The sequence below is a fragment of the Dactylosporangium sp. CA-152071 genome, assembly GCF_050936335.1.
Lineage (GTDB): Bacteria > Actinomycetota > Actinomycetes > Mycobacteriales > Micromonosporaceae > Dactylosporangium > Dactylosporangium maewongense.
Genome location: NZ_JBNJMZ010000001.1, coordinates 1,993,281 through 2,050,274, shown reverse-complemented (window position 1 = coordinate 2,050,274; position 56,994 = coordinate 1,993,281). Strand labels below are relative to the sequence as shown.

The following is a 56,994-nucleotide window of genomic DNA, read 5'->3' as shown; positions in this document are numbered from 1 at the left end:
GTGCCGCCGACGGGCTGCCACGGGCCGGCGAGGTTCGTCGCGAACCCGGGCCCGTTCAGCGTCAGGTTCTGCACGGTGGCGGTGCCGTTGAAGACGTTGGCGCCCAGGTAGCCGCTGCTGTAGGCGGTGTCGGTGGCGTCGATGACCGGGGTCGTGCCGTGGTCGAGGTACACCTTGATGCTCGCGCCGGCGGCGACGACCTTCAGGTGGTAGGTCCGGCCCGGGACGACCGCCGCGGGCGCGGTGGCGATGACCCGGCCGGGCCGCCACAGCTTCACCACCCCGGACGCGTCGACGTTGGCGGTGTAGTGCTGGGTGGCGTCGGCGTTGGCCCGGAAGGTGAGGGCGGCGGCGGTGCCGGAGGCGATTGTGACGTCGCCCTCGTAGGTGAGGTCGGCGGCGGTCGTGTTGCTCAGGTAGAACGCGTCACCGCTCGCGGTGCCGCGCTTGCCGGTCGCGGCGTCGCCCCAGGATCCGCCCGCGGCGCGCCACGGACCGGCGAGGTTCGACTCCAATGTGGACTGACCCTGCCCCCACGCGGAGCCCAGCCGGTGGAGCTCGGCGGAGACCAGCCGCACGGAGCCGCCGGTGGCGAACAGCCGGATGCCCTGGCTGCCCGCCGCGGAGTTGAAGTTCACGTTGTCGGTGAAGGAGAGCCGGCCGTCGTTGCCGAACACCTCCAGCTGGCCGCGGTCCACGAGCAGCCGCACCTTGACCCGCCCGTTCAGGGGTGCCAGCGGCGCTCCGTACAGCGTCTGCGCGGCTCGGTCGTAGACCACGGCCCGGTCGTGGCCGCCGTCCGCGCGGCGGTGCAGCTGGAACCCGAACTGGGTGGCGGTGGCGGTGCCGACGTCGAACTCGGCGAGGATCTCGTAGGTGTCGGCGGTGATGCCGGCGAACGGGTCCGTGGCCGGGTCGGTGGTGACCGTGCGGTTCGACCAGGTCGTGGTGCCCTGGCGCAGGGAGGCGATCTCGGCGACGGGGAACCGGGTGACGCGCGGCCCGGCGGGCGTGCTGATGAGCCCCAGCTGGACGGGGAACGACGCGTTGCCGGTCCAGGTGCCGCCGCGGTTGCCGGGCTGCCAGGCCATCTGCACGGTCCGGCCGTCGGGCATGTTGCTGAAGGTGAGGCCCGCGTAGAACGTGCCGTCGAAGCTGTTGCGGCCCTGGTCCATGCGCTGCGGCGCGGTCCAGTCGGGGGCGAACGCGGCGCCGTCGAACGTGCCGGTGACGTACTCGCCGGAGGCGTCGGTCATCACCCAGCGGACGTTCGCCGCGTTCCCGTCGACGGGCAGCGGGAAGAAGTCGGGGCACTCGAAGAGCCAGCCCGCGGCGTACCGGCTGCGATAGGTCCAGTCGAGGAGGTTCGCCGACGTGTAGACGTTGACGCCGTTGCCGCCGCCGTCGGACCAGACGACCATGACCCACCGGCCGCGGGCGGCGTCCCACAGCACCTTCGGATCGCGGCTGGTGCCGGTCGGGGTCACGACCTTCCGGCCGCGGTCGTAGTTCTGGAAGGTGCGGGCGCCGTCGGTGCTGTAGGCGATCGAGACGCCGTTGGTGCCGGTGAACACGACGATCGGGGCGTCGGCGCCGGTCTTCAGCCCCGAGGCGTTGGTGGTGTCGACGACGCCGGCGCCGGAGAACAGGTCGCCGGGGTGCGCGCCCGGCTCGAGGGCGACCGGCTTCTGCGTCCAGTGCACGAGATCGGGGCTGGTCGCGTGCCCCCAGTGCATGGTGTCCCAGCCGAGGCCGTGCGGGTTGTGCTGGTAGAAGAGGTGGTACTGGCCGTTGTGGTACAGCGGGGCGTTGACGTCGTTCATCCAGCCGCTGCGCGAGCTGAAGTGGAACTGGCCGCGGAACGGCTCGTCGTAGGCGGCGGTGGCCGGGTACGGGAACTCCGGGTAGTCGCTGGACGGGCTCGCGGCGGCCGGGGCGGCGGCGGACAGGGCGCCGGCGACGAGGGCGGCGACGAGCAGGAACCGAACGGTACGCATGGCGGTGGTCCCTTCGGCGGGGTGACCGGTAGGGTTGAGGAAACGTTTCCTGACGAGTGTTCGACAGTGTGCGCTTCATAGAGAAAGATGTCCATACATGAGTGACCGTGGGCGGGCCACGATGAAGGACGTCGCGGCGCTCGCGGGCGTCGGGCTGGCGACGGTCTCCCGGGTCATCAACGGCGTGCCGGTCGACCCGCACCTCACCGGCCGGGTCCTGGACGCCGCGCGGCAGCTCGGCTACCGCAAGGACACCGCCGCCACCAGCCTGCGCCGCGCCGACCGGCGCACCAACACGATCGGGCTCGTGCTGCAGGACGTGGCCAACCCGTTCTCCTCCGCGCTGCACCGGGCCGTCGAGGACGTCGGCGTGCAGCGCGGGCTGCTGGTCCTCGCCGGCAGCAGCGACGAGGAGCCCGACCGGGAGCGGGAGCTGCTCGGGGTGTTGCGCACCAGGCGCGTCGACGGGCTCATCGTGGTGCCGACCGGCGCGCCCGACGGGGAGCTGGCGGCGGCGCACCGCGACGGGACGCCGATCGTCTGCATCGACCGCGCCTCGCCGGTGCCCGGCCTGGACACCGTCACCGCCGACAACCGCGGCGGCGTCGCGGGGGCCGTGCGGGCGCTGCACGACCTGGGGCACCGCGACATCGGGTTCGTCGCCGACCGCTCGTCGCTGTGGACGGCCCGCGAGCGGCACGCGGGGTTCGTCCAGGCGGCGGGGGCGACCCGGCCGGCGTGGGTGCGCCGGGACGTGCACACCGCGGAGGCGGCCCGGCAGGCGGTGACGGAGATGTTCGCCGCCGCGCTCGCGCCGACCGCGCTGGTGACCGCACAGAACTGGTTGACCGTCGGCGCCCGGCGGGCGCTGGTGGAGCTGGGGCTGCACCGCACCGTCGCGCACGTCGGCTTCGACGACTTCCCCCTCGCCGACATGCTCGACCCGCCGGTGTCGGTGATCGCGCAGGACCCGGCGGAGCTGGGGCGGCGGGCGGCGTTGCTCCTGCTGTCCCGGCTCGACGGCGACACCGGACCCGCGGCGGCGGTGACGCTGCCGACGCGGTACATCGCCCGGGGGTCGGGGGAGATCCCGCCGCCCGGGCGATGACCCGCCTGTTGGTCAGCCGGCCTTGGAGCTGGTCACGGGCATCGAGGAGGCGCCCGGGCCGGCGCTGGCCGACGCGGGTGCGCCCGGCCTGGTCGACGCGGGCACGCCGGGCCTGGTCGACGCGGGCGGGCGCGGGGTGTCGTCGCCGGTCCGGGCCGGCGGCTTGCCGTCCGCCGACGACCACAGCACGATGATGTTCCCGGGGATCGGCGCGGTGTCGAACACGATCCAGTCGCCGGGCACCTGATCGGCCGGGGCGGCCATGGACTTCGGGCCGACGCGGTATTCGGCCGTCATGCCCTTCGCGGCGAGGATCTGGCGCGCCTCGGAGACCCGCTTGCCGATCAGGGACCCGCCGACGGCGTTCTCCTCCGCGGAGCCGCCCTCGATGAACTCGCCCGGCAGCGGGGTCCGGCCGAACGCCACGACCGCGTAGGACGAGAAGTTCAGCGGCACCTTGAACCCGACCTGGCACGACCCGTTGGCGGTGCACCGGCCGGGATCCTCGATCGCCTCCAGCCCCGGGGCGCCCGACTCCTCGAAGACCACCTTGCCGACGTTCTCGGGGTTCGCCGGCACCAGCTCGATCTTGATGTTGAGCCCGCGCCTCGCGAGCTCGTCACGGTACCGCTGGGGGTCGGCGGCGGGGTCCTTGATCGTGACGGTCAGGAACCCGTCGCCCTCGGTGAAGGTGAGCGCCGCGTTGGCCGGCTTCGGCGCGGTGAGCAGCGACCCGGCGACGAGCGCCGCGACGGTGAGCCCGGCCGCGACCGGCACCCCGACGAACAGGCGGCGCCGCCAGTTCGTCGCCGGCGCGCCGGTGTCCAGGATGGCGTGCAGCAGGTCCTCGCCGGCCGCCCGGGCGGGCTCCGGGACGTGCACGGTGGGGGAGAGCAGCCGGATCAGGTGATCCTGCTCCTCGTCGACGTCAGTCACGGTGGCTCCTCTCACGGCTGGTGAAGGTGGGTGTGCGCAGCGCCTCCGCGAAGCGGCGGCGCGCTCGGTGCAGGCGGATCCGGGCGGCGTTGACCGTGCAGCCGAACGCGACGGCGAGCTCGTCGGCGCTCAGCCCCTCCCAGGCCACCAGCCGCAGCACCTCCCGGTCGCCCTCGGGCAGCGCGCGGAACGCGTGGGCGATCTCCGGCGGCACCGAAGGCTCGATCGTGGTGGCGCCGGCGAGCTCCTGCCGCAGCCGCGCCCCGAGGTCGGCGCGGCGCCGGTCGGCGCGCTGGTGGTTGGCCATGACGTTGCGGGCGACCCCGAACAGCCAGGGTCTGGCCTGCTCGTCGGGGATCTCGTCGATGCGGCGCCAGGCGGTCAGGAACGTGTCGGCGACCACGTCGGCGGCCGACTCCGGCCGGTCGACGCGCCGCAGCGCGTAGCCGAGCAGGTCCTGGTAGCAGGACCGGTACAGGGCTTCGAAGCGGGCGGCGCTAGGGGCTCGTGCCAAGGGTGGCTCCCGTCATGCGGCGTTCGTGTCGCCTGTACATGTCCGCACGGGGCCGAGCATTTCACGGTTCCTTGACGGCGCTGCCCGGCCGCCGCGCCCCGGGGAGGATTTGTCTGATCTTGTGCCCTGTTCCCCTTCAGGCGCCGGCGGCGGGGCCGATAGGTCTCCTGGTGGGCGTGTCCCGAGCGCCCGTCCGCCCGGGAGGGGAGACCAGTGAGCGTTGAGGCGGCGCCCCGTGGCGGCGGTCCCGGCGACAGCACCGCCGGCGACGCGAAGCGATACCTGACCTTCACGTTGAACGGCGAGTCCTACGCGCTGGACATCTTCCACATCACCGAGATCCTGGAATACCGGAATCTCACGGTCGTGCCGATGACGCCCGACTTCGTCCGCGGCGTCATCAACCTGCGCGGCCGGGCGGTCCCGGTCATCGACCTCGCGATCCGCTTCGCCAAGGGCGCCACGAGCATCGCCAGGCGCACCAGCATCATCATCGTGCACATCCGCGGGATGCCCGGGTCCGGTGACGCCGGCGCGGGCACCGTCACCGGTGACGGCCGCGACGGTCAGGACATCGGCGTCCTCGTCGACGCGGTCAGCAAGGTCGAGTCCTTCACGGCGGAGGACATCGAGCCGGCACCGGCGTTCGGCGCCGGCATCCGGGCCGACTTCATCAGCGGCATGGCGAAGCGCGACAACGACTTCATCATCGTGCTCGACATCGACCACGTGCTGTCGCTGAGCGACATGGCGGACCTCGTGACGGCGCTGCCGGCCGGAGCGGAAGGGAACGGCGGCGCCGACCGGGCGATCCGGTCGTCATGACGCGGTCACTCGCCGGCCCCGCGGAGATCAGCGCCGCGGAGTTCCAGGCCGTCAGCGAGTTCCTCCACCAGTGCACCGGGATCCGGCTCGCGCCGGGCAAGGAGACGCTGGTGATGGGGCGGCTGGACAAGCGCCTGCGCAAGCTCGGCCTGTCCAGCTACACGGAGTACCTCCGGCTGATCCGGTCACCGCAGCACGCCACGGAGACCCGGCAGGCGATCGACCTGCTGACCACGAACGAGACGTTCTTCTTCCGCGAGCCGCGGCACTTCGAGTTCCTCGGCGAGGTCGTCGCGCCCGCGTACCGCGCCCAGCGCGTGCACCGGCCGTTCCGGCTGTGGAGCGCCGCCAGCTCCAGCGGCGAGGAGGCGTACAGCGCGGCGATGGTGCTCGCCGAGGCGCTGCCGGACCGGCCGTGGGAGATCGTCGGCACCGACATCTCGTCACGGGTGGTGGCCGGCGCGGCGGCCGGCATCTACCCGATCTCGGCCGCGGAGCGGATCCCGAAGGTGATGCTGCGGCGGTACTGCCGCAAGGGGCGGGCCGAGTACGAGGGCCTGATGGCCGTCGACCGGGAGCTGCGGGCGCGCACGACGTTCCTCGGCGCGAACCTCCTGGAGGATCTGACCCGCCTCGGCCGGTTCGACGTGATCATGCTGCGCAACGTGATGATCTACTTCGAGCCCGAGACGAAGGCGCGGGTGGTCGGGCGGCTGCAGGAGATGCTGCACCCGGGCGGCTACCTCATCGTCAGCCTGTCCGAGACGCTCAACGGCATCCCGTCGCGGCTGCGGGCGGTCCAGCCGTCGATCTACCGCCTCGGAGACGACCGTGGGTAGCGTGACCGAGGTCTTCCTCAACCCGGGCGACTTCCACTTCGCCGGGGCCGGCACCCGCATCCGCACCGTCCTCGGCTCCTGCGTCGCCATCACGCTGTGGCACCCGCGGCTGCTGGTCGGCGGGATGTGCCACTACCTGCTGTCCCACCGCGCCGCCCCGCCGGGGGAGCACCCCACGCTGAGCGGTCGCTACGCCGACGAGGCGGTCCAGCTGTTCCTGCACGAGCTCGGGCGCAACGGCACCCGTCCCACGGACTACCAGGCGAAGATCTTCGGCGGCGGCGACCAGTTCCCCGACGGATCGCCCGGACCGGCGCCGCGCGTCCCGCGGGACAACATCGAGACCGGCCTGCTGCTGCTGCGCGAGCACGGCTTCCACCTGGCCGCGAAGCATCTGGGCGGCACCGGATCCCGGCAGCTGGTGTTCGACCTCGGCACGGGCGACGTGTGGGTGCAGCATCAGGAGCGCCGGCCGGCCGGAGCGGGTCATGACCGGTAAGGGGATCAGCGTCGTCATCGTCGACGACTCCGCGGTGGTGCGCCAGGTGCTGTCCAAGCGGCTGGCGGACAGCCCCGGCATCGAGGTGCTCGGATGCGCCTCAGATCCGATCTTCGCGATGAACCTGATGAACCGGGCCTGGCCGGACGTCGTCGTGCTCGACATCGAGATGCCCAGGATGGACGGCATCACGTTCCTCAAGAAGATCATGGCGACCCGGCCGACGCCGGTGATCATCTGCTCGACGCTGAGCCAGCGCGGCGCCCGCGCCACGATGGACGCCCTGGCGGCCGGGGCGGCCGGCGTCGTGCCCAAGCCCAGCACCGGCCTGAAGCAGTTCATGGCCGACGACAGCGGCGACATCGTGGCGGCGGTCCGGGCGGCGGCGGCCGGCAAGGTCGCCCGCCTCAACCGGGCCGGGCCGGCCCCCGCCGCCGTGCCGCGACCGGCCGCGGCGGCCCCGCCCGTGGTGTCGGCCGGCCGGATCATCGCCATCGGCACCTCCACCGGCGGCACGCAGGCCCTCGAGACCGTGCTGACGGCGCTGCCCCGCGACAGCCCGGGCATCGTGATCGTGCAGCACATGCCGGAGAAGTTCACCGCCGCGTTCGCCGAGCGCATGGACGTGCTGTCCGCGATCGAGGTCCGCGAGGCCGCCGACGGCGACCTCGTCGCCGGCGGACTGGCCCTCGTCGCGCCGGGCGGCCGGCACATGCAGGTCCTCTCCGACGGCGCCCGCTTCCGGGTCAAGGTGAGTGACGGCCCGCCGGTCAACCGGCACCGGCCCTCCGTCGACGTGCTCTTCCGGTCCGTCGCGAAGGTCGCGGGCCGGCACGCGCTCGGCGTGATCATGACCGGGATGGGCGACGACGGCGCCCGCGGGCTGCTGGAGATGCGGACCGCCGGCGCGCTCACCGTCGCGCAGGACGAGGCGACCTGTGTCGTGCACGGTATGCCGAAGGAAGCGGTCCGGCTGGGTGCCGTCGACCGGGAAGTGCCGCTGACCGCCATCGCCGAGGTGATCCGTTCCCATGGTTGAGTTCCTGATCGTCGTCGTCGCCCTCGCCGCCGGCCTGGCCGCCGGCTACAAGGCCGGGGCGCTGCGCGCCGTCCGCGCCGGGCGGGAGGCGGCGGCGGCGCACGCCGCGACCGCCGACTACGCGCGCAGCGTCACCGAGTTCGCCGGCGCGGTCGCCCCCGTCTGGTCGAGCCAGATCGAGTCGTCGCGGACGCAGATGGAGGCCGCGGTCGGCGCGGTGACCACCGAGTTCAGCCAGATCGTCGACAACCTCGACGCGGTGCTCGCCTCGTCGAGCGCGGCACTGGAGGACAGCCACGGCGGCGGCGCGCTGGAGCGCGGCCGGCAGCGCCTCGGCAGCGTCGTGCACACCCTCGACGCCGCCCTGACCTCGAAACGTGAGGCGCTGCGGGACCTCGAGGCGCTGCTCGGCCTCAACGACGACCTGAAGCAGATGACCGCCGAGGTCGCCCAGATCGCGGCGCAGACCAACCTCCTGGCGCTCAACGCGTCGATCGAGGCCGCGCGGGCCGGCGAGGCCGGCGCCGGGTTCGGCATCGTCGCCCTGGAGGTCCGCCAGCTGGCGGAGCGGTCGTTCCAGACCAGCGAGCGGATGGCGCGCCGCGTCGAGGGCATCGCCGGCGCGATCGCCTCCGCGCTGAGCAAGGCCGAGGGCGACGCCGAGCGCGAGGGCGTGGCGGTCACCCGGGCCAACAGCGAGGTGAGCGAGGTCCTCGACGACCTCGGCGCCGTGCTCGCCGGCCTGCGCGACTCCTCCGACCAGCTCGAACGCGCCGCCGTCGGGATCCGGTCGGGGGTCGCCGGTGCCATCGTCAACCTGCAGTTCCAGGACCGGATCGGCCAGGTCCTGGAGCACCTGCGGGAGAACATCGACCGGATGCCGGTCGTCCTCGCCGAGGACCGGTCCCTGGACGCCCAGCGGCTGCTCGACGAGCTCGCCGCCACGTACACGATGCACCAGGAGCGGGAGGCGCACCTCACCGGCGCCAAGACCGCCGCGGTGCCCGAATCAGAGATCACGTTCTTCTAGAGGGGGCACCTGATGTCGAAGACCATTCTGATCGTCGATGACTCGGCGTCGGTACGGCAGGTCGTCACCATCGCGCTGCGCGGCGCGGGCTACGAGGTGGTGGCCGCGACCGACGGCAAGGACGCGCTGAAGCAGCTCGACGGCCGGCGGATCCACCTGATCATCTCGGACGTGAACATGCCGAACATGGACGGCATCACGCTCGTCGGCGAGGTCAAGAAGCTGCCGTCCTACCGGTTCACCCCGATCATCATGCTGACGACGGAGTCGCAGGAGGACAAGAAGCGGCAGGCGCAGGCGGCCGGGGCGAAGGCGTGGGTCACCAAGCCGTTCCAGCCGGACCAGATGCTGGCGGCGGTGTCGAAGCTGGTCATGCCGTGACCGTGCCGGCCCGGCGCCTGGAGCTCGACGGCGAGCTGACCATCGTCGCGGCGGCCGAGCAGCAGGCCCGGGTGCGGGCGTTCCTCGCGGAGAGCCCCGTGCCGGCCGAGCTCGACCTCTCGGGCGTGACCGAGCTGGACACCGCCGGCCTGCAGATCCTGCTCGCCGCCCGGCGGGAGGCGGAGCAGCGGGGCACCGCCCTGACCTTCCACGACCCGAGCGGCCCCGTCCGGTCGGTGTTCGAGACCGCCCACCTCAGCGCGGAGCTGGACTGACGGGAGCACGATGGTGAGCGACGACCTCAACGACGCCCTCGACACCTTCATCACCGAGGCACGGGAGCTGCTGCAGGACTTCGAGGAGGGCCTGCTCGGCCTCGAGGACGACCCGAGCGCCGAGGAGACCGTCAACGCGCTCTTCCGCACGATGCACACCCTCAAAGGGTCGGCGGGGCTGTTCGGCCTGGCCCATCTGGTGGCGTTCACGCACGTGGTGGAGACCGTGCTGGACTCGCTCCGCGAGGGCGAGCTGGCGGTGACCCCGGAGCTGGTCAGCGCGCTGCTGCCGTGCGGCGACCACGTCTCCTCGATGGTCGAGGGCGTGGCCTCCGGCCGGACCGAGGCGACACCGGCCGAGACCGTCGACGGCGACCGGCTGCTCGCCGCGCTTCAGCCGTTCCTCACCGAGGGGGAGGCGCCGGCTCGTACACCCGCCGCCGCCGAGGAACAGAGCGATGACGGGCTCAGGACGTGGCGGCTCACGCTGTGGTTCGGACCCGACAGCCTGCGCAACGGCATGGACCCCTTGTCGTTCCTGCGCTATCTCGGCAGCATGGGCACCGTCACCCGGGTCGCGACCCTGACCGACGCCCTGCCCGAGCCCGACCTGATGGACCCGGAGACCTGCTACCTCGGCTTCGAGGCCGAGTTCGTCAGCGGCGCGCCGAAGACGGAGATCGAGGGGGTCTTCGACTTCGTCCGCGAGGACAGCCAGATCGCGATCGTGCCCGCCGACGACTACGTCACGGTGATCGAGGAGCTGCCCGACCAGGACCGGCTCGGTGACCTGCTGGTCCGCAGCGGCGCCGCCACCGACCTGGAGATCGCCAGGGCGCTGCGGATCCAGCAGGAGCGCAACCGGTCCGGCGACACGCTGCCGCCGCTCGGCGAGATCCTGATCGAGACGCAGGCCGTGCCGAAGCCCGTGGTCGAGGCGGCGCTGGGCAAGCAGCGCAAGACGGCCGACAGCCGGTCGCAGGAGACCCAGACCATCCGGGTGTACGCCAACCGCCTCGACAAGCTCATCGACCTCGTCGGCGAGCTCGTCATCGCCCAGTCGAGCGTGGGGATCCACCGCCGCGACGGCGACGGCGACGAGGAGGCGCAGGGCGAGGTCATGAGACTCGTCGAGGAGGTCCGGCACAGCGCGCTGTCGCTGCGGATGGTGCCCATCGGCACCACGCTGCGCCGCTTCGAGCGGGTCGTCCGCGACGTCTGCGTCGACCTGGACAAGGACGTCGACCTGATCATCACCGGCGGCGAGGCGGAGATGGACAAGGCGCTCGTCGAGCGGATCGGCGACCCGCTGCTGCACCTGGTCCGCAACGCCCTCGACCACGGCGTCGAGCCCCGGGCGGAGCGGGAGCGCGAGGGCAAGCCGGTGCGCGGGAAGCTGCGGCTCAACGCCTTCCACGACGCCGGGTCCATCGTCATCGAGGTCGCCGACGACGGCCGTGGGCTCAACCGCGAGCGCATCCTCGCCAAAGCCGTCGACCGCGGCATGGTCCAGGCGGGCACCGTCATGAGCGACCACGAGGTGTTCGACCTCATCTTCGAGCCCGGCTTCTCGACCGTGGAGACGGTGTCGAACCTCTCGGGCCGCGGCGTCGGGATGGACGTCGTGCGCCGCAACATCGCCGAGCTACGCGGCACCATCGAGGTCGACACGGCCGCCGGGGCGGGCACCACCTTCCGGATCCGGCTGCCGCTGACGCTCGCCATCATCGACGGGTTCCTGGTCGGCGTCGGGACCAGCGCGTTCATCGTGCCGCTGGACCGGGTCACCGAGTGCGTGGAGCTGCCACCGAACGCCTCCGGCCGCGACTGTATGTACCTGCGGGGTGAGGTGCTGCCCTTCGTCCGGCTCCGGACGATCTTCGACATCGCGGGGCAGCCGCCGCGGCGGCAGAACGTGGTCGTCATCGAGCAGTCCGGGCAGCGGGCGGGGCTGGTCGTGGACACCCTGCTCGGGCAGTTCCAGACCGTCATCAAACCGCTGGGCGTGCTCTTCAGCGAGGCCCGCTGCATCAGCGGCTCGACGATCCTCGGCAACGGCGAGGTGGCGCTGATCCTGGACGTCGGACCCCTCGTCGCGGAGAACGTGAGCCGCGAGCAGCTGCTCGTCTGAAGGCCGGCCCGCCGGACCCGGTCAGAAGCGGTCGAACTTGCTCTCGTCGATCTCGGCGACCGGGAGGTCGGCCCGCGGCGAGTACTGCGAGGTGCCGTAGTTCAGGCTCTTCGCCTGTGGCTTCGCCGTCTCCCGCGGCGAACGGCCGCTGTTCGTGGTGCGGCGCCCGCCGCCCGTGCCGGTCGTGAAGAACGCCATCATGTTCTGCAGCTGATGCGTCTGCGCCGCCATCTCCTCGGCGGTGGCCGCGAGCTCCTCGCTCGACGACGCGGTCTGCTGGGTGACCTTGCCGATCTGGGTCATCGCGATGTTGATCTGGTGCACGCCGGTGGACTGCTCGCCGCTGGCGGCGGCGATCTCCTGGACCAGGTCCGAGGTCCTGGTGATGCTCGGGATGATCTTGTCGAGGAGGGTGCCGGCGTGCTCCGCGGTCGTCACGCTGCCCGCGGCCAGCTCGCTGATCTCCTGCGCCGCGATCTGGCTGCGCTCGGCGAGCTTGCCGACCTCCGTCGCCACCACGGCGAAGCCCTTGCCGTGCTCCCCGGCCCGGGCCGCCTCGATGGTCGCGTTCAGGGCCAGCATGTTGGTCTGGAAGGCGATGTCGTCGATGATGCCGATCTTGCTGGTGATCTGCTTCATCGCGTCGAGCGTCTTCTGCACCGCGCCGCCGCCGTCCTGGGCCTCGGTTGCGGCGCTGGCCGCGATGCTCTCGGTGGTGCGGGCGTTGTCGCTGTTCTGGGCGATGCCGGCGGTCATCTGCTCGATGCTGGCAGTCGTCTCCTGCACGCTGGCGGCCTGCTCGGTCGCGGCCTGCGACAGGCTCTGGGAGGCGCCGCTGATCTGGCTCGACGCGTTGGTCAGCTGGGTGGCGGAGTCGACGACCGTGCTCACCGTGTCGGCGAGCCGCTCCAGCGCGCTGTTGAGGGCGGTGCCCATCCGGCCGACCTCGTCGCGGCTCACCACCGTGACCCGCCGGTCGAGGTGCCCCTCGGCCATGGCGGACAGGACCGCGACCGTCTCCTGCAGCGGCCTGGAGATCGCCCGGCTGATCATCAGCACGATCGTGAACGCCAGCACCAGTGCCACCACGATCAGCCCGATCGACAGCACCCGCGAGGAGTCGTACGCGGACTTCGACTCGGCGAGCGTCGTCTGGGCGGCCTTGTTCTCCAGCTCCACCAGGTTGGTGAGCGAGGTGTCGATCGTGGCCGCGATCGACGCGCCCTGCCCCTTGGTCACCTTGTTGAAGCCGTCGTAGTCGCTGGCCTTCGCCAGCGGGATCAGCTGCGTCGTGAGCAGGTCCTGGTACGCCTTCCAGGACGACTCGAACGACTCCCGGTCGGCCGCGCCGCCCTGCCCGCCGCCGGCGGCGAACGTCTGCCAGCTCGTGTCGAGCCCCTCCACGGCCGTCCGCAGCGCCTGATCGGCGGCGTCCTTCTCGGCCGGGGTCTGCGCGAGGGCGACGTCCCGGAGCCGGAACCGGATATCGCGGTAGTCCGAGCTGACCTCGTCGACGTTCTGCACCGTGCGCAGGTTGTTGTTGTACATCAGGTCCAGGCGATCCTGGGCGTCGCCGAGCTGGATCAGGCCGAACACCCCGATCGCCAGCAGCAGCACGGACACCACGCCCGCCAGGGTGCCCAGCTTCCAGGCGACGGACAGGTCACGGAATCCGGAGCGGCGTCGTTCGCCGGTAGCCTCGGCCATTCCCGGCCCTCCTCTGGAGTTGGGTCTGCCCTCTCCTCATCGGCCCCGACCGGGGATCGTCTGAGCATTTCCGCCACCGACGTCGCGTCGTCCGATCGGGCGGAATCCTGGCCTGTTGACCCGCCCGGCTCGGGCTCGGTAGATTCCGGCCGCGAGCCGCGGTGGGAGCCGAGCGGCCGGACGCGGCGTGTGAGCCGCGGGTCCGGCGCGTGTCCGTGCCCGTCACACCCCGCCCCGGAGGCACTGTGTTCCGCTCCGCCATCCTTGCCGTCGCCGCGCTCCTGCCGCTCCCGTTGGCCTCGCCCGCGTCGGCCGCCGCCCCAGCTGGGGACTTCAGCTGTGACTACCGCTTCTTCGCGTGGGACGGGGGGTTCGTCGCGGATCTCACGATCACCAACCACGGCCCGGCCATCGACGGCTGGACGGCCAGGTGGACCTTCAGCACCGCGACCGGCAACCTCGGCGTCTGGCAGGCCAGGATGGAGCAGCCGAACCCGTTCGCGGTCACGGCGACGAACATGCCGTACAACGCCGTCATCGACACGGGCCGGTCGGTGCGGTTCGGCTGGACCGCGTCGGCCGCCGCGACGGAGGCGCCGCACGACCTGACCGTCAACGGCCTGCCCTGCTGAGCCCGTCGACGGCGCGAGCCAGCCCGTGCCGGTCGCCGGTGCGTTCGGCGAGGGCGCGGGCCGCCGCGAACCGGTGCACCGCCGAGTCCGGGCGGTCCGTGGCCAGCAGCACGTCGCCGAGGGCGTTGAGGGTCTCGACCTCCAGGCCGCACTCGCCCGTGGCGCGGGCGACGGTGAGCGCGCGCCGCAGGTGGCCGAGGGCCTTCGTGTGGTCGCCGCGGCGGTGGTACGCCACCCCGAGCGTGCCCCGCGCGGTGCCCTCGCCGCCGCGGTCACGGGCCTCGACGCACCGCTCCAGGGCCAGGTGCAGGTGTGTGAGCGCCGCGTCGTGGCGGCCCGTGGCGCTGAAGACGGCGCCGAGGTTGCCCAGCGCGTAACCCTCGAGGCGTCGGTCGCCGAGGTCGGCGAACAGCGCCGCCGCCCGGTGCAGATGGTCGAGGGCCTCCGGGTGCCGGCCGATGCGGTGCAGCGTGAAGCCGAGGTTGAGCAGCTGGGCGCCCTCGCCGTGGCGATCGCCGAGCGCCCGGTAGGCGGCCAGGGCGTCCCGCAGCCGGGTGAGCGCCTCGTCGTGGTCGCCGAGCCGCTCGTGCACGAGGGCCAGCCGGGCGGTGGCGCGCGCCTCGCCGGCCGCGTCACCGGCGGCGCGGTGACCGTCCAGCGACCGCCCGAAGTGGACCTTCGCCAGGTCGTGGTCGCCGAGCAGCCAGTGGACGGCGCCGAGGTCGGCGTGCGCGCCGGCGTCGCCGTGCGCCGCGGCGGCGGCGTGCAGCGCGAGCGCCTCCCGGTAGTGGCCGCCGACCTCCAGGTATCGCCACAGCACCCGCGACAGGGCGACGGCGGCCCGCGACCCGGCGAGCGCGACGAGCGCGGCGCGGTGCCGGTCCAGCCATCGCGCCGCCGCCTCGGGACCGTCCATCATGGTCCCCGTGGCGGCCCCTGTGACGGGTTCTGCGCTGTCGTGGGGGAACAGGGTCGCGGTCGCGGCGGTCGCGGTGTCCAGCAGGTGCGCGGTGAGCCGGTCCAGCGCGGCCCCCGCCTCGCCGGGCGGCAGGAGCGCGGCGAGCTCCGCGCTGTAGGCCCGCAACAGGTCGTGCATGGTGTAGCCGCCGTCGGCCGGCTCGACGAGGTGCGCGCGGGCCAGCTCGTCGAGCGGCACCCCGGCGGGCCCGCCGGCGAGGGCGGTGGCGGCGGCGTCGTCGAAGACCCGGCCGGGGTACAGGCCGAGCAGCTGGAAAGCGCGCGCGGCGGGCGGGTCGAGGCGGCGCAGCGACCAGGAGAACACCGACCGCAGCGCGGTGTGCGGGTCGCCGTCGGCATCGAACGCGGCCAGGTCGGCGGGGACCCCGGAGCAGTGCGGTGACGGGCCGGCCGCGGCGATGCGCAGTGCGAGCGGCAGGCCGGCGCAGCGGTCGGCGAGGAGGTCCACGGTGCCCGGGCCGGCCCCGGGGCCGAGGAGCCGCCGCAGCAGGACGCGGGAGTCGGCCCGGTCGAGCCGGCCGAGGCGGACCGGGTGGGCGCCGTCGCGGGCGACCAGGCCGCCGAGCGTGTCGCGGCTGGTGACGACGACCGCGCCGGTGGAGGTGCCGGGCAGCAGCGGGCGGACCTGGCCGGCGCCGGCGGCGTTGTCCAGCACCACGAGCAGCCGCCGGCCGGCGACCTCGGTCCGGTAGCGGGCGGCGCGTTCGTCGGTCGCGGCGGGAATGCCCGACGCGGGCACGCCGAGCCCGCGGAGGAACCCGGCGAGGGCGTCGCCGGGGTCGACGGGCTGGCGGGGGTCGTATCCGCGCAGGTCGACGTAGAGCTGGCCGTCGGGGAACCGGTCGGCGACGCGGTGCGCCCAGTGCACGGCGAGGGCGGTCTTGCCCACGCCGGCGGTGCCGGCGATCAGCACGACCCGGGGCCCGGCGCCCGCGAGGACGGCGTCGAGGTCGGCGAGGCGCGCCGCCCGGCCGGTGAACGCGGGCACGTCGGCCGGCAGCTGCCGGGGCACCGGGTGCCCCGGGCCGATTGGGCCGGCTGGGGCGGCAGGGGCGGGGGAAGGCACGGGACGGCGGCCCTCCTCGACCCGGTCGCGGGCGGTGGCGAGCGCGCCCTGCTCGGCCGGTGACGCGCCCAGCAGGCGGACCAGCACGTCGAAGCGGTCGGTCGGCGGCAGCACCCGCCCCGACAGGTAGCCGCCGATGATCCCGTGCGACCAGCCGGTCGCCGCCGCCAGGTCGCGGTAGGTCAGCTCGGTGCCGCCGCGGCGGCGGGCGTCGCGGCGGCGCAGCTCCCGCAGCAGCCGCGCCAGGTCGGCGGTCGCGCGCACGGCCGCGACCGCGTCCGGCGCGAGAAGGGCGGCGCGGGTGTCGATGCCGGCAGCGTAGGCCGGGACGCGCCCGCGGTGCGCGGGGTCGCCGGGCGGCGGACCCCGCGCACCAGGTCACGGCGTCACGCCATGGTGCACGGGGCGCCGTTGAGCGTGAAACTTGCCGGCGGGGTGAACGGGGTGGCCCCGCCGGTGAACCCGGGCATCGCCTGGCCGCCGGGGCTGATCGTGGTGCTCCACGCGTTCGGGGTGAGCGTGCCGGTGTTCCCGGAGCGGGTGAGGATCGCACCGAACGTGTTGTACGTGACCGCCGTCGAGGCGAGCGTGAAGCCGATCGTCCAGCCGGTGACCGGCGCGGCGGTCGTGTTGGTGATCGTGACGTTGACGAGGAACCCGGGACTGAACAGCACGACCTGGACCTTGCAGGTCGGCGCGGCCGTGTACGCGAGGGTGGTGACGGTGGCCGCGGGCGAGCGGGCGGACAGGTTGCCGTTCGTGTCGAACGCGACGACCGCGAACGTGTACGCGGTGCCCCCCGTCAGGCCCGTGACCCGGTAGAAGCGGCTGGACCAGTCGGCGGTGCGGATCGTCGTCCAGACGCCACCGATCAGCTGCTGGAGGTGGTACCCGCCGACCTGGACGTTGTCGGTCGACTCGCCCCAGACCATCGACACCCCGTTGGTGGTGACGCTGCTGAAGAGCGGGGCGCTCGGCGCCGACGGCGGGGTGCTGTCCGGCGCGGCCAGCGTCGTGAACGTGACCGGCGCCGACGGCGGGCTCGCGACGTACCCGGACGACGTCGTCGGCAGCGAGTACACCCGGAACGTGTACGTGGTGCCCCGCTGCAGGCCGGTCAGGGTGATGCCGTTGAACAGGCCGCGGGCGTACTCGGTCCAGGTGCCGCCGACCTTGCGCTCGACCACGTCCTGCTCGGCGAGCAGGTCGTGCGACCACTGCAGGTCGGCGCTCGTGTCGGCGACGTGCAGCGCCTGCACGTCGACCGGCGCGGTGAGGACCGTTGCGGCGAAGGCGGGCGCCGGGGCGAGCGCCAGGAGCCCGGCGGTGAGCAGGGCGAGGAACCGGGACAGTCGCATCGTGAGCCTTTCGGTGATGGGCGTCGATCACGCCGCATCCATGCTCGGCGCCTGACCCCACCGCCCACCCCCGATCCTGGACACCGTCGGACAGCGTTGGACAGCGGTGGCGGGAACGCCCCGCGGAGGGTAAGAGTGTCGGATGGACTGGACCGTCATCCTCACGCTGCTGGTCGCCATCGCGCTCGGCGCCGCCGTGGGCCTGGAGCGGGAGCTGGGTGCCCAGCCCGCCGGACTGCGCACCCACATGCTCGTCGCCGCCGGCGCGGCCCTGTTCACCATCGCCGGCAAGGAGGCCGGCTCCGACCCGACCCGCATCGCCGCGCAGGTCGTCACGGGCATCGGCTTCCTCGGCGCCGGCGCCATCTTCAAGGAGGGCGTCAACATCAGCGGGCTGACGACCGCGGCGTCGCTGTGGGTGACCGCCGCGATCGGGCTCGCGACCGGCCTGGAGCTGTTCTGGGCGGCGGGCACGGTCACCGCAGCGGCGCTCGCCGCCCTGTGGCTGTTCAAGGTCGCGGAGGCCAACTGGCTGCCGGACCGGCACCGCGTCCAGGTGACGCTGACGCTCGCCCCGGACTTCCCGCTCGACGTGGTGGAGCGGGAAGCCCTGGAGGCGCTGCCGGGCGCCCATGTGCTGCGCGTCGACTACGCCGGCCACGACCAGTCGATCGTGCTCACCGCGCAGGGCGACAACAACACGTCACTGCCGGCGATCGCGGAGTCCCTGCGCCTGCTGGACGGCGTCCAGGGCGTCGAGATCGCCCGCTGACCTCAGCCGGCCGAGGGCGACGGTGACGCCGAAGCCGATGCCGAAGCCGATGCCGAAGCGGAGGCCGACGGGGCGACGTACGGCACGGCGCTGCCCTTGACGTACTGGTCCCAGCTCGTCGACCAGTCCGTCCAGCCGTTGCCCCACTTCACCTGCTCCTCGGTGCCCTTGATGATCACCGGGTCGCCGATGCGGGTCTGCTTCCACAGCCACTCCGCGTGCGCGGCGGAGATGTTGGTGCAGCCGTGGGACACGTTGCGCTTGCCCTGGTCGCCCTCGGACCACGGGGCGGAGTGGATGTACTCGCCGTCCCAGGTGAGCCGCTGCGGCCAGTACACCTTGGTGCGGTAGCCCGCGGCGGAGTCGGCCGGGACGCCGTAGGTGGAGGAGTCGAACCACTCCCACTCGTTCTTGATCATGACGATGAAGTTGCCGCTGGCCGACGGGTTCTTCGGGCGGCCGAGGCTCACCGGGATGGTCCGCAGCAGCTGGCCGTCCTGCGTGACGGTCATCTGCTTGGTGGCGTTGTCGACCTCCATGACGAACTTCGGCCCGACCGTCGCGGTGAACGACACGTCGCGCTCGCCCCACCACTTGCCGTCCAGGTTCGTGCCGCCGGTGCGCGCGTTGACCTGGAGCTTCGTGCCGGTCTGCCAGTACTCCTTCGGGCGGAAGTGCAGCTCCTTGCCGGTGAACCAGTTGAAGGCGCCCTCCTGCGGCGGGTCGCTGATCACCTGGATGCGCTGCTGCACGGCCGCGCGCTGGGCCGGCGCGACGTCGACGCCGAACGTGATGATGACCGGCATCCCGACGCCGACGACCTGCTTGTCGTTGATGATGCTGGTGACCTTGCCCAGCTTCGACGGCTTCGCCATGGTCGTGAACGCCGTCGTCGCCGTCGTCGGCTTACCGTCCGTCGAGGTGGCGGTGACCGTCGCGGTGTACTTGGTGCCGTACTTGAGCTGCGCGGCCGGCTGCCACGCCTTGCCGTCGGCGCGGACCGCGCCGACGACCTCCGCCCCGCCCGCGTCGGTGAGCTTCACGGTGACGTCCGCCGCGTTGGTGGCGGTGTACGCCAGGTCGACGGCGGTGGGCACGTTGGCGGCGCCGTCGGCCGGGCCGCTGATCGCGAGCTCCACCGGCAGCGCAGGCGCCTTCGGGCTCGCCGAGGCCTGCTGCTGCGTCTTGCTCGGGGACGCCTTGTCGGTGCAGGCGGTCAACAGCAGCGCCGCCGCGGCGACCAGCGCCGCGGCCGACCGCAGGCGCGGGAGTGTGGTGTGCGTCATCGAGGGGCAGGTTACCCTGGCGCGTCCATCCGTACGACCCCCGGGCGGCGGTCGTAAAACCGCTGCATGACCGACATTTCGGTGTTTTTGCGCCGAGTGGCGCCGTCCGGGCGGATGGCTATGCTGGCGACGATGCTGACGCTTCCGACCGGGCGCCTGCCCAGGTTTCTGATGCTGCTGCTGGCCACCGTGATCGTGGGGGTGGTCTGGGTCGCCGACCCCGCTTCCGCGGAGCCGGGCGAGGACGGCGGACAGAATCTCACCGTCCGCCAGGCGCTCGACAAGGCCAACGCCGAGTACAACGACGCCAAGGGCCGCCTCGACAAGTCCGTCGCCGACGAGGCCGCCGTCAACGGGCAGCTGGCGGCGACGCAGACCCAGGTCGGCGAGCTGGAGGCGGCGGCCGGATCGGTGGCCAACGCCGCCTACCGCGGGCGCCGGATCAGCCTGACCAACGTGGTCCTCGCCGGCGACTCGCCGGAGGCCACCATCCACGGCATGACCACGGTGCAGTACATGCTGTACCGTGACGACAAGTCACTGCGCGAGCTGGCCGAGACGCGCAAGAAGCTGGAGCAGCAGAAGGCGGACATCGCCGCGGCGATCGCCAACCAGCAGGCCCAGCTGAAGATCATGGAGACGAACAAGAAGGCCGCCGAGGACGCCCTGAAGAAGGCGGGCGGCGGCGGCACCGTGACCGGCGCGCCGGGCGGCGGCAAGGTCACCACCAACCCGGTCGGCCGAAACGGCGACGGCTCCTACGCCAGCCAGGGCTGCACCCAGGACGACCCGACCACGACCGGGTGCATCAGCCCGCGGATGCTCAACGCCTACAACGAGGCGCGCAAGGCCGGCTACACCCACTACACGTCCTGCTTCCGCAGCGGCGGGGGCGGTGACCACCCGGCCGGTAAGGCCTGCGACTTCTCCGCCAACGCCAAGACCTTCGTCAACGCCCGCGCCACCGGCGCCGACCAGCAGTACGGCGACGCCCTGGCCGCCTGGTGCGTCGCCAACGCGAAGAACCTCGGCGTCAAGTACGTCATCTGGTACAAGCGGATCTGGCAGCCGAGCAGCGGCTGGAAGTCCTACGGCGGCGACGGCACCCCCGCCGGCGACCACTACAACCACGTGCACCTCTCGATGCAGTAGGGCATCCCCCGCCACGCAACCGGTTTGCTCCTGGCCCTATGGATCAGGTGCGGGCACCGGGTGCCGATGGCAGGATCGGCGCTTCGGGCGATGAAGCAGCCGGACCGTTGGACAGGGGGAGCGTGGCGTGCGACGACCAACCGGACTGCTCCAGCGCGGTGCCGTGGTCGGCCTCGCCGCTGTCCTGCTCGGCCTGACCGGCGTCAGTGTCGTCGGCACGAACCGCACCCGCGCCTCCGCGAACGCCGCCGTCCACGCGACGGCGCTCGCCGCGGCGTACGACCTGGCCGACGACGCCGTCGCCCTGGAGAAGATCGCCGACCAGCAGTACCGCCTCGAACCCGGCATGGCGGCCCGGGAGCTGCACCGCGGCGCGGCCGGCGCGCTCGACGTGGCGCTGCACGACGTCGAGCAGCGTGGCGGGGCCGAGGACCGGGCGCTCGCCGCCCGGGTCCGGGAGCTGCACGCGACCTACCTGACCGCGGTCGCGCGGGTGTTCGAGGCCGCCGATCGTGGCGACACCGCGGGTGCGGCCCGCATCGACGAGGCGGACGTCGACCCGGTCGCGGACCAGATCGGTGCCCTCGTCCACACCGCCACCACCGCCAGCGCGGCCGAGGCGGCCCAGGCGATGCGCGACCTGCACCGCGTCGAGGGCGTCGTCTTCACCGCCACGACCGGCACGTTCGGCGTCGGGCTGGCGCTGCTGGTCGTGTTCGGCGTCATCGCCGGCGGCTACCAGCGCCGCCTCGTGCGGCACGCCGCAGAGCACAAGTACCACGCGTCGCACGACGCGCTGACCGGCCTGCCCAACCGGACGCTCTTCACCGAACGCACCGGCGACGCGCTGCGCTCGCCCGACCCGGCGCTCGCCGTCCTGCTGCTGGACCTCGACCGGTTCAAGGAGGTCAACGACACCCTCGGTCACCAGTACGGCGACGAGCTGCTGCGGCAGGTCGCGGTCCGCACCACCGGGGCGCTGCGCGCCGGGGACGTCGTCGCGCGGCTGTCCGGCGACGAGTTCGCGGTGCTGCTGCCCGGCGCGTCCGCCGCCGACGCCGCGGCGCTGGCCACCCGGTTGCAGGGCGAGCTGCACCGCACCTTCACGCTCGACGACGTCGCCGTCGACGTGGAGGTCAGCATCGGCATCGCCGTGGCGCCCGAGCACGCGAGCGACACCGACGCGCTGCTGCGCTGCGCCGACATCGCCATGTACGCGGCGAAGGACAGCAAGACCGGCGCCACCCTGTATCGGCCGAACATGCACATCGAGGACGGCAACCGACTGCTGCTGCTCGGCGACCTGCGCCGCGCCCTCGACGTCATCGACCAGCTCACCCTGCACTACCAGCCGAAGATCCGGCTGGACGACGGCCGCCCGTCGGGTGCGGAGGCGCTCGTGCGGTGGGCGCACCCGACGCGCGGGCAGATCCCGCCCGCGGAGTTCATCCCGGTCGCGGAGAGCACCGGTCTCATCACCCGGCTCACCCTGTACGTGCTGCGCCTCGCCGTCGTGCAGGCTCGGGCCTGGCTCGACGACGGTCTCGTCGTGCCGATCGCGGTCAACCTGTCGCCGCGCTGCCTGCTGGACCCCGACCTGGTCGGCCACGTGACGCGGCTGCTGGACGAGCACGACCTGCCAGCCGAACTGCTGCGCCTCGAGGTGACCGAGACCGCCGTCATGGCGAACCCGGTCCTCGCCACCGAGACGCTCGTCGCCCTGCACCGCCTCGGCGTGCGGCTGTCGATCGACGACTACGGCACCGGGTACTCCTCGATGGCGTACCTCAAGAGCCTGCCCGTCGACGAGCTGAAGGTCGACCGCACGTTCGTCATGCACATGGACGACGACCCGGAGGACGCGGTGCTGGTCCGCGGCGCGATCGAGCTCGGCCACAACCTGGGCATGTCGGTGGTCGCGGAGGGCGTCGAGGGCGCCGCGCACGTCGCCGCGCTGCAGGAGCTCGGCTGCGACGTCGCGCAGGGCTACCACTACGCCCGCCCGATGCCACCGGGCGAGCTGACCGCCTGGCTGAAGACCAGCTCGCTCCCGGTGTCCGCCTAGGTCAGCCGGCCGGCCTGCGGCGCTGGATCTTGCGGTGCCGCAGGCGCAGCTTGAACGGCATCGTCGCGCTCTCGATCTTCGTGGCCGTGGTCATCTTCGACACGCCGTCGGTGCGCTCCTCGAAGCGGATCGGCACCTCGATGATGGTCTGCCCGAGCTTGGTCGCCAGGAAGTGCATCTCGACCTGGAAGCTGTAGCCGTTGGACTGGACCCGGTCCAGGCCGATCGCCTCCAGCGCGTCCACCCGCCAGATCTTGAACCCGGCGGTCAGGTCCCGGATCCGCACCTGCAGCAGGGTGTGGACGTACAGGTTGGCCCAGCCGCTGAGCGCCCGCCGGTACAGCGGCCACTTCTCGTCGAGCTGCCCGCCGGGCACGTAGCGTGAGCCGATGACCACACCGGCGTTGGTGGACAGCAGTGCCCCGAGCATGCCGGGCAGCGCCTCCGGCGGGTGCGACAGGTCGGCGTCCATCTGCGCGACGAACTTGGCGCCGTCCGCGATCGCGTGGCCGATGCCGTCGACGTACGCCCTGCCGAGGCCCTCCTTGCCGGGCCGGTGCAGCACCCGGATCCGCCCGGGGTGCTCGACGGCGAGCTTCTCCGCGACCTCGCCGGTGCCGTCCGGGGAGTTGTCGTCGGCGACGAGGATGCTCAGCCCCGGCAGCGGCAGGGCGAGCAGCCGCTCGACCAGCCGTGGCAGGTTGCCCGCCTCGTTGTAGGTCGGGACGACGACGGTCAGGGGCTCGTCACACCACGGAGACGGCAGCCGCACTGGTTCGATCATTCCCGACCTTCCTCGATTACTGACAATGTCAGACAAGAGGGTATCCGCGTCCGCCCCACCGCCCGTGCACCGGCCCCTCGCCGGTCGTCATGGGCTGGCGGCGAGGAAGAGGAAGGCGGCACAGATCGACAGGTGCACCGCCGCCTGCAGCAGGGTCGCGCGGCCCGGCATGACGGTGAGGATGCCGACACCCGCGGTGAGGGTGAGCAGCACGATCTGGGTGGCGCCGAGGCCGAGGACCAGCGGGCCGCTGAGCCAGATCGAGGCGAGCGCGATCGACGGGATCGTCAGCCCGATGCTGGCGATCGCCGACCCGAGGGCCAGGTTGAGGCTGATCTGCACCAGGTCGCGGCGGGCGTTGCGGACTGCCGCGAGGGTCTCCGGCAGCAGGATCAGCACGGCGATGACGACCCCGACGAACGACTGGGGGAGCCCGACCCGCGCGACGCCGGCCTCGATCGTGCCCGACTCCACCTTCGCCAGGCCGACCACCGACACCAGCGCGACGATCAGCAGCACGAGGCTGGTGAGCGCCTGACGCGGCGCCGGAGCCGCCGCGTGCTCCTCCTCGGCGTCGTTGACCGGCAGGAAGCTCTCGCGGTGCCGCACGTTCTGGACGAGCACGAACAGCGCGTACAGGGCGAGCGACGCGACCGCCGCGAACGCCAGCTGCGGACCGGTGAACTGCGGCGCCGGTGCGCTGGTGGTGAACGTCGGCAGGACCAGGCTGAGGGTCGCGAGGGTGATGACCGCGGCGAGCGCGGCTCCGGTCCCCTCGGCGTTGAACACCGCGATGCGGGTGCGCAGCGCCGCGACCAGCAGTGACAGCCCAACGATGCCGTTGCAGGTGATCATCACGGCGGCGAAGACGGTGTCGCGGGCCAGGGTCTCCGTGCCGGAACCGCCGGTCACCATCAGGGTGATGATCAGGCCGACCTCGATGACGGTCACCGCGACGGCGAGGATGAGCGCGCCGAACGGCTCCCCGACCCGGTGGGCGACGACCTCCGCGTGATGCACCGCGGCCAGTACGGACCCTGCCAGGAGCGCCACCACGACGACCTCGACGGGGATCGGTATGTCGCGCCCCCACACCGCGACGAGGACCGCGAGGGCGAACGGCGGCAGGACCAGGGCGGAGCGGTTCAGAGAAGTGCGCACGCGCGCATCTGACCGCCGTCGCACGCACGAAACATGCCTGACCTTGATTCCGGCCGTACAGATGGGATCATCGCGCGTCGGGGGGTCAGGACCAGTTCCAGGGAGGCAATACATGGACACGACCCGCGCGGAGCCGCGCAACGGCTTCGACCGGTTCTTCGAGATCAGTGCGCGAGGCTCGACGATGAGCCGCGAGATCCGCGGCGGTCTCGCGACGTTCTTCACGATGGCCTACATCGTCGTGCTCAACCCCCTCATCCTCGGCAGCGGTGTCGACAGCACCGGCGGCAAGCTCGCCATCGCGGCGGTCGCCTCGGCGACGGCGCTCGTCGCCGGGGTCGTGACGATCCTGATGGGCGTCGTCGCCCGCTTCCCCCTCGCGCTCGCCGCCGGCCTGGGTGTCAACGCGCTCGTGGCCTTCGAGATCGCACCCCACATGACCTGGGCCGACGCGATGGGCCTGGTCGTGATCGAGGGCGTGCTCATCGGTATCCTGGTGCTGACCGGGCTCCGGGAGGCGGTGTTCCGGGCCGTGCCGACGCAGCTGAAGACCGCCATCGGCGTCGGCATCGGGCTGTTCCTGGCGCTCATCGGCTTCGTCGACGCGGGCTTCGTGCGGCGCGTGCCGGACGTGGCCAACACCACCGTCCCGGTCGGCCTCGGCATCGGCGGCAAGCTGATCAGCTGGCCCGCGCTCGCGTTCGGCGTCGGTCTGCTGCTCACCGTCGTGCTGGTGGTGCGCAAGGTGCGCGGCGCGATCCTCATCGGCATCCTCGCCTCCACGGTCCTCGCCATCGTCATCGAGGCGATCGCGAAGGCCGGCCCGTCGTTCGTGGACGACAAGCCCAACCCGAAGGGCTGGAGCCTCAACGTCCCCGTCGTGCCGGACAAGATCATCGACAAGCCCGACCTGTCCCTGCTGGGCCACTTCAACGTCCTGCACTCCTGGCAGACCGCCGGCGTCCTGATCGTGATCATGTTCGTGTTCACCCTGCTGATCACCGACTTCTTCGACACGATGGGCACGATGGTCGCGGTCGCGCAGGAGGGTGACATGCTCGACGAGCAGGGCATGCCGCCGCGCACCCGCGAGATCCTGCTCGTCGACTCCGTCGCCGCCGCCGCGGGCGGCGCGGCGAGCACGTCCAGCAACACCACCTACATCGAGAGCGCCGCCGGCGTCGCCGAGGGCGCCCGCACCGGCGTGGCGAGCCTGGTCACCGGTGGGCTGTTCCTCGTCGCGATGTTCTTCGCGCCGCTGGTGACGGTGGTGCCTTTCGAGGCGGCGTCGGTCGCCCTCGTCGTCGTCGGCTTCCTCATGATGACCACGGTCCGCTCCATCGACTGGTCGGACTACGAGATCGCGCTGCCGGCGTTCCTCACCATCATCCTCATGCCGTTCACGTACTCCATCTCCAACGGCATCGGCGCCGGCGTCGTCTCCTTCGTCGTCATCAAGCTCGCCGCCGGCAAGGCCCGCGACGTCCACCCGCTCCTCTACGGCGTCGCGGTCATGTTCATCGTCTACTTCCTCCGCGGCCCGCTGGAGCTGCTCGTCTGAGACCCGTGAGGGGTGCCCCGGCACCCCTCACGGCGTACAGGCGTCCGCCCCCTGAGTGGGAGCGCTGTGCGCCGATTCAGTGAAGGACATCGTTGGTTGAAACGTTTTAACGCGTTCGGCCGCGACCCTCCCCGACGACCCGTGGCCGAAGCAGGCGATCGTGCGGCCACATCTGGACGACCGGCTTCGGCGACTGGTGCCCGCCCGATCTCAGCGCCAACGCCAACGGCGGCCTGGGCAGCCCCGGCGCCGGCGCCTGCACCAGTGAGGTCTCGCTGGTGAACACGGCGCTGGCGTACCGGCAGGCGCTCACCGTCGCGAAGGCGGCGACCGCGCTCGGGCAGGCCGGCGACGCGACCCGCTACACCCAGCTCGCCGGCGACATCAAAGCGGCCTTCAACGCGCGGTTCCTCAACGCCGACGGCGCCTCCTACAGCAGCGGCCGGCAGACGACCAGCATGCTGCCGCTCGCCTTCGGGCTGGTCCCGGACGCGAACGTCACCGCGGTCGGGGCCCGGCTCGCCGACACGGTCCTCAACCGCAACGGGGGGCACCTCGACACGGGGATCTTCGGCACGCGGTACCTCATGGACGCCCTCGCCGGCATCGGCCGCACCGACGTGGCGATGACGATCCTGAACCAGACGACCTACCCGGGCTTCGGGTTCGAGATCGGGATGGGGGCGACGAGCCCGTGGGAGCAGTGGATGTACCGGCCGTCGATGGAGACCCACGACCACGCGATGTTCGCGGGCATCAACGCGTCGCTCTACACCGTCCTCACCGGCATCCGCCCGGGGTCACCGGCCTACCGCACCGTCGTCATCGACCCGCGGGTCCCGGCCGGGCTGCAGGCGGTCAGCGCGTCCATCGACACGGTGCGCGGCGTCGTCGCCTCGTCGTGGACGGTGTCGGGCCAGCAGATCACGATGGACGTGACCGTGCCGGTCGGGTCGGCGGCGACGGTGCACGTCCCGAACTTCGGCCGCGGCGCGACCACCGGCGGCGGGACGGTCGTCACCACCACGGGCACGGAGACGGTGTACTCGGTCGGTTCGGGGCGGTGGCAGTTCACCGGAAGCCTCGGCCCGGCCGCCGGTCCGACGCTGCCCGGGACGTGGACGCAGTGCGCCGCCGAGACCGGGACGTGCCAGGTCACGGGCACCGCGACCGTCGCGTTCGGCGCGCAGGGGCAGTTCCGGTACCTGACCGTCACCGGCTCGACGCCGTGCACGAACACCGTGTTCGGCGACCCGGTCCCGAACGTGTCGAAGGCCTGCTTCACGCTGGGCCTGCCGGCCGCCGGGAACGGCTGGCAGAGTGCGCGGCGGAGACCGGGACGTGCTCGTTCGCGGGGACCTCGACGGTGGCGTTCGGGGCGCAGGGGCAGTTCCGCCACCTGACCGTCACCGGCGGGACGGCCTGCACGAACGCGGCCTTCGGCGACCCGGTCCCCGGCACCCAGAAAACCTGCTACGTCCAGTGACCCGCGCCTGTCCCGCGTCGCGGCACCGGGCGCGGCGGAAACGCCGGGTGGGCGGGCACTAGCCTGGGGCCGTGAGCGTCGAGCTGCGCCTGCTGTCGCGGGTCGCCTACCGTGGCCGGGACATCGTCGGGCCGCGGCAGTGCGGGCTGCTCGCGCTGCTGGCGGGGGAGCCGCGGACCGGCTGCGGCACCGCCAGGCTCGTCGACGGGCTGTGGCCCGACGAGCAGCCGGAGCACCCGGCGAAGGCGCTGCAGGTCGTCGTGTCGCGGGTGCGGGCGCAGGCCGGCGCCGACATCGTGGCCAGGACCGCGGGCGGTTACCGGCTCGCGGTGCCGGCGCCGTTGCTGGACACCGAGGCGGTGCTGCTGCACGCGGCCGCCGCGGCGGACCTGGCCCGGGGCGGGGACCACGCCGGGGCGCTCGCCCGCGCGGAGGAAGGGCTCGCGCTGTGGGACGGGGCCGAGCCGGCCGACCCGGGCCTGGCCGACCCGCTGTCCGTCCTGCGTGCGGAGCGGGACCGGACGCGCCACGCGCTGCTCGCCGCGCGGGCGGTCGCGCTGTCGCGGCTCGGCCGGCACGCCGAGGCCGTCGGCCCGCTGACCGAGGCGGCCGCGCTGCGCCCGAAGGACGAGGCGGTGCTGCTCGAACTGCTGCGCGCCGAGGCGGCGACGGCCGGCACCGCGGCGGCGCTGGAGCGTTACGAGACCTACCGGGCCACGCTGCGCGACGAGCTCGGCGCCGACCCGGGCCCAGCCCTGCAGGACGTGCACCGGGGCCTGCTGCGCGACGAGGCACCCGCGGTGCGGCGCGGCGTCCCGCACGACCCCAACCCGCTGCTCGGCCGCGACGACGACATCGCCGCGGTCACGGAGCTGCTCGCCACGTCCCGGGTCGCGTCGGTCGTCGGGACCGGCGGGCTCGGCAAGACCCGGCTCGCGTACGCGGTCAGCCGCCAGGCCCGCCAGCCGGTCGTGCAGCTCGTCGCGCTCGCGGGTGTCGCCGCCGACGCGGACGTGGCCCCGGCGGTCGCGTCGGCGCTCGGTGTCGCCGCACCCGCCGACGGTCCCGGGGCGGCCGCCGCGATCGCCGCCGCCCTCGGCACCGGGCCGGTGCTGCTGGTGCTGGACAACTGCGAGCATGTGGTCCGCGGCGCCGCCGACCTCGTCCGGGACCTCGTGGCCGCGACGGGCGACCTGCGGGTGCTGACCACCAGCCGGGCGCCGCTCGGGTTGTCCTCGGAGGTGGTGTACCCGCTGCCGGAGCTCGACCTGGCCACCACCGTCGAGCTGTTCCGGCAGCGGGCGAAGGCCGCCCGGCCCGGCGCGGACGTGCCCGGCGACGTGGTGCGGCAGCTGTGCGCGCGCCTGGACGGTCTGCCGCTCGCGGTCGAGCTCGCCGCCGCCCGCGTGCGGGTCATGTCGGCGACCGAGATGGCCCGCCGCCTCGACGACCGGCTTGCCCTGCTGCGCGGCGGGGCGAGGGACGCGCCGCCGCGGCACCACACGCTGCACGCCGTCATCGACTGGAGCTGGAACCTCCTCGACGAGCCCGACCGGGCGGCGATGCGCGCCCTGTCCGTGTTCCCCGGCGGGTTCACCGCCGGCGCGGCCCGGCACGTCCTCGCCGAAGCCGAAGGCGAATCCGAAGGCGAATCCGAAGGCGGCGACGACGTCCTGCTGGCGCTCACGCAGCTCGCCGACCAGTCGCTGCTGAAGGTCACCGACACGCCGTTCGGCACCAGGTTCCGGATGCTGGAGACGGTGCGGGAGTTCAGCACCGCGCACCGGGAGCGGGCGGGCGGGACCGGTCGCGCCGTCGACGGGCTGCTCGCGTGGGCGGGGGAGTTCGGCGTCGCGCACGCCGGAGCGGTCTTCGGCACGGACCTCGTCAGGGAGGTCGAGCGGGTCCGCGCCGAGCAGGACAATCTCGTCCTCGCCCTGCGCCACGCCGTCGACCGCGCCGATGGTCCCGCCGTCGCCGCCGCGGCAGGTGTACTGGCGGCGCTGTGGACCGTCGAGGGCAGTTTCGTGCGGATGACGGCCCTGGCCCGCGACGTCGAATGGGTCATGTCGCACGTGCGGCCCGCACCCGCGCTGGTCGAGGTGGCCCGCACCGCGGCGCTGCTGTGCGCGATGAACGACTTCCTCATGCGCGGGCCGATGCCGGGCCGGTTCCTCGTCGCCCTGCGCCGGCTGCCGCCCACGACGCCGGACACGCTGATCGGCGCGGCCGACGCGGTCCGGCGCGCCATGACGCGCGACGAGGCCGCGCTGTGGGCGCTCTGCGACAGCGACGAGCCGCTGCTGGCCGGGATCGCGTACGGCGCCGCCAGCTACCTGTGCGAGCAGCGGCAGGACACCGACGGCGCGCTGCGGGCGGCCGGGAGGATGCTCGCGGTGCTCGGCACCCGCACGACCCCGCTGATGCGGGCCGTCGCGCACTCCCGCATCGGTGAGCTGCTCGTGGAGGTCGGCCGCGGCCAGGAGGCGGCGGCGCACCTCGCGGAGACGCTGGCGGTGCTGGACCAGCTGCGCCAGCCCGGCGTGCCGTCCAGCGCGTCGCGGGTCCGCGGTGCGATGGCCCTCGCGAGCCTGCAGCGCGGCGCGCTGGACGAGGCGGAGGACCTGCTCGAGCAGGCGGTGCAGAGCGCCCACGACCCGGGCGACGACCCGATGATGTTCGGCTCCGGGGTCCGCGCGGAGATTCTGATCGCCCGCGGCGACGTCGACGCCGGCCTCGCGCTGTGGCGCGAGGTCGTGGCCCGGCTCGACGCCGCCGAGGGTCAGGAGCTGCCGGGCTCGGCGGGCTGGGCGATGGAGGTGCGGGCCACCACGGTGATCGCGCACGCCCAGCACGGCCGGCTCGACCTCGTCCCGGCCATCGTCGACGGCCTGCCGGACCTCCTGGCGCGCCTGCTCGCGAGCTCCGGCACCGTCAACGCGGTCGGCGGCCCCGTGTACGGCGCGCTGCTGCTCGCCCTGGCCGTCGCCGACCTGGACCGCGGGCGGCGCACCGGCGACACCAGGGTCGCCGCGTGCGCGGCGCGGATGATCGCCCTGGCGGAGGCGTTCCGGTTCACGATGGGCTTCCAGCCGACGATGCACGCCGGCTACGCCCGCGACCTCGCGGAACAGGCCGACGCCGCCGAGTACGTCTCGGCGGCGTCGGACTACGCGGCGCTGGAGCGGGACGCGCTGCGGGAGGCCGTGTCGGCGGTCCTGCTGGCGCGCCGCGCGCTCATCGGCGCGGAGCGCGGTTGAACACGGACCGCGCCCACAGGTAGCCGACGGCGGAGAGCCCGACACACCAGGCGACCGCGATGCCGCCGCTGTTACCGACGGGCGTGTCCATCAGCAGCGCCCGCAGCGTGTCGATGATCGGCGTGAAGGGCTCGTTGGCGGCGAACCAGCGCACCGCCCCCGACATCGACTCGGTCGTGACGAACGCGCTGCTGACGAACGGCAGCACCTGCACGAGCAGCAGGAAGCCCGTGGTGCCCTCGGGGGTGGGGGAGACCAGCCCGATCGCGACCGCCAGCCAGGTCAGCGCGAGGACCAGCAGCAGCACGAGACCGGCCGCGCCGAGCCACCGCAGCGGGTCGGTGGTGGGCCGGAACCCCATCAGCAGCGCCACTCCGACGACGAGCGCCAGGCTCAGGAACGTGCGGATCGTGGCGGCCAGGACGTGCCCGGTCAGCACCGACTGCCGGGAGATCGGCATGGTGCGGAACCGGTCGATGATGCCCTCGGTCATGTCCTTGTTGACCGCCAGCGCCGTGGTCGAGGCGCCGTACCCGGCGGTCACCAGCAGGATGCCCGGCACGATGTAGTTGATGTAGGCGCTGCCACCGGCGATGCCCGCGTTGATCGCGCCGCCGAAGACCCCGACGAACAGCAGCAGGAGCAGCACCGGCACGAGCAGGGACGTGACCATCGAGGCGGGGTACCGCACCGTGTGCAGCAGGCTGCGGCGCAGCATCGTGGCGGAGTCGGTGACGGCGGTGGTCATGGTGCTCATCGGGCGCCTTCCTTCGCGGCGGTGGTTGCGGTGGGCTGGTCCCCGGTCCGGCTGCTCTGGTGGCCGGTCAGGGCGAAGAACACGTCGTCGAGGTCCGGCGTGTGCACGGACAGGTCGGCGACGGGCACGGAGGCGGCGTCGAGCCGGTCCAGCAGCGCCCGCAGCGACGAGACGCCGCCGTCGCCCGGCACGCGCAGTGCCAGCTCCTCGTCGTCCCGCGCCGAGTCCGCGAACAGCCGCGCGGCCGTGTCCAGGTCCTCGGCGGTGTCGAACCGCACCCGGATGTGCCCGCCGGGGATCTGCCGCTTGAGCTGCTCGGCGGTGCCGGTGGCCACGATCCGCCCGCCGTCGAGCACCGCGATGCGGTCGGCGAGCTGGTCGGCCTCGTCGAGGTACTGCGTGGTCAGGAACACCGTGACCCCGTCGGCGACGAGCCTGCGGATGATCTGCCACATGGTCCGGCGGCTGCGCGGGTCGAGCCCGGTGGTGGGCTCGTCGAGGAAGATGACGCTCGGGTCGCCGACCAGCGTCATCGCCAGGTCGAGCCGGCGCCGCATGCCGCCGGAGTAGGTCGCGGCGGCCTTCTTCGCCGCGTCGACCAGGTCGAACCGCTCCAGCAGGTCGGCGACCCGCCGCCGGCCGCCGGCCCGGCCGAGGTGGTGCAGGGCCGCCATGAGCGCGAGGTTCTCCTCGCCGGTGAGCAGCCCGTCGACCGCCGAGAACTGCCCGGTGACCCCGATCGCGGCGCGCACCGCGCCGGCCTCGCGGACCACGTCGTGCCCGGCGACGGACGCCTGCCCGCCGTCGGCGCCGATGAGCGTCGACAGGATGCGCACCGTCGTCGTCTTGCCGGACCCGTTCGGCCCCAGCAACGAGAAGACCGTCCCGCGCGGGACCTCCAGGTCGATTCCGTCGAGCACGACGTGGTCACCGAACGACTTGCGCAACCCGGTAGCCACGATCGCCGACGGGGACGGGGTGGTAGCCACGTCCCTCCCTCCCAACCGCCGCTGTGACGCTGGTGCGCCACGACTGCGACGATCGTGCGGGCCGCGACCTTCACCGCGGTTTCACGGGACTTTCAGCGCCTTTCACCGCCGGGCGGTGCCCGCCACCACCCTCGTGGCCAGGTTGTTCCCGCCGCTCGCGGTGCCGGTGACGGTGACCTGCATGCCGGACTTCACCCTGCCGAGCGCACCGGGCCCGGCCGGGACGCCGTTGACCACGACGGCGGTGCCGGACGTCAGCGTGAACCTGACCGTCCTGGGCCGGCTGTCGCGGAACTTGTAGGCGCGGGTCACCACCAGCGACGCGTCGGCGGTGCGGACCGACGCGACGGTCCCGACCACGGACACCGCACCCGGTGCCGGCGTCACCCCCGCCGCCCGGGCTTCTCCCGGCGTCATGAACTGGCTTCCGGCGACCACGGCAGCGATCAGACCCGCGGTGCGGTGATGACGTCGTGACAAGGTTCCTGCCTCCTGATGGTGTGCCGGAACCGGTAGCGTCCCCGACCAGGGTTGCGGCCAGGGTGCCGTCGCGGTCCCGTCCGGTTTCGCGCCGCCGCCTGTCAGCCGGGCGGGTCGGCCAGGAAGGACGAGAGGCGGCCGAGACGGTCGTCCCAGTCGGCGGCGAGGGCGGCCAGGTAGCCCTGGGCGAGCTTGATCGGCTCGGAGCGGTGGCGGAACAGGACCCGGCGGCCGGTGCCGGCGTCGCTGGTGACCAGGCCGGCGTCGGCGAGGAGGGCGAGGTGCTTGGCGACGCCCTGGCGGGTGATCGACAGGCGGCCGGACAGGTCGGTGGCCGTGCTCGGGCCGTGCTCGGCGAGCGAGGCGAGGATCGCCCGGCGGTTGGGGTCGGCGAGGGCGGTGAAGACGGCGACCGCCGTTTCCTCGGGTTCAGACGGCATGGCTCGAGGTCGTCGGCATGGTCGGCTCCTGCGGTCGCGGCGTGGCGATCTACCGTACCTGGACCGCCGCACCCGCTCGACGCATCCGGCTCCCCGGCCGCGCGCCGGCCGCCAGGCGCTGCCGCGGCGGCCGGTCAGGCACCCCGGCAAGCGGCCCGCGCCGCCCGCCCGGAGCTGCCGCGGCGTCCGTCACGCCTCCGTGAAGCGGCCGGTCAGCCGCCCCGGAGCGTGAGCGCGAGCGTCGCCACGCCGGAGCCCGCCAGGGCGAACGCCCACACCCGGTCGGCGTCGAACCTCGCCCTGACCCGCACCGGGCGCAGCCGCAGCACCTCGTAGGCCACCAGCGCGACCAGGCCCGCCGCCGCGACCATCGCCGCCGTGTGGACCGTCGTGGCGAGGATGCCGGTCATCGCCGAGGTACGGCCGGCGGCGCCGACGGCGTGGCCGTGGTGGGCGGCCGCCGGCACCGCGGCGAGCAACGGCAGCAGGACGAGCCCGGCGCCGTGCGCGGAGGACATCAGGAACGACCACGTGAGCAGGTCGGCCGGGCGCGGGCCGGTCCGGTGGTGGCTCGGGGACAGCAGCCGCCAGACGCCGAACGCGGTCAGCGCGACCCCGCCCGCGGTCGCGACGAGCCGCGCGCCGGTCACCGACATGAGCGCCGCGACCAGCGTCGCGATCACGAACACCGACGCGGCGTGGCCGAGCGCGATCGGCCCGAGCGTCGCCGCGATCGCCGCGCGCCGCCGCTCCCGCACCCCGCCGGCGAGGGCGAAGAGCCACCCCATGCCCGGGTTCAGCCCATGGAATGCGCCGAGCCCGGCCAGCACCACGTACTGCCACGGATGCATTGCCCGCTCCCTTGTCGCAACCGTTCGGTTGCGGGAAACGTATCGCAACTCAGAGGTTGCGTCAACGGTCCCGGAGCGACCCGCGTCAGGCAACGGCCGGGCCGGCGCCCTGGTCCGGATCCGAGGGGAGCGCCAGCCAGCAGTGGTCCAGCCCCGGGTCGGTGAACGCGACCCGGCGCGGCCGGTGCTTCGCCCGGTACATCGCCTCGTCCGCGGCGCGCACCAGCTCCTCGGGGTCGACGGCGGCCTCCGGGTCGTCGGCGACCGCCACGCCGATGCTGGTGGCGACCGTGACCGTCGCCAGGGACAGCACCAGCGGCTCCTCGACCGCGGCCAGGATGCGCTGGAGCACGGGCGTGACCCGGTCGACCGGGCCGAACTGCTCCAGCACCACCACGAACTCGTCGCCGCCGAGGCGGGCCACGAAGTCGGTGCTGCGGACGGTGCCGGCGAGCCGGCCCGCGATGCGGATGAGCAGCTCGTCGCCGACTGCGTGGCCGTACTTGTCGTTGACGGGTTTGAAGCCGTTGAGGTCGAGGAACAGCACGGCGATCGGCCCGCCGCCGCGGCGGACCCGTTCGGTGGCGTCGCGGATCCGCCCGACGAGCCGGCGCCGGTTGGGCAGGCCGGTGAGGACGTCGTGCGCCGCCTCGTGCTCCTGCCGCCGCTGCTCGGTGACGTCCCGGTTGACGAAGACGTACCCGGCGGGCGTGCCGTCGTCGGAGGCGTGCAGCGCTGACACGGACGACAGCACGGTGAGCGGCGCCGCGTCGGAGCGCCGCTCGCGCAGCTCGCCCTCCCACCGCCCGGACGCGGCCACGTCCTGCAGCATCTGCGCCGCGGGGACCTCGGTGTCGTCGGTGACGCACGCGGTGGCGAGCAGCGCGAGCAGGTCGCAGCCGACCGCGTCGCCGGAGGAGTACCCGTACAGGCGCTCGGCCCCGGAGTTCCAGCTGACGATCACGCCGTCGGCGTCGCAGGAGACGATGGCGTCGGAGATCGCGTCCAGCAGGTCGCCCTGGCGGCGGGCGTCCTCGAGCAGTTCCAGCGTCGCGGCGAACGCGTGGCTGTGCTCGATCACCCCGCCGGCGACGGTCGCGGCCGCCTCGACGAACGCCATGTCCGCGGGCTGGACGGGGTCGCCGTCGCTCCCCAGCACGCCGAGCGCGCCGATGACCGCGCCCCGGGCGAGAATGTGCGCCACACTGATGGCGTTTTCCGCGTCTGTACGGGGTGGCCCGGCGACCGCGTCGAGCAGCGCTCCGGCCAGGGCGGGCCCGGCCTCACCGGCGGTCCGGACCACCGGCGCGGCGCCCGTGGTGAGCGCTCCCACGACGCAGCAGTCCGGCAGCTCCGCGCCGACGGCGGAGACCAGACGCTCCAGAAGGTGGCCGTCGTCGGGCGGTGCGTCCAACATGCGGACGCAGACGTCTGCCACCGCACGCAGTCGGGACACATCGTTCTATCGGCCGCCGGAACGCGAACTGAAGCACCCTCGCGGGCAGGCCGGGCGTGTGCCGCCGCTCAGTCCTTCCCGTCCGGCGCGGGCGGCCGCCCCTCGTCGCCGCCCGTGGCCGGTGGTGGTGGTGTGTCGTCGCCGCCCGCGGTGCGGGTGCCGGGGCGTGGGGTGCCGAGCACGATCAGCGCCGGGCCGGCGATCGTGAGCGCGGCGGTCAGCGCCGGCCCGTACTCAACGCCCTCGCTCACCGCGGTGCTCCAGGCGACGGCCGTGTAGGCGTCCCCGCACAGGGCGTCGGTGAGCGCGGCCACGCTGAGCCACGCGCCGGTCAGGTCGGACTGCGTCACGGCCGCCTGCACCGCGACGAGCCCCGCCCCCGCCGCCACCAGCCACCGGCGGTCCTCGCGCCGGCCGGCCAGGAGCAGCAGCACGAGAGCGGCCGCGACGGCGAGCGGCCCGGGCCACGCGCAGCGGGCCACCCCGGCCATCTCGTCCAGATCGACGTCGAACCAGAGGCCGGCCAGGACGCCCACGCCCACCACGACGGCCGCGACCGTGGTGGCCACGACCCGCACCCGCCGGTGGGCGCGGGGCAGCCCGAGCACGGCGGCCACCAGCAGGACCACCGCGCCCAGCTGGACCAGTGTCGCGATGGACTCCGACCGGTACGCCCGGCCCGCGGCGTCCAGCATGGCCTGCAGCGCGACCGTCTGCGACGGCCCGTACCCGAACCAGCCGGCGTCCTGTCCCGCGTCGTCGAGCGCGGCGTCCCGTACCAGCGCGGCGACCGCGAACAGCAGGCATCCCGCCGCCAGCGCCCACCGCGACCGGCTCTGCCGGACGGCCAGCGCCGCCAGCACGGCCAGTGCCGCCGCCGTGCACCGCAGCGACACCTGCGTCGCCGACAGGGCCGCCGCCGACACCGCCAGCACCCCGGTCACCGCGAACATGGATCCGAGCAAGGACAGGCGCACCGCCGGATCTTGCCACAGCACCCGCCGCCGCAGGGGGCGCCGAACTACATCGGTGTACTTATCGATCATTGCTTCCCGCTGGTGACGGGGCTGTCGTAGCGTCGGGTGGTGAGCGCGGCCGTGATGCAGACACCCGACGGGCGGTGGCGTGTCGAGGTCGGCGGGGTGGGCTCCGTCGCGTGGTACAGGGTGATCGGCCCGGGCGTGTCGCGGGCGGTGCCGAGCGTGGACAAGCTCGCCGACGTGCTGCGCGAGGAAGGTGTCGAGCTCGGCGACTTCGTCGAGCCGGAAGTCGCCTGACGCCCGCTCAGACGGTGACCGGGCGGCGCTTGCGGTCGTACATCTTCCGGTCCGCCTCGGCGACGAGCTGCTCCGCCGTGCCCGGCCCGGCAAGCGCGGTGCCTGCCGTGCCGGGAGCACTGCCTGCCTCGTCGGACGCACTGCCTGCCGTGTCGAGTGCACTGCCTGCCGTGTCGAGTGCACTGCCTGCCGTGTCGAGTGCACTGCCTGCCGTGTCGAGTGCACTGCCTGCCTTGCCGGTCGCGGTGCCTGCCTGGACGGGGGCGGTGCCCGCCCTGTCGGACGCGGCGCCCCGCCTGTCGGGGGTCGGGCCCGACTTGTCGAGGGCGGGGCCCGACCCGGTGAGGGCGGTGCCGATCGTCACGCCGACGTCGACCTGGTGGCCGGCGACCGTCATCGGCGCGCCGACGGCGGCGGTCAGCCGGCGCCGCAGCGCGTCGGCCCGCGTGGCGTCGACGCCGTGGCAGACGATCAGGAACTCGTCGCCGCCGATCCGGCCGACCAGGTCGCCGGGGCGCACCGCGGCGCGCAGCCGGGCCGCGACCTGCCGCAGGACCTCGTCGCCGGCGAGGTGGCCGAGCGTGTCGTTGATCGGCTTGAAGCGGTCGAGGTCGCAGTACAGCACCCCGACGCCGGCGCCGAAGGACTCCTCCAGCCTGGCCAGGACGCCGTGCCGGTTGAGCAGGCCGGTGAGCTCGTCGTGGCTGGCCCGGTGCGCCAGCGCCGACTCGGCCTCGGCGCGCTGGCGCAGCAGCTGGCCGATCCGGGCGAGGACGAGCCCGATGACGACGAGCGTCCCGACGCTGAGCAGCGGCGCGTCGGCCTTGCCGCCCCACAGGACGGGCAGCGCGCCGACGACCGGGTTGATCGAGAGGACCGCGCCGAGGTGCGCCAGGCGCAGCGTGGGGCGCTCCGGCTGCCGCCCGACCGGCTCGGTGAGCGTGACCGCCGCCGGGTGCAGCGCCGCGGCGCCGAAGCTCAGGTACGCCACCGCCCACAACGCCGGCACGACCTGCGTGGCCACCGGGTGGGGCAGGTCCGCGGTCAGTACCGACGCGACGACCCCGGCGAGTCCCAGCGCGATCGACACGTAGAGGTAGCGCAGCGACCCCGTGCCCATCGTCCGGGCGATGCGCCGCATCGAGCCGAGCGTGGCCAGCAGCGCCAGGAGGTTGGCCAGCGCCAGCAGCTGCACCGCCGCGGGCGCGTGCCCGGCGGCCAGCCGCGGCCGCAGCACGAACTCCCACAGCGGGCCCGCGGCGCCGACGCCGATCAGCGCCGCGTCGATGACCCCGCCGCCGTCGCCGGGCGTGTGCCGGGTCACGACGACCGCGCTGGCCGACAGCAGCCCGAGGAACCCGGCGGCCATCAGGACCGGCGCGACGAGCCCGCCGCCCGGCACCTCGACGCCGAGGTCGGCGCCGAGCCCGAGCAGGTTGGTGCCGGTCAGCAGCCCCAGCCCGACGAGCGCCAGGTGCCAGGGCAGCGGGCCGCCCGGCCGGCGGCGGCGCAGGTGCCAGCCGATCGCGGCGGCCGGGGCCAGCCCGCTGAGCAGCATGACGAACGCCTCGGCGGGCCCGTCGAACGCCAGCAGCGCCGTCACCGTCACGACGACGGCCAGCGCGTAGGCTCGATGCAGGATCACCACCCCGGAGAGATCGTCCTTCGGCGTGCGGGCATGAGCAGAACGGTAGGCTGCCCCGCATGTCCGCCTATGGCCCAGCGCTGTTCGTGTCCAGGAACGACGGCGCGGCGGTCCCGCTGGAGGAACAGGAGACGATCCTGCACCTGGTCCGCGCCGCCGCCGCCACCGTCCGCCTGAAGGACGAGGAGGGCGCGCCCGTCGACCCCCGCGTCTACGACTACGACGAGTACGAGCCGCTCGCCCTCGGCGTGCTGCTGTACTCCGGCTACGCTTACGGGCAGATGCCGGAGGAGATCCAGCAGGACCAGGACGAGGCCTGGACCGCGGAGACCACCCGCGTCGCGGCAGAGGTCGACCGCCATGCTCCCGGGGTCTACGCCTTCACCGGCTACGGCGTCGAGGACTGAGCCCCGGGCAGGTCGGGCAGGGGCACGCCGAGGGCGGTGGCCAGGTCGAGGGTCCGGCGCGGCGTGACGCAGCGCCGGGCCAGTGCGGCCTCGTCGAGGCGGCCGGTGCGGGCCTGGAAGAGCACCGGGGCGGCCGGGTGCGCCCGCAGGGCCGCGTCGGGGAGCTCACGGGCGAGCGCCTGGGCGGCGGCGACGAGGGCGGGCAGCGACGAGCGCAGCAGTTCTGCCCACGCCGCGACCTCGTCCAGCCACGGGTCTTGAGCGGGGGACAAGGTGCGGGACAGGGCGGCGGTCAGGTCGGGCCAGGTGTAGTCGCGCCAGGGGCGGGTGCGCAGGACGGGGAGCTGCCACTCGCGGCGGGTGACCGACCAGTGGTCGGCGTGGGCGGGGACCGCGTGGACGGTGCGGTCCGGCAGGACCAGGGCGGTCAGGTTCCAGCCGTGGCAGGCGCCGGTGTCCAGGCCGAAGACGCGGCCGTCGCGCAGCAGCGGCTCGCGGCCGGTGACGTGGTGGCCGAAGGCGACCGGCTCCGGGTCGGTGTAGTGCTCGTGCCAGTGGCCGGTCGGGACGATCCCGGCGAGGGCCTTCTCGCCGCTGGTCGAGCCGCACAGGATCTCTTCCCGCTGCTCGTCCAGCGGCACGCCCGGGACCAGCGCCGCGTGCACGACCCGGACGTGCTCGTTCTCGAAGAAGTACGGCAGGGTCCGCATCCACGCGACCGCGTCGGCGTAGCCGGCGCCGAGCTGCAGGCGGGTGATCTCCTGCGCGTAGGAGAGGACGCCGCGGACGTGCTTGCGCTCGTGGTTGCCCATGACGACGACGGAGTTGGGCCGGGAGCGGAAGAAGCCGACGACCTCGGCGGGTGACGGGCCGCGGTCGACCAGGTCCCCGACGCTGACGAGCAGGTCGTCGGGGCGCAGCGCGACGGCGTCGCAGAGCTCGAGCAGCTCGGTGAAACAGCCGTGGATGTCGCCGACGACGACGGTGCGTCCCATCCGCAGGAGCGTAGGAACGCACCGTGGCGGCGCGCAATTGGTTTAGGCGAGGATAGCGGTGACCCTGGTTGGCAAAAATCGCCGTGGCGATTCTTAAGGAGAAGGAAGGACCACCATGGCCTCGCCCTTCGATGCTAGCACCTGCCCCAGATCCACGGGATCGAATTGACTGTCCTGGTTGGACGGTCGGAAGACGTAGGCGGGGCCGCCGGTGAGGGCGGCGTCCGTGTCGTCGTAGCGGACCGGCATGCCGTCCCCGGCCGCCGGGGCGTGCCGGAACAGGTCGTGCACGCTCGGCAGGCTCGCCAGGTACTCGACGTACGGCGGCAGTATCCCGGCCAGCAGCGCCCCGTTGAGCGACGCCGAATGGACGCGGGAGGGCAGGTTCGCGTCGAGGTACACGAGCTCGCGGCGGGACAGGTCGAGGTGGGCGACGAACTTCGTCAGCCCGGCGCCGCGGACCGGGAACGACAGCTGGACGCGGCCCGGCTCGAACAACCTGCCCTCCTGCGGCTGCGAACCCCACTGCAGCGCGGCGTGCACGTCGCTGGCGGACTCGAACGAGCGGCGGGAGTAGCACAGCAGGCTCCACACCGCGTAGCGGACGCCGGCGGCGGCGAGCTCGTCGAGGTAGAGGTCGATGAGCTGGCAGGCGCGGCCGTCGAGGTCCTTGGAGTTCGTCGGGTCGCCGGAGAACACCGCCGCGTCGCCGAACCGGTTGTGGTCCCAGCAGCAGGCGCCGACCGGCTGCCAGGCGTCGTCGAAGAAATTCCAGCTGTTGTCGTACCAGATGTTGCCCACCGTGGGACCCGTCGCCCAGTAGGACGCGCTACGCACGAACCGGACCTCGTCGGGGATGCCGAAGACGGTGCCGCGCCCGTACGGTGCGAGCTCGGCGTCGTTCGTCGGCAGCTTCACCTTCTCCGTCGCGGGGTCCAGCGCCACGGGCCCGGTGCCGGCGAGGCGGCGGGTCAGCTCGGCGTCGATCGCGGCCAGCACGGCGTCGCGCGGGCCGGCCGGCAGCCGGTCCCCGCCGGCCGCGACGACCTGCGCCCGCGACCAGTTGCCGCGCGGCGGGAACATGCGCCACTGCCGCGCGTCGACGGTCTCCAGGTGCCGCCGCAGCTGGAGCAGCCGCAGGGTCGTGAGGTCCCGGACGACGGTCTCGACGCCGGGCGCCTCGCCGAACGTGACGAGGAGCTGCCGCAGCCGGCGCGCGTACTCGCCCGGCCGGGTGGCGAGCAGGCCCGCCACGGCCGGGTCGCGAGTGGCGAGCAGCCGCTCCACGTCGGAGGCGAACCCGCGCACCGGGCGGCCGGTGTACAGCGCGTCGTACGCCGCCACGACCCGCGGGAACGCGGCCCGGTAGTCGCCGGGGTGCAGCGCGAAGAGCAGGCGCTTGAAGGGCTCCCGGCGCCGGGCGACGTCGTCGAGCAGGTGTGGGGCGCTCTCCAGCATGCCGAGCAGGTGCCGCCGCTCCGCCCGCGTGAAGCGGCGCAGCCGCTGGGCGGCGCGCAGGCCGGGGTCGCCGCCGGAGAGCGCGGCTGCGAGGCGCAGCACGTCGGTCGCGGTCGAGACGCGCGCCTCGACGCCGGTCTCCAGCAGTCGCACGGCGAGCCGGACCCGGTTCTCCACGAAGGTCACCCCGGCGAGGTCGACCGGCCCCTCGGTGAGGTCGGTGACGTCGCGCCACTGGTCGTCGGTCCAGCGCGCCGGCAGCGCGTGCAGCCCGGCGAGGATCCGTGGCAGCGCGGCGTCGTCGGCCGGGTGCAGCACCCGCGGCGCGGGCAGGTCCCGCAGCGGCGCCCGGGTCGCCTCCTCCTGCGTCACCAGCTCGTTGGGCAGCCCCCAGTACATGAGGATCTGCCGCAGCCAGTACTCCGCCTCGTCCATGGCGAGGACCTCGGCCGGGAAGTTCCTGTAGACGACGAAGTCGGCCATGCGCTTGTCGTCACCGGTCAGCGCGGCGAGCACCGGCTCGACGCCGGCCCACCACTGCCGCAGTTCGTCCTCGCCTGTCACGCTCAGCATGGTGTACGCGCGGGCGGACAGCGCGAAGCCGTAGTGGGCGATGTTCGCGGTCACGGTCGCGAGCGCCGCCGCCGGGGCGGTCCGCGCCGCCGGTGCGGGCATGGCGATGAGGTCGCGGGCGATCAGGACTCGTTGCACGCCCGTGAGGGTCCCGCACCCGCGGCACCACGGTCAAAGGCGTTTGCGGTGCCGGCGGCCCACCGCTGTCGGGTTCCCGCCTCGGTCCGCTCCAACCGGACGGCGATCGCGGCGTCTTAGGGTGCATGACCGGATGGTGGGGAGACAGATGTCAATGACGATGTGGGAGGCGGGCCCGGCGGTGGCCGAGACGGACGCCCGGCAGGAGTTCTTCGCGGCCGAGTATCCGCGGCTCGCGGGATGGGTGCGCAGGCAGGTCGGCGACGACGACACGGCGCACGACGTCGCGGCCGAGGCGTTCACCCGCCTGATGTCACGGTGGTCTGCGGCGCAGGAGCCGCATGCCTACCTGTACAAGACGGCGGTCAATCTGCTGAAGGACCACTGGCGGCGGACCCGCAAGGAACGGCGCGCGCTGAGCCTCGTGGCGGCCGAGCAGGACCACGGCCCGGACGGACGGCCCGACCGGGCCAGCGACCTGCGGGGGCTGCTCGAGCCGCTGCCCGAGCACCAGCGCACCGCGGTGCTGCTGCACTACCTCGCCGGGTTCTCGATCCGGGAGGTGGCGGCGATCGTCGGCCGGGCGGAAGGGACGGTCAAGTCGGATCTGTTTCAGGCGCGGGCGCGCATTCGAGTGGAGTTGGGTGACAATGATGACTGACCGTTTCGAGACCTGGCTGGACGAGCAGCAGGTCGAGTTCCTCGCTCCGCCGCCGGGCACGTATCCGCGCATCGCCCGGTCCGCGCGGCGCCGGCGGGCCGGCCGGGCGGTCGCCGGGGTGGCCGCCGCGACCCTCGCCGTCGCGGTCGCCGCGGGCGCCGTGCACCAGTTCATGGACGCGACCCCGCCGCCGGACCTGCCCGCGTCGACGCCGACCGCAGGGCCGACCGCAGGGCCGACGGAGGCGCCGACGACAGCGCCGACAGACGGGCCGACGGCGGCAGGCAGCACCGGTGCTTCCGCACCCGCCGGCAGCGCGACGACGCAGCAGGTGACCGGGCGGTGCCGGACGGGCGAGCTGCGGGTGACCGCCATGAGCGCGCCCGGCGGCGGCGCGATGGGCGGCGTGTACACCTGGCTCGTCTTCACCAACACGTCCGGCCGGACGTGCTCGTTGTACGGGTTCCCGGGCGTGTCATACGTGACGGGGGCGTCCGGCACCCAGATCAACGAGCCGGCGAAGCGGGAAGGCACCACCCCGGTGCGGGTCGACCTCGCTCCGGGGCAGGGCGCCCACGCTCAGGTACGAACCGGTCAATCAGGTGCATACCCGGACACGTGCCAGCCTGTCGAGGCGGCCGGGTACCGGGTGTACGTCCCCGACGAGACGGCGTCCGTGTTCGTGCCATGGCGGGTGAAGGTGTGCTCGACCGACGGCGTCAACGGCATGCTGATCGGCCCGGTGTTCCCGGGGACGTCCGGATAGTCGCGGACACGCGGCGGGGCAGGGTACGGTGCCTCGGCAGGCGGCGGTCGCTCAGGTCCCGCGGGTCGCGGTCGATGAGCATCTGGGACGGGGCGGGTCGAAGGACGGGCGGCAGATGACGGGATCGGGACAGCCGAGCCCGGTGGCGCGGCTCCGTGACGCGGTGTTCGGGGCTTCTCGCGCCGATGTCGCCCTTCAGACCGGGATTGTCCTGATCGCGTGGGTGTGGTTCGCGGTCAACGTGCAGGGCCCGGTCGCCTCCCCAGCGCTCGGCTGGGTGCCGAACCTGTGCTCCGCCGCGCTGGCCGGCGCCGCGCTCTGGACCGTCGGCACCGGCCCGCGGGTGAACCCGGCCGCGGCCCGGTTCTGGCGGTTCATGGGCGCCGGCACCCTCCTCGTGGGTGTCGGCTCCGTGGTCCGCGGGATCCAGGCGATCAACGAGCCGCGGGGCAGCATCGGCCCGGTGGACGGCGCGATCTACCTGGTCGCGGTGCTGCTGGAAGGGTGGGCGCTGCTACGGCTGCCGCTCGGGCTGGAGCGCGGCCGGCGGCGGGTCACGTTCCTGCTCGACGCGTGCACGGTCGTCGTCGCCGGCGGGCTGTTCCTGTGGCAGTTCTGGCTGCGCCCGTCGCTGGAGCGCGACAGCGGCAACCAGGCCGCGTTCGTCACGGGGCTGGTCACGCTGGTCGTGTCGATGCTGGCACTGTTCGCGATCGTGAAGGTGGCGCTGACCGGCACGTCGACCGTCGACAAGGCCGCGCTGCAGTGGTTCGGCCTCGCGATCGTCGTCGGGGCGCTCGCGTCGGCGCCGGAGGCGCTGCTGCCGCCCGGCGCACCCAGCCCGAGCCAGCTCGCGGTGCCGCTGAGCTGCCTGTTCGCCGTGTTCGCCGCCCGCCTGGAGCGCCGCGGCCGGACCGCGCCGGACCCGGCGGTCACGGGAGGGCGCCGCCGGCCGTTCAGCGTCATGCCGTACGTGGCCGTCGCCGCCAGCAACGTGCTGCTGCTGTTCGTCATGTCCTCCGACGACCCCGGCGAGCGGCTCGGTGCCGCCGTCGGCGTGGTGATCCTCGCCGTGCTGGTCATCGCCCGGCAGATGCTCACGTTCCAGGACAACGCCCGGCTCGTCGCCCGGCTCGACGCGGGCATGGTCGAGCTCGGCGACCGGGAGCGCCGCTTCCGCTCCCTCGTGCAGAACGCCTCCGACCTCATCACCGTCACCGACGCCGACGGCGTCCTGACCTACGTCAGCCCCGGCGCGACCCGCCTGCTCGGGCTCCCGGCCGAGCAGTGGCCGGGCCGGCCCGCCGCCGACATGCTCTACGTCGACGACGTGGACCTCGTGCTCACGGCGTACCAACGCGTCATCGACGACCCGGGGGCCCCGGCCGTCTTCCAGGCCCGGCTCGCGCACGCCGACGGCAGCTGGCGCTGGGCCGAGATCACGATGGCGAACCTCCTGCACGACCCCGGCGTCGCCGGCATCGTCTGCAACTCCCGCGACATCACCGACGCCCGGGACTTCCAGCAGCGGCTGAGCCACCAGGCCAGCCACGACGCGCTCACCGACCTCGCCAACCGCAGCCTCTTCGGCGAACGGGTCTCCGAGGCGCTCGCCGCCGGCCCGCCCGAGCGGCTCCGCGTGCTGCTCATCGACCTCAACGAGTTCAAGACCGTCAACGACACCCTGGGCCACGCCGTCGGCGACGCGCTGCTGATCGCCGCCGCCAACCGCCTCCGCGGCGCGGTCCGGCGCGCCGACACCGTCGCCAGGCTGGGCGGCGACGAGTTCGCGGTGCTGCTGGAGCACGCCGACGACGAGGCCGCCCTCGCGGTCATCGCCCGCATCGCCGCCGCGTTCGAGGAGCCCGTCCACGTCGACGGCCACCGGCTGCGGCTGGCCGCCAGCATCGGCGTGGCGCTCGGCACCGTCGCCGCCACGCCCCAGGAGCTGCTGCGCCGCGCCGACGTCGCGATGTACGCGGCGAAGGCCGACCGCGACGGCCCCCGCATCCGCCACGTCGACTACGCCGCGCCGCTGGACGTCCAGGTCCAGGCCCGCGCCACGCTCGAACGCGACCTGCGCACCGGTATCGACGAGGAGCGGTTCTCCGTCGTGTACCAGCCGATCGTGGCGCTCGCCGGGGCCGCCGCCGCATTGGACCCGGGCACTGACCCGGGCGCGGCCCCGGCCGTGGTCCCGGTCATGGTCGAGGCGCTGGTCCGCTGGGAGCACCCGGACCTCGGCACGGTCTCCCCGGGCGACTTCATCCCCGTGGCCGAGGCGTCCGGTCTCATCGTGCCCCTCGGCCGGTGGATTCTCGCGCAGACCTGCCGTCAGGCGGTGCGCTGGCATCAGCTGTACGGCGACGCCGCCCCACGGATGAGCGTCAACGTCTCGGCCCGCCAGCTGCAGGAGGCCGACTTCGCCGCCGAGGTGGCGCGGCTGCTGGCGGCGTCCGGCCTCGCCCCGCACCGGCTCACCGTCGAGATCACGGAGACCGCCACCCTGCACCCCTCCTGCGTCCAGTCCGTGCACGCCCTGCGCGCGCTCGGGGTGCGCATCTCGCTCGACGACTTCGGCACCGGCCACTCCAGCCTCAGCACCCTGCAGACCTGCCCCGTCGACGAGATCAAGCTCGACCGGGCCTTCACCGGCACCTGTACGGCCCCCGACGGTCGTACGGTCGCCGCCGCCGTCATCCAGATGGCCCGCGCGCTGCGTCTCGACGCCGTCGCCGAGGGCATCGAGACACCGGCGCAGGCCCAGCGGCTGCGCGAGCTCGGCTACCCCCACGGCCAGGGCTACCACTTCGCGAAGCCACAGCCCGCGGAGGCCATCGACGCGCTGCTGGCCGCCGGCACGCCGACCGTCGCCGCCCACTGAGCGCAACGCCCGCCGTAGCCCGCCCGCCGCGGACTACGCCGCCGGTCGTAGCCGGTCGCGCCCTGCGCACGACGACCGCGGCCCCCTCCGGTTCCTACCGTGTCGCATGTACCTCCCACATGCGCTCGAGAGGAGCCCTCCAATGCTCGCTTCCGTCGACCCAACGGCGGCCACCGTGGCCATGATGAGCGCCGGCCGTGGCACGGCGATCCTGGCCGGCGTGATCGCCCTGCTCGGCATCGCCATCGGCGCCGCGACCCTGAACCGCACCTCGCGCGCCGATGACCCCGGCAACCTGCTGCGCTGGACCCTCGCCGCGCCCGTCCTGGGCGCGTTCGCGGTGGTCCTCGGCACCGTCGTCGTCGCGACCGCCGACGGCGGCGTGGGCACCGGCAACGGCCTGGCCGGCGGCGTCGTCGCCATCGTCCTCGGCCTGACCGCCGCCGTCCTCGGCGGGCTGGCCCTGCGCCGCACCCGTTCCCGCCGCACCGGCTGACACCGAGCCGCCGTGCGGGCTCGACGGAGGTCCGTCCGGCGGGACCTGACCACTCGGACCGGACGCGGGTGGTGCGCGCTCGAACGGGCCGGCGGGGCGCGACGATCGGGCAGGTGCGTGTCAGCGGGCCGGTGGAATCGCCGCCACGGGTATTGACCAGGATCGGGGCGGCTGGTTACAGATCAACTGTGACCACGAAGGAGCCCGCCCTGAAGCGACTCGCGACGATCGCCACCGCCGTGCTGCTCGCCGTGTCGGCCGGATGCGCCGACGACCCGGCGGGCGGACGGTCCGAGGCGGGCGCGCCGCAGGACGTGTGCGGCCCGATCGAGCGGCTCCAGCCCGACGAGGTGCTCGGCGGGGCGCCCGCCGGGCACCGGCCCTGCGCGGCGGACTCCACGGCGGGCATGCTCGGCGTCGCGGTGTGGACCGCCGCCGACGGCAGGCGGGTCTCCGTCGGCGTCGCGGGCGGCACGCACGCGGCCACGTTCGAGCAGCTGTACGCGGCGGCGCCCGAACCCCAGCGGTGCACCGCGGGCGGGGGCGTGCGCTGCGTCGACAAGACCAGCACCGGCCAGGCCGAGACCGGGACGCTCATCGTCGAGCGGGGCAGCACGTACCTCGTCGTCTGGCTCTCCGACACCGGCGGCCACCAGGCCGGGCTCGACGTCCCGGCGGAGCGCCGCCCGGCGTTCCTGCGCCTCGCCGCGGCGGCGATGCGGTCCGTCTACGGCACCGAGGTGCACTTCCCCGACACGGCCGCCGGCCGGTCGCCCGCGGGGAACACGGCGGCGCCCACCGGCACCGGCACCGGTGGCGCAGGCTCGGCCGACCCAGTCGTCGCCGAGCTCGGCAAGCTCGGCTACCAGCGCACGATGACCGGCGGGTACCAGTCGCCGCAGCTGGGCCGGAAGGTCACCATCGAGGACTGGAAGCCGGCGTCCGGTGCCGGGCCGACCGTGCAGCTGTCGGACGCGCCGCCCGGCCGGCCCGGCGCCCTCGCCGTCGCCGACGTCGACTGGGGGCAGGTCGGCCAGTACCAGCGGTTCCTGTGCGAGCCCGACGACGCCACCGCGTTCAAGGTCGCCCGCAGCATCGACCTGTCCCGCATCGTCAAGGACAACGTCACCAACGGCGTCATCCAGCCGCAGCCCGGCCCCAGCGGCTCCCGCACCGTCGCCGGCAACGGCGTCACCTGCACCGCCCGGTGATGGAGCGGCCCACACCGGGCGACCGTCCGGCGGAGCCGGCCGGAGGGCCGCTCAGCAGGCGTGCCCTGCTGGCCGGTGGCGCGCTGGCCGCGGGAGGGGTGGTCGCCGCCGGCGTGGCGGCCGTGCGCGGCAGCACCGGCGACGGGCCCGGCCCGGCGCCCGCGCCGGCCGCGGAGCTGGGCGGGCTGATGGTGCCGTTCTACGGCGCGCACCAGGCGGGTGTGGAGACGCCGGCGCAGGCGCACGCCGCGTTCGTCGCGCTCGATCTCGCCGGCGGCGTGGACCGGGCGGCGCTGCGCCGGATGATGCTGCTGCTCACCGACGCCGCGGCGCGGCTGACCCAGGGCCGCGCGCCGCTCGCGGACGGCCAGCCGGAGCTGGCGCACCTGCCGTCCCGGCTGACCGTCACGTTCGGGTTCGGGCCGCGGCTGTTCGACGTCGCCGGCCTCGCCGGGCGGCGGCCGGCGTCGCTGGAGCAGCTGCCCGCGTTCGGCATCGACCGGCTGCAGGAGCGGTGGAGCGGCGGCGACGTGCTGCTGCAGCTCTGCGCCGACGACCCGCTGACCGTCGCCCACGCGCAGCGCATGCTGGTGAAGGACGCGCGGTCGTTCGCCACCGTACGATGGGTGCAGCGCGGGTTCCGCCGCGGTCGCGGCATGCAGGGCGACGGGGTGACCCAGCGCAACGTCCTCGGCCAGCTCGACGGCACCGGCAACCCGGCTCCGGGCACCCCGGCCTTCGCGGGCGCGGTCTGGACCGACGCCGGACCGGCCTGGCTGCACGGCGGGACGACGGTGGTGGTGCGCCGGATCCGCGCGGAGCTGGAGGCGTGGGACGCCACCGGCACCGCAGGCAAGGAGTCCGCCGTCGGCCGGCGGCTGTCCGACGGCGCGCCGCTCACCGGGCGGCACGAGCTGGACGAGCCGGACCTCACCGCGAAGGACGCGCACGGGCGCCCGGTCATCCCGGAGCTCTCGCACATCGCCCGCGCCCAGGTGGGCTCGGACCGGCTGCGGATCTTCCGCCGCGCGTACAACTACGACGAGCCGCCCGCCCCGGACGGCACCGCCGACAGCGGGCTCGTCTTCGCCTCGTTCCAGCGCGACGTCGGCGAGCAGTTCGTCCCCATCCAGCGCAGGCTCGCCGAGGCCGACCTGATGAACGAGTGGATCACCCCGATCGGGTCCGCGGTCTTCGCCGTCCCGCCCGGCTGCGACCCCGGCGGCTGGGTCGGCGAGCGGCTGCTCAGGTAGCCGGGCGGGGACCGGCACCCGCTCGCCCCGATCGATGCCCTTCCGCGAGAATGGGTCGATGGACGTCGACGTCTGGTATCGGACACTGAGGATGGCGGTCGGGACGTACGTGCTGCACCTGCACGACGCCGAAATCGAGGCGGCCGGGCAGCTCTACTGCGTCAGCCCCGGGAACCGGCCGTCCGGCTCCGACGACGGGCAGGTCCCGGCGCCGGCGGAGGACGCGTCGCGGTGGCGGGCGGCGACCGAGGCGGCGCTCGCCGCCCTGAGGTCGGTGGAGGAGCGGGACCGGGCGGCGCGGCGGCAGCTGCACCGGCCGGACCAGGCCTGGCAGGGAGTGTGGTGGGAACTCCGCCGCGACCGGTTGCACCGGGACTACGAGGTGCGGAAGGCGGCGCTGGAGGTCGAGGTGCGGGCGGCCTACCGCGCCTTCCGGGATGAGGCCGGCGACCTCACCGACCACATCGTGGCGTGGCGGGAGCGCTGGGCGCGGGAGGAGCGGGAGCGGGAGGAGCGGTCGCGGGCGGAGCGGGTCGCGGCGGTGCGGGCAGGCGCCGGCGGCGCCGTCTGGACCTACCGGATCGGGGACCACGGCGGCCACCGCCGGGTGTTGATCTGGCTGCCCGCCGTCGAGCGCGGCGACGGTGACGAGCGCGGTGCGGTCGTCCGTGACCTGACGGCCCGGCAGGTGCAGAAGATGATCGGGGAGCGGCGCGGCCGGGATCCGTACCTGTGGATCGCCTGGCGGGAGGCGACCGGGAGGGCGATGCAGGAGTGGTACGAGGACGAGGCACGTCCCGCCGGCAGTGCGCGGGTCGCCACGGACGTCGGGGCGTGGGCGGCGCTGACCGGCGTGGTCGTCGAGCCGGTGGTGTGGCGGCCCGGCGAGCTCGAAGGGCTGCGCGTGGCACCGCCGAGCCGCGGCTCCGGCCCGTCCGGCGTCTCGTCCTGAGCGGGGCGGGCTCGGTGGCGTCTGGTTGACTGGGGCACCCGATCGCCGTCGTACGAGGAGCCGCGCCGTGGCCGCACGAGTGACCCGCAGGGTGACCCCGACCCTCGACGTGGAGGGCGCGCTGTGGGGGCGCGGGCACCTGACGGTCGCCGGGATGGACGAGGTCGGGCGTGGGGCGTGGGCCGGGCCGATCGCCGTCGGGATCGCGGTGGTCGCCGGGGACTGCCCGCCCGTGCCGGAGGGGCTGGCCGACTCGAAGTTCCTGTCGGAGGCGCAGCGGGAGCGGATGGTGCCCGTCGTGCGGGAGTGGGTGCGGCACTGGGCGGTGGGGGAGGCCAGCGCCGAGGAGGTCGACGAGCTCGGGGTGACGGCGGCACTGCGGAAGGCGGGGTGGCGGGCCCTCGCGGCGCTGCCGGAGCACCCCGACGTGATCATTCTCGACGGGGCGCACGACTACCTCAGCGACCCGATGGAGGAGACGCTGTTCTGCCCGGAGCGCAGCATCCCGCCGGTGCGCACCGAGGTGAAGGGCGACGCGCGGTGCGCGGTCGTCGCGGCGGCGTCGATCCTGGCGAAGTCGCACCGGGACCTGTACATGGCGGCGCTCTCGGCCGAGTTCCCGCAGTACGGGTGGGAGCGCAACGCGGGGTACGGGGGTGCGGCCGAGCACGTCGACGGGGTCGCGGCGCACGGGCTGAGTGTCCACCACCGCAGGTCGTGGCGGATGGCGGCTGGTACAACGGGAGCATGACGACAGCTGCGGCGATGAGGGCCGAGGCGGCCGCGCTCCTGGCACTCGCACCGAAGGTGGGGCTGCCGTTCGAGGACGACGCGCACCGGCGCTGGATCGAGTACCGGCCGCGGCCACGGCCGGGCGTGAGCCTCGGCGCGCTGGACCCGGAGGGGCGCAAGGCGGCGCACCGGCTGCTCGCCACGGGGCTGCGCCCGCACGCGTTCGCGCAGGCGACCGTGATCCTCGCGCTCGAGGAGGTGCTCGACCGCGAGGAAGGGTACCGGCGTGGCCGGCACAGCAACGACTACACGATCGTCGTGTTCGGCACGCCGGACGTCGCCGGGCGCTGGGGCTGGCGGTTCGAGGGGCATCACCTGTCGGTGACGATGACGCTCGACGGCGACACGGTCTCGCCGGCGCCGGTGTTCCTCGGTGCGAACCCGCTCGGCACCTGGTATCGCGGCCGGCCCGTGGTGCGGCCGCTCGCGCCGGAGGAGGAGCTCGGCTGGGCGGTGCTGGACGCGGTCCCGCGGGATCTCCTGCCGCGCGTCGTGCTGCGGCCGGCGGCGCCGCCGGACATCCACAGTGGACCGCGGGCGGCGGTCCCACCGGTGCCGGAAGGCGTCCCGGCGGTCGAGCTGCCCGATCCGGCGCGGCTGCTGCTGGACGAGCTCGTCGCCGTGTACCTGGACCGGCTGCCGGAGGACGTCGCGCCGGCCGTGGACCGGGACCGGCTGTCGTTCGCGTGGGAGGGCGCGACCGGGCGCACCGGCCGGCACTACTATCGCGTGCAGGGCCCCGACCTGCTCATCGAATACGACAACACCGCCGACGACCTCAACCACGCCCACACCGTGCTGCGCCGCCCCGACTCGGACTTCGGCGCCGACGTCCTCGCCGAGCACCGGGCCGACTGGCACGCCCCGTAGGGCTCAGGTGCCGCAGAAGGTCTGGAACGAGGCGCCGAAGCCCTCGGGCGCGGGAGCGGCGTAGCGCTCCAGGCCGGGCCGCTCGGTGTACGGGTCGGCGAGGACCTCGACGAGCTCGGTGAGCGGCGCCAGGTCACCGCCGGTCGCGGCGGCCAGCGCCGCCTCGACGAGGTGGTTGCGGGGGATGTAGACCGGGTTGACGCGGTCCATGGCGTCGGCGTCGGGGGCGAGCGCCTGCCACCGCGCCAGCCACGCGCCGGCGAGAGGGTCGGGCAGGAGGCCGCGGAACCGGCCGGCGTCGCCGCGGGCGGCCGCGGCGAGGGCGCGGAAGGCCGACGTGTAGTCGACGCCCTTGGTCTGCAGCAGCGTGAGCAGGTCCTCGACCAGCGGCGCGGCCACGTCGTCGGCGAGTCCCGCCGGCAGGCCGAGCTTGGCGCGCATGCCGGCGGACCAGGCGGCGTCGTGCCGGCGGCGGAATTCCCCGAGGGCGGCCACGGCCAGCTCGACGGCGCGGTCCTGCACCTCGTCGAACAGCGGCAGCATCGCCTCGGCGAGCCGGGCGAGGTTCCACTCCGCGACGACCGGCTGGTTGCCGTAGGCGTACCGGCCGCCGTGGTCGATCGAGCTGTAGACCGTCGCCGGGTCGTAGGCGTCCATGAACGCGCACGGCCCGTAGTCGATGGTCTCGCCGGAGATCGTCATGTTGTCGGTGTTCATGACGCCGTGCACGAACCCGACGAGCATCCACCGTGCGACGAGGTCGGCCTGTGCCGCGACGACCGCCTCGAACAGCGCGAGGTAGGGCTGCTCGGCGTCGGCCGCGGCCGGGTGGTGGCGGGCGATCGCGTGGTCGGCGAGGCGCCGCAGCAGGCCGGTGTCGCCGGTGACGGTGGCGTACTGGAAGCTGCCCACCCGCAGGTGACTGGCCGCCACCCGGGCGAGGACGGCACCGGGCAGCATCGCCTCCCGGCGGACGGGGCGGCCGGTCGCGGTGACGGCGAGCGAGCGGGTCGTGGGGATGCCGAGCGCGTGCATGGCCCCGCTGACCACGTGCTCGCGCAGCATCGGCCCGACCACGGCGAGCCCGTCGCCGCCGCGGGCGAACGGGGTCCTGCCAGAGCCCTTCAGGTGCAGGTCGCGGAGCCGCCCGCCGGCGTCGATCTCGCCCAGCAGCAGCGCCCGGCCGTCGCCGAGCCGCGGGTTGAACCCGCCGAACTGGTGCCCGGCGTAGGCCTGCGCGACGGGCGTGGCGCCGTCGGGCACGGCCGCGCCGACCAGCAGCCGGACGCCGTCGGGTGAGCGCAGCCACGCCGGGTCGAGGCCCAGGTCGGCGGCCAGGGCCTCGTCGAGCACGAGCAGCCGCGGCTCGGGGAACTGCTCGGCCTGCCACGGCACCGCCATCTCGGGCAGCTCACGGGCGAAGCGGTTGCCGAGGGTGACGGCCGTTGCGATGCTCACCCGGTCGAGAGTACGTCCCACCGGCGGGTGATCCGCTCAGCCGTGTTCCCGGTCACGCCGGCCCTTACGCGGGTTCGCGCACGCCACCGGGGTCGGCGCCGCCCTCGTCGTCGCCGGGCATCGGCTCCGCCGGGGCCTCCGGCAGCCCGCCGGGCCTCCCGGGCAGCAGCTCACCCGGGTCGTCGGGCACGGGCTCCCGAGGGTCGATCGGCGGGTACTCCTCGGGGTCAAGATCCGGATTCGCCATTCCGTCAGTATTGGGCACGGACGGCGCCTCCGCCCGTCAAGCGCCGCGGGTGGTCACCCGGTCACGCGCCTGGCCGGCCGTGCTGTCCGGGGCCGGCCGTGGTGGCAGCAGGACGCAGAGCGCGGGAGATCCTCCAGCAGCTGATCAGAAACGGACACTCTCAGGCCGACATCGCCCGCGAGATGGGTGTCACCCGCCAGGCCGTCCAGAAGATGCTCAGCGCATGAGAACGCCGGCCGGACCAGGAAGGTCCGGCCGGCGGGTGAACGAAACAGGTCAGCTGGCCGTGCAGGTGAGCGGGGACGGGACGGCGTTCGTGCCGTTCCAGGTGCCGAGGAAGCCGAACGACGTGCTCGCGCCGGCGCCGACGGAGCCGTTGTAGCTGACGTTGCGGGCGGTCACGGCCGCGCCGGAGCTGGTGATCGTCGCGCTCCAGCCGTTCGTGACGGTCTGGCCGTTGGCGTAGGACCAGCCGACCGTCCATCCGGAGATCGCCGAGCCGCCGGCGGTGACGCGGACCTCGGCCTGGAACCCGCCGGGCCACTGGCCGACGATCGCGTAGCTGGCGGTGCAGGTCTTGCCACCGGGCGGCGGCGGCGAGGACGACGGGCTGCGCGACGCCGACGGCGACGCGGACGGGCTGCGCGACCCCGACGGGGAGACCGACGCGGACGGCGACGTGGTCTGTCCACTGTAGATCGACGCCTCGCGGGAGGTCGCCTTCAGGCCGTTGGCGCCGTTGACGATCCGGTCGCCGAACGTGGTCAGCTGCGCCGGGTTGAAGTTGACCGTCATGTCGAGGATCGGGTCGCTGTTGCCGCTCCACGACCAGGCGATCCAGCCCAGCCCGCGGGCCTGCGCCTCGGACAGGATCGTCTCGTGGTCGACCTCGCCGGAGTTGAACTTCCAGCCGAACTCGCCGACGACGAGCGGCCAGCCCTTGTTCTTGAACGCGTCGAAGTAGGCGACGATCGTGGCGGCGTTGGCGTACACGGCGTACATGTGGATCGACAGCACCGTGTTGTGCTTGGTGTCCGCGTCCAGCACGGTCTGGCCCGTGTCACGCATGACGTTCTGCCAGTCCTGGCCCCAGTTCGGGGCGTCGACCATGATGAGGTGCTCGAAGCCGTTGCTGCGCAGCTTCTGGATCGCGGCGGCGGTGGCGGCGGTCCACTGCGCGGGGTTGGTGTTGCCGATCGGCTCGTTGCCGATGTTGATGACGACGTAGTTCTCCTGGCCGACCAGGTTCGCCTTCTGGCTGATCCAGTAGTTGGCGGCCTCGTCCAGCGACGCGGCCGCGCCCTCCTCGCCGTAGCCGGTGGTGTCGTGGACCTCGAGGACGCAGATCAGCTTGTTCTGCTTGCACAGGCTGATGACCGCGGGCACGTCGTTGGAGGGGCCCCAGCGCTTGCCGGTGCCCAGCACCACCCGGATCGTGTTGGCGCCGGCGGCCTTGATGGCCGCGAACGAGGACGTCTGGCCGGTGTACCACACGTGCGGGTGGTTGACCCCGCGCATGATCAGGTTCTGGCCGTTGGCCTCCACGATGTTGCGGCCGCTGATGTGCAGGCCGACCGCGGCGGACGCGGGCTGCATGAACATCACCACCGACGCGGTGACGGCGAGCAGCAGCGCGCCGCCGAGAACGCTGAGTCTTCTCCTCATGGCCTACCTCGAGACATCGATGGGAGCTGGGCGGGCCGGACACTAGGTTCGGCCGTCGACGGCTGTCAACGCGCACGAGCCCCGCGGCGGCCTTCGCGGCGGCGGTGTTTGCGCTGGTACGGACGCGGACGGCGCGGTCACTCCCGGGTGGGACAAACCGTGTACGTTTCACGCGTTGTCCCGGGACGGGGCGTCGCCGCGAACAGGTACATTGGGTGCCGGTGAGCGCGCGGGGGATCTATCGGCTGACGGTGCTGGGCGTCATCGTCGCCTGCGTGATCGTGTCCTGGGTGACGCTGGCGCGGCGCGCCGAGGGGCACCCGCAGAAGCCGGGGCCGCGGCCCGCGTTCCAGCTGCCGTTCCCATGCGGGGAGTCGTGGAGCCTGACCACGTATGCGGGCCACGACGACTACGACATCGACTTCTTCTACAACGGCGGCCCCAGCGGCGGCCGGGCGGTCCTCGCCTCGGCCGCCGGCACCGTCGCCTGGGCCGGCTGGCAGGCGACCCTCGAGGGCGGCGCGCCGGCCGCGCCCGGCACCGTCGGCACCCGCGGCGGCCTCGGCTTCGGCGTGATCATCGACCACGGCGGCGGCTGGTTCACCTCGTACGGTCACCTGCAGACCTGGCCGGAGGTGAAGCAGGGCCAGGTGGTGCCGCGGGGGCAGCTGCTCGGCCACGTCGGCAGGACCGGCTCCACCAGCATCGAGCACCTGCACTACGAGCAGCACGACGACACCCGGGACCCCCGCCATACCCGCGGCAACGCCGACAAGGTCGAGTCCGTCTTCGACGGCGTCCCCTCGGGCATCACCAGCGACGGCAGCGCCGGCACCGGCCCCCTCCGCACGGCCGGCCCGGTCTCCCCGCCCCAGAACCGGACCAGCCGCAACTGCTGACGCGCGCGGTGGGTCAGACGGCGGCGGCGCCGAGCACCCACGAGCGGGTCTGGTCGATGAAGTCGGCCGGGAAGCCGGGGGTGAACCCGGTCGCCGCCTCCAGGCGCGTGACCAGCTCGGGCGGCAGCTTGACCTCGGTGCAGCCCAGGTTGTCGCGCAGCTGCTCGACGGTCCGGGCGCCGACGATGGGCAGCACGCCGTCGCGCCGGCGGGTCCAGGCGAGGGCCACCTGTGCCGGCGTGACGCCCAGCTCGCCGGCGACCGCTCCGACGGCCTGGGCGACGCCGAGGTCGCGGTCGCTGATCGCGTCCCGGCTCAGGCGGCTCCTGGTGGCGGGTGCGCCGGCGTTGTACTTGCCGGACAGCACGCCGCCGCCGAGCGGGCTCCAGGCGGTCACGGTGAGGCCGTAGGCGTCGGCCATCGGCAGGAGCTCCCGCTCGGCGTCGCGGTTGACCAGGCTGTACGGGACCTGCAGGCCGGCGAACGGGGTCCAGCCCCGCCACTCGGCCAGGGTGTTCGCCCGGGACACCAC

General features: G+C 73.7%; 51 protein-coding genes (2 of these 51 running past the window's edge). 28 read left to right on the top strand and 23 right to left on the bottom strand.

Going from position 1 to position 56,994, the window contains the following annotated elements; genetic code table 11:
- Positions 1-1,997 carry the 5' portion of a GH32 C-terminal domain-containing protein gene (locus ACQEVZ_RS08820; RefSeq protein ID WP_433363785.1) on the bottom strand. It extends 427 nt beyond the left edge of the window, so only the first 1,997 of its 2,424 coding nucleotides appear in the window; it begins with the start codon at positions 1,995-1,997; the stop codon falls past the left edge of the window.
- Positions 1,998-2,094: 97 nt separating this feature from the next.
- Here ACQEVZ_RS08820 and ACQEVZ_RS08815 point away from each other — a divergent pair, with 97 nt between their 5' ends.
- Complete coding sequence (locus ACQEVZ_RS08815; protein ID WP_433363782.1) at positions 2,095-3,105, top strand: LacI family DNA-binding transcriptional regulator; 1,011 nt, start codon at positions 2,095-2,097, stop codon at positions 3,103-3,105.
- Between the two features lie 12 nt (positions 3,106-3,117).
- On the opposite strand, the gene ACQEVZ_RS08810 is transcribed toward ACQEVZ_RS08815, so the two are convergent.
- Complete coding sequence (locus tag ACQEVZ_RS08810; protein ID WP_433363779.1) at positions 3,118-4,041, bottom strand: hypothetical protein; 924 nt, start codon at positions 4,039-4,041, stop codon at positions 3,118-3,120.
- Positions 4,034-4,555, bottom strand: a complete 522-nt coding sequence (locus tag ACQEVZ_RS08805) for an RNA polymerase sigma factor (RefSeq protein ID WP_360560030.1) — start codon at positions 4,553-4,555, stop codon at positions 4,034-4,036. The genes ACQEVZ_RS08810 and ACQEVZ_RS08805 overlap by 8 nt, the downstream gene beginning before the upstream one ends.
- A gap of 213 nt (positions 4,556-4,768) precedes the next feature.
- Between ACQEVZ_RS08805 and ACQEVZ_RS08800 the strand changes: the two genes are divergently transcribed.
- From ACQEVZ_RS08800 to ACQEVZ_RS08765, 8 genes are read left to right on the top strand one after another with little or no spacing between them, the layout of a single operon-like run.
- A complete protein-coding gene (locus ACQEVZ_RS08800) occupies positions 4,769-5,380 on the top strand; it encodes a chemotaxis protein CheW (RefSeq protein ID WP_433363775.1) in 612 nt (203 codons plus the stop codon).
- Complete coding sequence (locus ACQEVZ_RS08795; RefSeq protein ID WP_433363772.1) at positions 5,377-6,219, top strand: CheR family methyltransferase; 843 nt, start codon at positions 5,377-5,379, stop codon at positions 6,217-6,219. The genes ACQEVZ_RS08800 and ACQEVZ_RS08795 overlap by 4 nt, the downstream gene beginning before the upstream one ends.
- A 1-nt stretch (position 6,220) precedes the next feature.
- Positions 6,221-6,718, top strand: a complete 498-nt coding sequence (locus tag ACQEVZ_RS08790) for a chemotaxis protein CheD (RefSeq protein ID WP_433363769.1) — start codon at positions 6,221-6,223, stop codon at positions 6,716-6,718.
- Positions 6,708-7,757, top strand: coding sequence for a protein-glutamate methylesterase/protein-glutamine glutaminase (locus tag ACQEVZ_RS08785; protein WP_433363766.1), 1,050 nt, complete (start codon positions 6,708-6,710; stop codon positions 7,755-7,757). The genes ACQEVZ_RS08790 and ACQEVZ_RS08785 overlap by 11 nt, the downstream gene beginning before the upstream one ends.
- A complete protein-coding gene (locus ACQEVZ_RS08780) occupies positions 7,750-8,787 on the top strand; it encodes a methyl-accepting chemotaxis protein (RefSeq protein ID WP_433363763.1) in 1,038 nt (345 codons plus the stop codon). Before ACQEVZ_RS08785 ends, ACQEVZ_RS08780 begins: the two co-directional genes overlap by 8 nt.
- Before the next feature lie 12 nt (positions 8,788-8,799).
- Complete coding sequence (locus tag ACQEVZ_RS08775; protein WP_344512636.1) at positions 8,800-9,168, top strand: response regulator; 369 nt, start codon at positions 8,800-8,802, stop codon at positions 9,166-9,168.
- A complete protein-coding gene (locus ACQEVZ_RS08770) occupies positions 9,165-9,443 on the top strand; it encodes an STAS domain-containing protein (RefSeq protein ID WP_344512638.1) in 279 nt (92 codons plus the stop codon). The genes ACQEVZ_RS08775 and ACQEVZ_RS08770 overlap by 4 nt, the downstream gene beginning before the upstream one ends.
- Before the next feature lie 10 nt (positions 9,444-9,453).
- Positions 9,454-11,574, top strand: coding sequence for a chemotaxis protein CheA (locus tag ACQEVZ_RS08765; RefSeq protein WP_433363758.1), 2,121 nt, complete (start codon positions 9,454-9,456; stop codon positions 11,572-11,574).
- Positions 11,575-11,595: 21 nt separating this feature from the next.
- Here ACQEVZ_RS08765 and ACQEVZ_RS08760 read toward each other — a convergent pair whose 3' ends face one another.
- Positions 11,596-13,281 carry a methyl-accepting chemotaxis protein gene (locus ACQEVZ_RS08760; protein WP_433363755.1) on the bottom strand — a complete coding sequence of 562 codons (1,686 nt, stop codon included), beginning with the start codon at positions 13,279-13,281 and terminating at the stop codon, positions 11,596-11,598.
- Between the two features lie 245 nt (positions 13,282-13,526).
- Here ACQEVZ_RS08760 and ACQEVZ_RS08755 point away from each other — a divergent pair, with 245 nt between their 5' ends.
- Positions 13,527-13,913: a cellulose binding domain-containing protein gene (locus ACQEVZ_RS08755; RefSeq protein ID WP_433363752.1), complete on the top strand. Its 387-nt coding sequence runs from the start codon at positions 13,527-13,529 to the stop codon at positions 13,911-13,913.
- Here ACQEVZ_RS08755 and ACQEVZ_RS08750 read toward each other — a convergent pair.
- The gene (locus tag ACQEVZ_RS08750; RefSeq protein WP_433363750.1) at positions 13,894-16,221 is read right to left on the bottom strand and encodes a tetratricopeptide repeat protein; all 2,328 of its coding nucleotides are present in this window, start codon (positions 16,219-16,221) and stop codon (positions 13,894-13,896) included. The genes ACQEVZ_RS08755 and ACQEVZ_RS08750 overlap by 20 nt on opposite strands.
- 122 nt (positions 16,222-16,343) lie before the next feature.
- On the bottom strand, positions 16,344-17,315 hold the full coding sequence (locus ACQEVZ_RS08745; protein WP_433363747.1) for a cellulose binding domain-containing protein: 972 nt from the start codon (positions 17,313-17,315) through the stop codon (positions 16,344-16,346).
- Between the two features lie 142 nt (positions 17,316-17,457).
- On the opposite strand from ACQEVZ_RS08745, the gene ACQEVZ_RS08740 reads away from it, so the two are divergent.
- Positions 17,458-18,087, top strand: coding sequence for an MgtC/SapB family protein (locus tag ACQEVZ_RS08740; protein WP_344512651.1), 630 nt, complete (start codon positions 17,458-17,460; stop codon positions 18,085-18,087).
- A 2-nt stretch (positions 18,088-18,089) separates the two neighbouring features.
- Here the strand turns inward: ACQEVZ_RS08740 and ACQEVZ_RS08735 are convergent, their stop codons facing one another.
- Complete coding sequence (locus tag ACQEVZ_RS08735; protein WP_433363744.1) at positions 18,090-19,373, bottom strand: Ig-like domain-containing protein; 1,284 nt, start codon at positions 19,371-19,373, stop codon at positions 18,090-18,092.
- Positions 19,374-19,505: 132 nt separating this feature from the next.
- Between ACQEVZ_RS08735 and ACQEVZ_RS08730 the strand changes: the two genes are divergently transcribed.
- Both ACQEVZ_RS08730 and ACQEVZ_RS08725 read left to right on the top strand, forming a co-directional pair.
- A complete protein-coding gene (locus ACQEVZ_RS08730) occupies positions 19,506-20,525 on the top strand; it encodes a coiled-coil domain-containing protein (protein ID WP_433363741.1) in 1,020 nt (339 codons plus the stop codon).
- Positions 20,526-20,652: 127 nt separating this feature from the next.
- A complete protein-coding gene (locus ACQEVZ_RS08725) occupies positions 20,653-22,590 on the top strand; it encodes a putative bifunctional diguanylate cyclase/phosphodiesterase (RefSeq protein ID WP_433363738.1) in 1,938 nt (645 codons plus the stop codon).
- Between the two features lies 1 nt (position 22,591).
- Here ACQEVZ_RS08725 and ACQEVZ_RS08720 read toward each other — a convergent pair whose 3' ends face one another.
- Both ACQEVZ_RS08720 and ACQEVZ_RS08715 read right to left on the bottom strand, forming a co-directional pair.
- The gene (locus ACQEVZ_RS08720; protein ID WP_344512657.1) at positions 22,592-23,374 is read right to left on the bottom strand and encodes a polyprenol monophosphomannose synthase; all 783 of its coding nucleotides are present in this window, start codon (positions 23,372-23,374) and stop codon (positions 22,592-22,594) included.
- Between the two features lie 87 nt (positions 23,375-23,461).
- Positions 23,462-24,535: a calcium:proton antiporter gene (locus ACQEVZ_RS08715; protein WP_433363734.1), complete on the bottom strand. Its 1,074-nt coding sequence runs from the start codon at positions 24,533-24,535 to the stop codon at positions 23,462-23,464.
- A gap of 112 nt (positions 24,536-24,647) precedes the next feature.
- Between ACQEVZ_RS08715 and ACQEVZ_RS08710 the strand changes: the two genes are divergently transcribed.
- The 3 genes from ACQEVZ_RS08710 (at position 24,648) to ACQEVZ_RS08700 (ending at position 30,842) form a co-directional block, all read left to right on the top strand.
- Positions 24,648-26,096: an NCS2 family permease gene (locus tag ACQEVZ_RS08710; protein WP_433363731.1), complete on the top strand. Its 1,449-nt coding sequence runs from the start codon at positions 24,648-24,650 to the stop codon at positions 26,094-26,096.
- A 170-nt stretch (positions 26,097-26,266) separates the two neighbouring features.
- A complete protein-coding gene (locus ACQEVZ_RS08705) occupies positions 26,267-27,499 on the top strand; it encodes an alpha-L-rhamnosidase C-terminal domain-containing protein (protein WP_433376689.1) in 1,233 nt (410 codons plus the stop codon).
- Between the two features lie 154 nt (positions 27,500-27,653).
- Positions 27,654-30,842, top strand: coding sequence for an ATP-binding protein (locus ACQEVZ_RS08700; RefSeq protein WP_433363728.1), 3,189 nt, complete (start codon positions 27,654-27,656; stop codon positions 30,840-30,842).
- Here the strand turns inward: ACQEVZ_RS08700 and ACQEVZ_RS08695 are convergent.
- The 7 genes from ACQEVZ_RS08695 to ACQEVZ_RS08665 all read right to left on the bottom strand — a co-directional run bounded on the left by ACQEVZ_RS08695 (position 30,820) and on the right by ACQEVZ_RS08665 (position 36,792).
- A complete protein-coding gene (locus ACQEVZ_RS08695) occupies positions 30,820-31,599 on the bottom strand; it encodes an ABC transporter permease (RefSeq protein WP_433363725.1) in 780 nt (259 codons plus the stop codon). The genes ACQEVZ_RS08700 and ACQEVZ_RS08695 overlap by 23 nt on opposite strands.
- Positions 31,596-32,588 carry an ATP-binding cassette domain-containing protein gene (locus ACQEVZ_RS08690; protein ID WP_433363722.1) on the bottom strand — a complete coding sequence of 331 codons (993 nt, stop codon included), beginning with the start codon at positions 32,586-32,588 and terminating at the stop codon, positions 31,596-31,598. The genes ACQEVZ_RS08695 and ACQEVZ_RS08690 overlap by 4 nt, the downstream gene beginning before the upstream one ends.
- Positions 32,589-32,690: 102 nt before the next feature.
- The gene (locus ACQEVZ_RS08685) at positions 32,691-33,026 is read right to left on the bottom strand and encodes a hypothetical protein (RefSeq protein ID WP_433363719.1); all 336 of its coding nucleotides are present in this window, start codon (positions 33,024-33,026) and stop codon (positions 32,691-32,693) included.
- A gap of 143 nt (positions 33,027-33,169) precedes the next feature.
- A complete protein-coding gene (locus tag ACQEVZ_RS08680; RefSeq protein WP_344512672.1) occupies positions 33,170-33,508 on the bottom strand; it encodes an ArsR/SmtB family transcription factor in 339 nt (112 codons plus the stop codon).
- Positions 33,509-33,720: 212 nt separating this feature from the next.
- Complete coding sequence (locus ACQEVZ_RS08675) at positions 33,721-34,359, bottom strand: hypothetical protein (protein ID WP_433363715.1); 639 nt, start codon at positions 34,357-34,359, stop codon at positions 33,721-33,723.
- An 85-nt stretch (positions 34,360-34,444) separates the two neighbouring features.
- The gene (locus ACQEVZ_RS08670; protein ID WP_433363712.1) at positions 34,445-35,776 is read right to left on the bottom strand and encodes a diguanylate cyclase domain-containing protein; all 1,332 of its coding nucleotides are present in this window, start codon (positions 35,774-35,776) and stop codon (positions 34,445-34,447) included.
- 107 nt (positions 35,777-35,883) lie between these two features.
- On the bottom strand, positions 35,884-36,792 hold the full coding sequence (locus ACQEVZ_RS08665) for a hypothetical protein (RefSeq protein ID WP_433363709.1): 909 nt from the start codon (positions 36,790-36,792) through the stop codon (positions 35,884-35,886).
- 108 nt (positions 36,793-36,900) lie between these two features.
- Here ACQEVZ_RS08665 and ACQEVZ_RS08660 point away from each other — a divergent pair, with 108 nt between their 5' ends.
- Positions 36,901-37,092 (top strand): hypothetical protein, encoded by a 192-nt coding sequence (locus ACQEVZ_RS08660; RefSeq protein ID WP_344512679.1) that lies wholly within the window; start codon positions 36,901-36,903, stop codon positions 37,090-37,092.
- Positions 37,093-37,099: 7 nt separating this feature from the next.
- On the opposite strand, the gene ACQEVZ_RS08655 is transcribed toward ACQEVZ_RS08660, so the two are convergent.
- The gene (locus ACQEVZ_RS08655; RefSeq protein ID WP_433363705.1) at positions 37,100-38,737 is read right to left on the bottom strand and encodes a diguanylate cyclase domain-containing protein; all 1,638 of its coding nucleotides are present in this window, start codon (positions 38,735-38,737) and stop codon (positions 37,100-37,102) included.
- Positions 38,738-38,796: 59 nt separating this feature from the next.
- Between ACQEVZ_RS08655 and ACQEVZ_RS08650 the strand changes: the two genes are divergently transcribed.
- Entirely contained in the window at positions 38,797-39,144 is a 348-nt protein-coding gene (locus ACQEVZ_RS08650; RefSeq protein ID WP_433363702.1) for a hypothetical protein, read from the top strand.
- On the opposite strand, the gene ACQEVZ_RS08645 is transcribed toward ACQEVZ_RS08650, so the two are convergent.
- Together ACQEVZ_RS08645 and ACQEVZ_RS08640 are read right to left on the bottom strand one after the other, a co-directional pair.
- Positions 39,126-40,139, bottom strand: a complete 1,014-nt coding sequence (locus tag ACQEVZ_RS08645) for a metallophosphoesterase family protein (RefSeq protein ID WP_433363700.1) — start codon at positions 40,137-40,139, stop codon at positions 39,126-39,128. The two genes, ACQEVZ_RS08650 and ACQEVZ_RS08645, sit on opposite strands and share 19 nt — an antisense overlap.
- A 93-nt stretch (positions 40,140-40,232) precedes the next feature.
- Positions 40,233-42,308, bottom strand: a complete 2,076-nt coding sequence (locus tag ACQEVZ_RS08640) for a hypothetical protein (RefSeq protein WP_433363697.1) — start codon at positions 42,306-42,308, stop codon at positions 40,233-40,235.
- 148 nt (positions 42,309-42,456) lie between these two features.
- Between ACQEVZ_RS08640 and ACQEVZ_RS08635 the strand changes: the two genes are divergently transcribed.
- The 9 genes from ACQEVZ_RS08635 (at position 42,457) to ACQEVZ_RS08595 (ending at position 52,193) form a co-directional block, all read left to right on the top strand.
- The gene (locus ACQEVZ_RS08635; RefSeq protein ID WP_433363694.1) at positions 42,457-42,969 is read left to right on the top strand and encodes an RNA polymerase sigma factor; all 513 of its coding nucleotides are present in this window, start codon (positions 42,457-42,459) and stop codon (positions 42,967-42,969) included.
- Positions 42,962-43,735, top strand: coding sequence for a DUF4232 domain-containing protein (locus ACQEVZ_RS08630; protein WP_433363691.1), 774 nt, complete (start codon positions 42,962-42,964; stop codon positions 43,733-43,735). The genes ACQEVZ_RS08635 and ACQEVZ_RS08630 overlap by 8 nt, the downstream gene beginning before the upstream one ends.
- Before the next feature lie 115 nt (positions 43,736-43,850).
- Positions 43,851-46,619, top strand: a complete 2,769-nt coding sequence (locus ACQEVZ_RS08625; protein ID WP_433363688.1) for a putative bifunctional diguanylate cyclase/phosphodiesterase — start codon at positions 43,851-43,853, stop codon at positions 46,617-46,619.
- 142 nt (positions 46,620-46,761) lie between these two features.
- Complete coding sequence (locus ACQEVZ_RS08620) at positions 46,762-47,115, top strand: DUF6223 family protein (RefSeq protein WP_433363685.1); 354 nt, start codon at positions 46,762-46,764, stop codon at positions 47,113-47,115.
- Between the two features lie 188 nt (positions 47,116-47,303).
- Complete coding sequence (locus ACQEVZ_RS08615; protein WP_433363682.1) at positions 47,304-48,326, top strand: hypothetical protein; 1,023 nt, start codon at positions 47,304-47,306, stop codon at positions 48,324-48,326.
- On the top strand, positions 48,326-49,579 hold the full coding sequence (locus tag ACQEVZ_RS08610) for a Dyp-type peroxidase (protein WP_433363679.1): 1,254 nt from the start codon (positions 48,326-48,328) through the stop codon (positions 49,577-49,579). The genes ACQEVZ_RS08615 and ACQEVZ_RS08610 overlap by 1 nt, the downstream gene beginning before the upstream one ends.
- Before the next feature lie 58 nt (positions 49,580-49,637).
- The gene (locus tag ACQEVZ_RS08605) at positions 49,638-50,531 is read left to right on the top strand and encodes a hypothetical protein (RefSeq protein WP_433363676.1); all 894 of its coding nucleotides are present in this window, start codon (positions 49,638-49,640) and stop codon (positions 50,529-50,531) included.
- Positions 50,532-50,598: 67 nt separating this feature from the next.
- Complete coding sequence (locus tag ACQEVZ_RS08600) at positions 50,599-51,282, top strand: ribonuclease HII (protein WP_354900111.1); 684 nt, start codon at positions 50,599-50,601, stop codon at positions 51,280-51,282.
- Complete coding sequence (locus ACQEVZ_RS08595) at positions 51,279-52,193, top strand: DUF3500 domain-containing protein (protein ID WP_433363673.1); 915 nt, start codon at positions 51,279-51,281, stop codon at positions 52,191-52,193. The genes ACQEVZ_RS08600 and ACQEVZ_RS08595 overlap by 4 nt, the downstream gene beginning before the upstream one ends.
- Before the next feature lie 3 nt (positions 52,194-52,196).
- Here ACQEVZ_RS08595 and ACQEVZ_RS08590 read toward each other — a convergent pair whose 3' ends face one another.
- The 3 genes from ACQEVZ_RS08590 to ACQEVZ_RS08580 form a co-directional block, all read right to left on the bottom strand.
- Positions 52,197-53,651: a protein adenylyltransferase SelO gene (locus ACQEVZ_RS08590; protein ID WP_433363670.1), complete on the bottom strand. Its 1,455-nt coding sequence runs from the start codon at positions 53,649-53,651 to the stop codon at positions 52,197-52,199.
- Positions 53,652-53,715: 64 nt separating this feature from the next.
- Positions 53,716-53,898 (bottom strand): hypothetical protein, encoded by a 183-nt coding sequence (locus ACQEVZ_RS08585; protein WP_344512704.1) that lies wholly within the window; start codon positions 53,896-53,898, stop codon positions 53,716-53,718.
- Positions 53,899-54,174: 276 nt separating this feature from the next.
- The gene (locus ACQEVZ_RS08580; protein WP_354900105.1) at positions 54,175-55,563 is read right to left on the bottom strand and encodes a cellulase family glycosylhydrolase; all 1,389 of its coding nucleotides are present in this window, start codon (positions 55,561-55,563) and stop codon (positions 54,175-54,177) included.
- 221 nt (positions 55,564-55,784) lie between these two features.
- Here ACQEVZ_RS08580 and ACQEVZ_RS08575 point away from each other — a divergent pair, with 221 nt between their 5' ends.
- Positions 55,785-56,462, top strand: coding sequence for a murein hydrolase activator EnvC family protein (locus ACQEVZ_RS08575; RefSeq protein WP_433363666.1), 678 nt, complete (start codon positions 55,785-55,787; stop codon positions 56,460-56,462).
- Between the two features lie 13 nt (positions 56,463-56,475).
- Here the strand turns inward: ACQEVZ_RS08575 and ACQEVZ_RS08570 are convergent, their stop codons facing one another.
- Positions 56,476-56,994, bottom strand: partial view of an aldo/keto reductase gene (locus ACQEVZ_RS08570; protein WP_433363663.1) — the 3' portion only. Its footprint extends 477 nt past the window's final position; 519 of the gene's 996 nt are visible here — the last part of the coding sequence; its start codon lies beyond the right edge, outside the window — the gene reads right to left on this strand; the stop codon is at positions 56,476-56,478.

Coding starts and splice junctions, on each gene's coding strand:
- ACQEVZ_RS08815 (WP_433363782.1), top strand. CDS start 2,095: ATGAGTGACCGTGGGCGGGCCACGATGAAGGACGTCGCGGCGCTCGCG.
- ACQEVZ_RS08795 (WP_433363772.1), top strand. CDS start 5,377: ATGACGCGGTCACTCGCCGGCCCCGCGGAGATCAGCGCCGCGGAGTTC.
- ACQEVZ_RS08785 (WP_433363766.1), top strand. CDS start 6,708: ATGACCGGTAAGGGGATCAGCGTCGTCATCGTCGACGACTCCGCGGTG.
- ACQEVZ_RS08780 (WP_433363763.1), top strand. CDS start 7,750: ATGGTTGAGTTCCTGATCGTCGTCGTCGCCCTCGCCGCCGGCCTGGCC.
- ACQEVZ_RS08775 (WP_344512636.1), top strand. CDS start 8,800: ATGTCGAAGACCATTCTGATCGTCGATGACTCGGCGTCGGTACGGCAG.
- ACQEVZ_RS08765 (WP_433363758.1), top strand. CDS start 9,454: ATGGTGAGCGACGACCTCAACGACGCCCTCGACACCTTCATCACCGAG.
- ACQEVZ_RS08760 (WP_433363755.1), bottom strand. CDS start 13,281: ATGGCCGAGGCTACCGGCGAACGACGCCGCTCCGGATTCCGTGACCTG.
- ACQEVZ_RS08745 (WP_433363747.1), bottom strand. CDS start 17,315: ATGCGACTGTCCCGGTTCCTCGCCCTGCTCACCGCCGGGCTCCTGGCG.
- ACQEVZ_RS08740 (WP_344512651.1), top strand. CDS start 17,458: ATGGACTGGACCGTCATCCTCACGCTGCTGGTCGCCATCGCGCTCGGC.
- ACQEVZ_RS08735 (WP_433363744.1), bottom strand. CDS start 19,373: ATGACGCACACCACACTCCCGCGCCTGCGGTCGGCCGCGGCGCTGGTC.
- ACQEVZ_RS08730 (WP_433363741.1), top strand. CDS start 19,506: ATGCTGACGCTTCCGACCGGGCGCCTGCCCAGGTTTCTGATGCTGCTG.
- ACQEVZ_RS08720 (WP_344512657.1), bottom strand. CDS start 23,374: ATGATCGAACCAGTGCGGCTGCCGTCTCCGTGGTGTGACGAGCCCCTG.
- ACQEVZ_RS08710 (WP_433363731.1), top strand. CDS start 24,648: ATGGACACGACCCGCGCGGAGCCGCGCAACGGCTTCGACCGGTTCTTC.
- ACQEVZ_RS08695 (WP_433363725.1), bottom strand. CDS start 31,599: ATGAGCACCATGACCACCGCCGTCACCGACTCCGCCACGATGCTGCGC.
- ACQEVZ_RS08680 (WP_344512672.1), bottom strand. CDS start 33,508: ATGCCGTCTGAACCCGAGGAAACGGCGGTCGCCGTCTTCACCGCCCTC.
- ACQEVZ_RS08675 (WP_433363715.1), bottom strand. CDS start 34,359: ATGCATCCGTGGCAGTACGTGGTGCTGGCCGGGCTCGGCGCATTCCAT.
- ACQEVZ_RS08670 (WP_433363712.1), bottom strand. CDS start 35,776: ATGTTGGACGCACCGCCCGACGACGGCCACCTTCTGGAGCGTCTGGTC.
- ACQEVZ_RS08650 (WP_433363702.1), top strand. CDS start 38,797: ATGTCCGCCTATGGCCCAGCGCTGTTCGTGTCCAGGAACGACGGCGCG.
- ACQEVZ_RS08645 (WP_433363700.1), bottom strand. CDS start 40,139: ATGGGACGCACCGTCGTCGTCGGCGACATCCACGGCTGTTTCACCGAG.
- ACQEVZ_RS08635 (WP_433363694.1), top strand. CDS start 42,457: ATGTCAATGACGATGTGGGAGGCGGGCCCGGCGGTGGCCGAGACGGAC.
- ACQEVZ_RS08630 (WP_433363691.1), top strand. CDS start 42,962: ATGACTGACCGTTTCGAGACCTGGCTGGACGAGCAGCAGGTCGAGTTC.
- ACQEVZ_RS08625 (WP_433363688.1), top strand. CDS start 43,851: ATGACGGGATCGGGACAGCCGAGCCCGGTGGCGCGGCTCCGTGACGCG.
- ACQEVZ_RS08620 (WP_433363685.1), top strand. CDS start 46,762: ATGCTCGCTTCCGTCGACCCAACGGCGGCCACCGTGGCCATGATGAGC.
- ACQEVZ_RS08610 (WP_433363679.1), top strand. CDS start 48,326: ATGGAGCGGCCCACACCGGGCGACCGTCCGGCGGAGCCGGCCGGAGGG.
- ACQEVZ_RS08605 (WP_433363676.1), top strand. CDS start 49,638: ATGGACGTCGACGTCTGGTATCGGACACTGAGGATGGCGGTCGGGACG.
- ACQEVZ_RS08595 (WP_433363673.1), top strand. CDS start 51,279: ATGACGACAGCTGCGGCGATGAGGGCCGAGGCGGCCGCGCTCCTGGCA.
- ACQEVZ_RS08585 (WP_344512704.1), bottom strand. CDS start 53,898: ATGGCGAATCCGGATCTTGACCCCGAGGAGTACCCGCCGATCGACCCT.
- ACQEVZ_RS08580 (WP_354900105.1), bottom strand. CDS start 55,563: ATGAGGAGAAGACTCAGCGTTCTCGGCGGCGCGCTGCTGCTCGCCGTC.